General features: G+C 62.4%; 37 protein-coding genes and 1 other annotated feature (1 of these 38 running past the window's edge). Of the genes, 29 read left to right on the forward strand and 8 right to left on the reverse strand.

Translation table 11 applies throughout. The annotated features are described in order from the left end of the window. Positions 1–285 precede the first annotated feature (285 nt). Entirely contained in the window at positions 286–1,260 is a 975-nt protein-coding gene (locus tag Q0367_RS13515) for an ABC transporter permease (RefSeq protein WP_363325872.1), read from the reverse strand. A 41-nt stretch (positions 1,261–1,301) separates the two neighbouring features. Further along, entirely contained in the window at positions 1,302–2,882 is a 1,581-nt protein-coding gene (locus Q0367_RS13520) for a sugar ABC transporter ATP-binding protein (protein WP_297632972.1), read from the reverse strand. Between the two features lie 436 nt (positions 2,883–3,318). On the opposite strand from Q0367_RS13520, the gene Q0367_RS13525 reads away from it, so the two are divergent. Beyond that, positions 3,319–4,971 (forward strand): hypothetical protein, encoded by a 1,653-nt coding sequence (locus Q0367_RS13525; protein ID WP_297632975.1) that lies wholly within the window; start codon positions 3,319–3,321, stop codon positions 4,969–4,971. Between the two features lie 202 nt (positions 4,972–5,173). After that, positions 5,174–7,633: a thiamine pyrophosphate-dependent enzyme gene (locus tag Q0367_RS13530; protein WP_298982828.1), complete on the forward strand. Its 2,460-nt coding sequence runs from the start codon at positions 5,174–5,176 to the stop codon at positions 7,631–7,633. A 4-nt stretch (positions 7,634–7,637) separates the two neighbouring features. Here Q0367_RS13530 and glyS read toward each other — a convergent pair whose 3' ends face one another. Both glyS and Q0367_RS13540 read right to left on the reverse strand, forming a co-directional pair. Beyond that, positions 7,638–10,655 carry a glycine--tRNA ligase subunit beta gene (gene glyS / locus Q0367_RS13535; RefSeq protein ID WP_298982830.1) on the reverse strand — a complete coding sequence of 1,006 codons (3,018 nt, stop codon included), beginning with the start codon at positions 10,653–10,655 and terminating at the stop codon, positions 7,638–7,640. A 178-nt stretch (positions 10,656–10,833) separates the two neighbouring features. Beyond that, positions 10,834–12,066 (reverse strand): site-2 protease family protein, encoded by a 1,233-nt coding sequence (locus tag Q0367_RS13540; protein WP_298982832.1) that lies wholly within the window; start codon positions 12,064–12,066, stop codon positions 10,834–10,836. A gap of 143 nt (positions 12,067–12,209) precedes the next feature. Between Q0367_RS13540 and Q0367_RS13545 the strand changes: the two genes are divergently transcribed. Beyond that, entirely contained in the window at positions 12,210–14,087 is a 1,878-nt protein-coding gene (locus Q0367_RS13545; RefSeq protein ID WP_297640402.1) for a bifunctional homocysteine S-methyltransferase/methylenetetrahydrofolate reductase, read from the forward strand. Between the two features lie 78 nt (positions 14,088–14,165). Here Q0367_RS13545 and Q0367_RS13550 read toward each other — a convergent pair whose 3' ends face one another. Next, positions 14,166–15,080: a gamma-glutamyl-gamma-aminobutyrate hydrolase family protein gene (locus Q0367_RS13550; RefSeq protein ID WP_297640405.1), complete on the reverse strand. Its 915-nt coding sequence runs from the start codon at positions 15,078–15,080 to the stop codon at positions 14,166–14,168. A 503-nt stretch (positions 15,081–15,583) separates the two neighbouring features. Between Q0367_RS13550 and Q0367_RS13555 the strand changes: the two genes are divergently transcribed. The 14 genes from Q0367_RS13555 to Q0367_RS13620 all read left to right on the forward strand — a co-directional run bounded on the left by Q0367_RS13555 (position 15,584) and on the right by Q0367_RS13620 (position 33,378). Continuing rightward, positions 15,584–17,584: a protein O-mannosyl-transferase family gene (locus Q0367_RS13555; protein WP_298982834.1), complete on the forward strand. Its 2,001-nt coding sequence runs from the start codon at positions 15,584–15,586 to the stop codon at positions 17,582–17,584. A 25-nt stretch (positions 17,585–17,609) separates the two neighbouring features. After that, positions 17,610–18,566 carry an NAD(P)-dependent oxidoreductase gene (locus tag Q0367_RS13560; RefSeq protein ID WP_297640409.1) on the forward strand — a complete coding sequence of 319 codons (957 nt, stop codon included), beginning with the start codon at positions 17,610–17,612 and terminating at the stop codon, positions 18,564–18,566. Next, positions 18,563–19,327 (forward strand): SDR family oxidoreductase, encoded by a 765-nt coding sequence (locus tag Q0367_RS13565; RefSeq protein WP_297640411.1) that lies wholly within the window; start codon positions 18,563–18,565, stop codon positions 19,325–19,327. The genes Q0367_RS13560 and Q0367_RS13565 overlap by 4 nt, the downstream gene beginning before the upstream one ends. A gap of 28 nt (positions 19,328–19,355) precedes the next feature. Next, positions 19,356–19,826 (forward strand): OsmC family protein, encoded by a 471-nt coding sequence (locus tag Q0367_RS13570; RefSeq protein ID WP_297640413.1) that lies wholly within the window; start codon positions 19,356–19,358, stop codon positions 19,824–19,826. A gap of 119 nt (positions 19,827–19,945) precedes the next feature. Then, positions 19,946–22,411 (forward strand): HAD-IC family P-type ATPase, encoded by a 2,466-nt coding sequence (locus Q0367_RS13575; RefSeq protein ID WP_298982838.1) that lies wholly within the window; start codon positions 19,946–19,948, stop codon positions 22,409–22,411. A 27-nt stretch (positions 22,412–22,438) separates the two neighbouring features. Beyond that, positions 22,439–22,858, forward strand: a complete 420-nt coding sequence (locus tag Q0367_RS13580) for a PPOX class F420-dependent oxidoreductase (protein WP_297640416.1) — start codon at positions 22,439–22,441, stop codon at positions 22,856–22,858. Between the two features lie 53 nt (positions 22,859–22,911). Beyond that, positions 22,912–25,668 (forward strand): cation-transporting P-type ATPase, encoded by a 2,757-nt coding sequence (locus tag Q0367_RS13585; protein WP_298982841.1) that lies wholly within the window; start codon positions 22,912–22,914, stop codon positions 25,666–25,668. A gap of 320 nt (positions 25,669–25,988) precedes the next feature. Continuing rightward, positions 25,989–26,195 carry a hypothetical protein gene (locus Q0367_RS13590; RefSeq protein ID WP_298982844.1) on the forward strand — a complete coding sequence of 69 codons (207 nt, stop codon included), beginning with the start codon at positions 25,989–25,991 and terminating at the stop codon, positions 26,193–26,195. 146 nt (positions 26,196–26,341) lie between these two features. Next, the gene (locus Q0367_RS13595) at positions 26,342–27,241 is read left to right on the forward strand and encodes a VOC family protein (RefSeq protein WP_298982846.1); all 900 of its coding nucleotides are present in this window, start codon (positions 26,342–26,344) and stop codon (positions 27,239–27,241) included. 47 nt (positions 27,242–27,288) lie between these two features. Then, positions 27,289–28,050, forward strand: coding sequence for a VOC family protein (locus tag Q0367_RS13600; RefSeq protein ID WP_298982848.1), 762 nt, complete (start codon positions 27,289–27,291; stop codon positions 28,048–28,050). Positions 28,051–28,134: 84 nt separating this feature from the next. After that, complete coding sequence (locus Q0367_RS13605; protein WP_298982850.1) at positions 28,135–29,250, forward strand: sialidase family protein; 1,116 nt, start codon at positions 28,135–28,137, stop codon at positions 29,248–29,250. Continuing rightward, on the forward strand, positions 29,247–29,543 hold the full coding sequence (locus Q0367_RS13610; protein WP_297640427.1) for a MoaD/ThiS family protein: 297 nt from the start codon (positions 29,247–29,249) through the stop codon (positions 29,541–29,543). The genes Q0367_RS13605 and Q0367_RS13610 overlap by 4 nt, the downstream gene beginning before the upstream one ends. 213 nt (positions 29,544–29,756) lie before the next feature. After that, positions 29,757–31,166: an 8-oxoguanine deaminase gene (locus tag Q0367_RS13615; RefSeq protein WP_298982852.1), complete on the forward strand. Its 1,410-nt coding sequence runs from the start codon at positions 29,757–29,759 to the stop codon at positions 31,164–31,166. A 49-nt stretch (positions 31,167–31,215) separates the two neighbouring features. Then, complete coding sequence (locus tag Q0367_RS13620; protein ID WP_298982854.1) at positions 31,216–33,378, forward strand: O-antigen ligase family protein; 2,163 nt, start codon at positions 31,216–31,218, stop codon at positions 33,376–33,378. Between the two features lies 1 nt (position 33,379). Here the strand turns inward: Q0367_RS13620 and Q0367_RS13625 are convergent, their stop codons facing one another. Then, complete coding sequence (locus tag Q0367_RS13625; protein ID WP_298982857.1) at positions 33,380–35,893, reverse strand: ligase-associated DNA damage response DEXH box helicase; 2,514 nt, start codon at positions 35,891–35,893, stop codon at positions 33,380–33,382. 192 nt (positions 35,894–36,085) lie between these two features. Between Q0367_RS13625 and Q0367_RS13630 the strand changes: the two genes are divergently transcribed. After that, the gene (locus Q0367_RS13630) at positions 36,086–38,863 is read left to right on the forward strand and encodes an HAD-IC family P-type ATPase (RefSeq protein WP_297640434.1); all 2,778 of its coding nucleotides are present in this window, start codon (positions 36,086–36,088) and stop codon (positions 38,861–38,863) included. Positions 38,864–39,094: 231 nt separating this feature from the next. Here Q0367_RS13630 and Q0367_RS13635 read toward each other — a convergent pair whose 3' ends face one another. Further along, positions 39,095–41,824 carry a valine--tRNA ligase gene (locus tag Q0367_RS13635; protein WP_298982859.1) on the reverse strand — a complete coding sequence of 910 codons (2,730 nt, stop codon included), beginning with the start codon at positions 41,822–41,824 and terminating at the stop codon, positions 39,095–39,097. A gap of 99 nt (positions 41,825–41,923) precedes the next feature. Continuing rightward, positions 41,924–42,152 (reverse strand) — a binding site (T-box leader). Positions 42,153–42,882: 730 nt separating this feature from the next. Between Q0367_RS13635 and Q0367_RS13640 the strand changes: the two genes are divergently transcribed. From Q0367_RS13640 to Q0367_RS13660, 5 genes are all read left to right on the forward strand, one after another. Then, the gene (locus Q0367_RS13640) at positions 42,883–44,115 is read left to right on the forward strand and encodes a hypothetical protein (protein WP_297640438.1); all 1,233 of its coding nucleotides are present in this window, start codon (positions 42,883–42,885) and stop codon (positions 44,113–44,115) included. A gap of 172 nt (positions 44,116–44,287) precedes the next feature. Then, entirely contained in the window at positions 44,288–44,974 is a 687-nt protein-coding gene (phoU, locus tag Q0367_RS13645) for a phosphate signaling complex protein PhoU (RefSeq protein ID WP_297640440.1), read from the forward strand. Positions 44,975–45,304: 330 nt separating this feature from the next. Further along, positions 45,305–46,567: an aminotransferase class I/II-fold pyridoxal phosphate-dependent enzyme gene (locus tag Q0367_RS13650; RefSeq protein ID WP_297640442.1), complete on the forward strand. Its 1,263-nt coding sequence runs from the start codon at positions 45,305–45,307 to the stop codon at positions 46,565–46,567. A gap of 181 nt (positions 46,568–46,748) precedes the next feature. Continuing rightward, positions 46,749–48,248 carry a leucyl aminopeptidase gene (locus Q0367_RS13655; protein WP_297640444.1) on the forward strand — a complete coding sequence of 500 codons (1,500 nt, stop codon included), beginning with the start codon at positions 46,749–46,751 and terminating at the stop codon, positions 48,246–48,248. A gap of 23 nt (positions 48,249–48,271) precedes the next feature. Beyond that, positions 48,272–49,021 carry a hypothetical protein gene (locus tag Q0367_RS13660; RefSeq protein WP_297640446.1) on the forward strand — a complete coding sequence of 250 codons (750 nt, stop codon included), beginning with the start codon at positions 48,272–48,274 and terminating at the stop codon, positions 49,019–49,021. 10 nt (positions 49,022–49,031) lie between these two features. On the opposite strand, the gene ltaE is transcribed toward Q0367_RS13660, so the two are convergent. Further along, positions 49,032–50,072: a low-specificity L-threonine aldolase gene (gene ltaE, locus Q0367_RS13665; RefSeq protein ID WP_297640449.1), complete on the reverse strand. Its 1,041-nt coding sequence runs from the start codon at positions 50,070–50,072 to the stop codon at positions 49,032–49,034. A gap of 231 nt (positions 50,073–50,303) precedes the next feature. Between ltaE and polX the strand changes: the two genes are divergently transcribed. The 6 genes from polX to Q0367_RS13695 form a co-directional block, all read left to right on the forward strand. Next, on the forward strand, positions 50,304–52,097 hold the full coding sequence (gene polX / locus Q0367_RS13670; protein ID WP_297640451.1) for a DNA polymerase/3'-5' exonuclease PolX: 1,794 nt from the start codon (positions 50,304–50,306) through the stop codon (positions 52,095–52,097). Between the two features lie 190 nt (positions 52,098–52,287). Further along, positions 52,288–52,704, forward strand: coding sequence for a hypothetical protein (locus Q0367_RS13675; RefSeq protein WP_297640453.1), 417 nt, complete (start codon positions 52,288–52,290; stop codon positions 52,702–52,704). Between the two features lie 7 nt (positions 52,705–52,711). Next, complete coding sequence (locus tag Q0367_RS13680; protein WP_297640455.1) at positions 52,712–53,944, forward strand: helix-turn-helix transcriptional regulator; 1,233 nt, start codon at positions 52,712–52,714, stop codon at positions 53,942–53,944. 256 nt (positions 53,945–54,200) lie between these two features. Continuing rightward, complete coding sequence (locus Q0367_RS13685) at positions 54,201–55,811, forward strand: hypothetical protein (RefSeq protein ID WP_298982864.1); 1,611 nt, start codon at positions 54,201–54,203, stop codon at positions 55,809–55,811. A gap of 71 nt (positions 55,812–55,882) precedes the next feature. Then, complete coding sequence (locus Q0367_RS13690; RefSeq protein ID WP_297640459.1) at positions 55,883–57,352, forward strand: MFS transporter; 1,470 nt, start codon at positions 55,883–55,885, stop codon at positions 57,350–57,352. 170 nt (positions 57,353–57,522) lie between these two features. Then, positions 57,523–57,671, forward strand: partial view of an arabinan endo-1,5-alpha-L-arabinosidase gene (locus Q0367_RS13695; RefSeq protein ID WP_297640460.1) — the start only. 880 nt of this gene lie beyond the right edge of the window; the window shows 149 of its 1,029 coding nt (coding positions 1–149); the start codon lies at positions 57,523–57,525; its stop codon lies beyond the right edge, outside the window.

A 57,671-nucleotide genomic window follows, 5' to 3' on the forward strand; every position in this document is an offset into this window, starting at 1 on the left:
CGCAGCTTCCGGCGCCGAGGGCGCCGCCGGCGCGCACCCGGCCAGAACCATCGCCAGCATCAGCCCAAGGCTGAGCAATAGATTGAGATTTCTCCTGATAGATCCGTTGCGCATAGCTTTTCTCCTTGCTGAATGGACAGACGTTTTGGGTTGACGATTTTGGATTGACGACTGGCCTACAGAGAACGAACGACGAAGGGCTGCGTGTTGCATGATACATGTTGCGTGGTTCGTGTTTCGTGAAGACCGAGCACCACGGAACACGCAACACGCAACACACTCCCCTCACTGCCTGCGCTTCACAAGCTGATCCAGATACACGGCGAAGACGATGATCAGGCCGACCACGATCTGCTGCCAGTAAGGCGAAACGTTCATCAACGTCAGGCCGTTGCTGAGCACGCCGATCAGCAGAATGCCGATCACGGTGCCGAAGATGCCTCCTTCGCCGCCGAAGAGACTGGTGCCGCCGATCACGACGCCGGCGATCACGGTCAACTCATAGCCGACGCCCGCCACCTGTTCGGCGGAATTGAGACGCGACGAGAGCAGAAAGCCGGACAGGCCGGCGAAAAAGCCGGTGATGACATAGACGCTGAGCGTAATTGCGTTGACGTTCAGGCCGGAGAGCCGAGCCGCCTCCGGGTTGCCGCCGACGGCGTAGACGTGCCGGCCATAGCGCGTGTAGCGCAGCACGATAAAAGCGAGCGCGGCGAAGCTGAGGAAGATGATCACCGGCACCGGCACCGGCCCGATCATGCCCTGCCCCCAGAATTTGTACTCGTCGGTGAAGGTGCTGATCGGCTGTCCGCCGGAGAAGAGCAACGCTGCGCCGCGAAAGGCCGTCAACCCGCCTAGCGTCACAATGAAAGGCGGCACCTTGAGCTGTGTGATCGCCAGCCCCTGCAAAAGACCGCCGAGCAATCCGACGCCGACCGCCGCGCCGATGGCGGCCCACAGCCCATATCCTTCCGCCTGACCGGCGGTGCCGGCGGTCAACAAGCCTGTGCCTCCCTTGTACACCGCCGCCGCCACCAGGCCGGACAGCGCCAGCAACGAACCCACCGACAGGTCGATGCCGCGCGTCAGGATGACAAAGGTCATCCCCACGGCGAGCAGGCCATAGATGGAGACCTGGCGCAACACGTTGAAGAGATTGCGCGTGGAGACAAAGGCCGGTTCGATGACGGCGAAGATCACGCAGATGACAACCAGCACACCGAGGGCGCCGAGCTGACTGACGTATGCACTCCAATCGATTTTGCGGGCAGGCGGCGCAGCTTTGGCCGCAGCTTGACTCGTCACAGCGTCTTGACTCCTTCCGGCTGATTCAAAGAGACAACCTGTTCGCGCAGCGTGCAATAGTGCATCAAAGTTTCGAGATCCGCCTCCTCCCTGGACAATTCGGCCGTGACGCGGCCTTCGGCCAGACAGATGATGCGGTCGCACATGGCGAGCAATTCGGGAAACTCCGACGAGATCATGATGATGCTGATGCCGTTGACCGCCAGTTGGTGCATCAGCTCATAGATTTCCGATTTGGCGCCGACGTCGATGCCGCGCGTCGGTTCATCCATGATCAGAATTTTGGGGTTCAGCATCAGCCACTTGGCGATGACCACCTTCTGCTGATTGCCGCCGCTCAGGTTGACGACGCGCTGCTCCATGCTCGGCGTGCGAATATCGAAGCGGCGAATGTACTCTTCCACCAACCGGCGCTCCTCGTCGAGCCGCACGAAGCTGGCGCGGGTCAGCGCGCCGAGGTTCGTCAGCGTCATGTTGACGCGCACGGCCAGGCTTAGGATCAGTCCCTGCGCCTTGCGATCCTCCGGCACCAGCCCGATGCCAAGCCGAATGGCGTCGACCGGCGAGCGGATGTCCACTTCTCTGCCTTCCACAAAGATTTGGCCTCCGGAGCGACGGTCGGCGCCGAAGATGGCGCGCACCAGCTCGGTGCGGCCTGCGCCGACCAGGCCGGCCAGCCCCAAAATCTCGCCGCGGCGCAGGGTGAAGCTGACGTTGTCGAGCACCACAGCGGCAGGGTTGACAGCGTTCCCGCGGCGCGAAAGGTTGCGCACCTCCAGCACAACGTCTTCGCTGCGATGGACGGCGTGATCGTCGAGATGTTGATCCCGGTGAAAAAACTGCTCCAGCGAACGGCCGACCATCATCCGGATCAGATCTTCGCGGGTGGCGTCTTTAACCCATACGTCGCCGGCGTTTTTCCCATCGCGCAACACCGTGACGCGGTCGCAGATGTGCAGCACCTCCTCCAGCCGATGGGAGATGAAGATGATGGCGACGCCGCTGCGCTTCAGCTCGCCGATCATCTCGAAGAGCGTCTCCACCTCGGCCTCGCTCAACGCCGAGGTCGGCTCATCCATGATCAAAACGCGCACATCGCGCGAGATGGCTTTGGCGATCTCCACCATCTGCTGTTCGGCGACCGAGAGCGACCGCACCAGCGCTGTAGGGCGCAGGTTCATGTGCATGCGGTCGAGAATGGCGCGCGTCTGTCGTTCCAGTTCGCTGCGGTTGACGAAGATAGGCGGCCCGGGCTCTCGACCCATGAAGATGTTCTCCATGACCGAAAGATTGGGCATCAGGTTGAGCTCCTGATAGATGATCGAGATGCCGAGCTCCTGGGCGTGATGGGGATTGTGAATGCGCAGCGGCTGGCCATTGTAGTAGATTTCGCCGCTGTCGATGGTGTAGACGCCGGAGAGAATCTTCATCAGCGTCGACTTGCCGGCGCCATTCTGGCCGATCAGCCCGAGCACCTCCCCGGCGTGAATGTGCAGACTCACCTTATCCAGCGCCTGAACGCCGGGAAAGGATTTGCTGACATTTTCCATCCACAGCAGAGCACTGTGTCTGTCCATGCGCAATCGATTCTCCGTCTGACGCGGCGCCGTCTCTGTGTATGAAAGAAAGAGCGCCCTGGGAAGAATGTAAATTTGTTGGGAAAACGATTACAGTAAGTCGTTGCTGTGATTTGATTGTAGCACAGGTGCACGCCGCGTCAAAGCTGTTTGCGAAAGCAAAAAAAGCCTTTCTGGAACATTTCTGTTCGCAGGGAGCGTTTCATTTGCAGTTCAAATGCTGGTCAGGCTCTCGCCCGCAAGGACGCCCCTCTGGAGAATGATGAAGAGCAACGCTGGGATTCGCCGTATAGATGCTTGTGCGTTGGCTGCACATGATGTATGATGTGCATGCACTCAACGTGGGATGCCCGGAGCGCATTCTGTTGATTGACGTCTCCCGGCCATCCGACAAAAATTTTTTCCGAATCTGATAACAGCGAAGAGGAGATAGCTTATGCAGGCGAAACGCAAGTTCTTGCCGATTCTCCTGGTGATGGTGGCATTGGCGCTCGTGGCTGCATGCAACGGCGCCGGCGCCGGCGGGCAGGGGCGCACCTGGTTCAATTTGCCCTCGTTGTCCGTGAACGTCGACGCCAACGGCTCCGCCAGCGTCTATGGCATTGGCATTGGCCAGGTGCTGACGCCCGACCAGGTGAGATTGCTTCAGTCGCTAGGCCAAAGAGTGGAGCTGCGCGTGGGGCACAACGGCATCCACGTCTACATCAACGGCGAAGATCAGGCGTACCTGGCCTGGGACGATGAGAGCGCCGCCAATCTCGCCGAACTGTTGAAGGGCATTCCCGGCGCCGACGCCGCCGCACAGGCGATTCCGTGGCTGCGTCGCATTGGCCTGGGCGCAGCCGTGAATGTGCCGCCTGCGCAAGGACAGCCGCTCAACATTCCGCGCTGGCGCGGCGAAACCTCGATCACGCCGCCGGCCCAGCCTCCTCAACAAGGAGAGCCGTTGGTGCTCGGCGTTTCATTCGATGAACGGGGCAGCGGCGCCGTCGGCGGCATTCCCGGCGAAGCGTTGGCCGCGTTGCTAGGCTCCAATCCGCTGCAGCTCGATCCCGGCACGATTGCACAGTTGCGCAGCCTGGGCCTGGATCGCATCGCCGTCGAAACCACGCCCACCGGCCTGGTCATCACCGTCGATGGCAAGAAACTGCCCGGCATCGCCTACGACGCCACGTATTTACAGCGATTGCGCAGGGTGCTGCCCGCCGTGTTAGGAGGGCAAGCGAACCTAGAAGAGACGTTAGGTGGCGTCCTGGAGCAGTTGCCCAATCTCAACCTGGCCCTCAACGTTGACCTGACCGGCGCGCCAACGGAGCTGAAGCTGCCTGACCTGCCGCTGAAGGTCGGCGAGGATGGCAGCCTGGAAGTGCTCGGCCTTTCGCTGCCCGGACTGACGCTGCCCGCCGACGCTTTGCAGCCGCTGCGCGATCTCGGCGTCGAACAGCTTGCGCTCAGCCTCTCCACGGAAGACGCGATTATCGCCGTCAACGGTCAGACGCTGCCTCACATTCGTTTTGGCCCCAACGGCTTCAATACGCTGCTCGGCCTCGTCGGCGGGCAGACCGGCCTGCCCAAAGCGCTGCTAGACGCAGTGGCCGAGGCCGTGCTCAAGGATGGGGTCAAGGCGCGCATTGCGCTTGCCGGCAACGTGGCCGACGTGGCCGCCCCGGAAGCGCCGCGCTTTACGCCCGCCGATCTGGGCAGCCTGTCTACGCCGGTGATTCGAGCTGACGTCAGCATCCAAAATGGACAGATCACCTCAGTCGGTGGCCTGACGGCGGAGCAATTGGCGGCGCTGGGCGTTGCATTGCCCGCCCTTCCTCCCGATGTGATGAGAATTTTCAGCGACCTCGGTGCGAGGAACGTTGACATTATCAATTCGCCCAACAACTTGTCGATTCAGATCAACGGTTCGGAGCTGATGTCGATCGACTACGATGCTGCCTCACTGGCCCATCTGCTCGAGCTGGCGAAGCCCTATCTGGCCGGCACGCCGCTGGAGGACCCGGCGGTGATGAAGCTGGTGCAGGATGTCATCCTGCCCATTGCACCGGCCGCAGACGTGAAGTTGCATCTCACCATTGAGTAGCCTGCAGCATCGTCGCTTCCGGCCGTCGAGCTGCCCCGAAGTGGGCGATCGAGACGGATAAACCCAAACGCCGCACCGATTCAAGGGCCGCTTGAAAAGGTGCGGCGTTTGTGCATATACGAGATGTTCCGGCGGAATCGCTTTTTACGGAAGGCTCAAGAATTGGAGGGTGGCAAAGTCGCCACAAGGAGGTGAACTTGCAATGAAGCAATTCAAATTGTCGGCCCCCATATCGGAGGCAATCCATTCGCAGCCTCGCTCCCCAAGCGCATTGGCCGGAGAAGCGTCTATCTCGTCCACCCAGGCGTTGACCGACTATCGCATCGCCTATCTGAGCAGGCAGCTCAGCTTGCGCGGCCGCCGCGAGGTGCACACCGGTCGCGCCAAATTCGGCGCATTCGGCGATGGCAAAGAGGTGGCGCAGGTGGCATTGGCCCACGCATTCGAGCCGGGCGACTGGCGCTGCGGCTACTATCGGGACCAGACCTTAATGTTTGCACTGGGACTGTTGACGCCCGAAGCATACTTCGCTCAGCTGTACGCCCACACCGACGTGGAGGCGGACCCGGCCAGCGGCGGACGCTCGATGCTCGGCCACTACGCCACGCGCCTGTTGGACGATCAAGGCCGTTTTCAGCCGCAAACGGACAGGTTCAACGCCGCCGCCGACATTTCGCCGACGGCCGGGCAGATGCCGCGGCTGGTCGGTCTTGCACACGCCTCCGTCCTCTATCAAGAGGTGGAGGCGCTGCGCGCATTGACGCACTTCTCCAGACAGGGGCGGGAGATCGCCTTCGGCATTATCGGCAACGCCAGCTGCGCCGAAGGGTTGTTTTGGGAAGCGGTCAACGCCATCGGTGTGCTGCGCGCGCCCGCCGTCATTTCCATCTGGGACGATGGCTATGGCATTTCCGTGCCCAACGAGCTGCAGGTGATGGGAGGCGACCTCTCCGCCTTGCTGGAAGGGTTTCGGCGCCGCAGCGATAACGGCCCCGGTTACGACCTCTACACGGTTCCGGGATGGGATTATCCAAAGCTCCTCGAGGTCTACCGCCGCGCAGCGCGCAACGCCCGCGAGCATCGCATCCCTGCGCTTGTCCACGTCACCGAGATGACGCAGCCCCAGGGCCATTCCACCTCCGGCAGCCACGAGCGCTACAAATCGCCGGAGCGACTGGCATGGGAGGCTGAGCATGATCCGGTTCTCCGCATGCGCGCCTGGCTGTTGGAAACCGGGATCGCATCCAATGCGATGTTGGAAGAGCTGGAGGCGGCCGCGCGCGCCGAAGCCGATGCAGCCTGCGAACGGGCCTGGGAGGCGTACACAGCGCCTCGGCGTGCAGCCGCCGCCGAGCTGGTCGCTTTGCTCGACGCCGCCGCGGAGGGAGGTGCGTCGTCCGTTGATCTTCGTCGTCTGGCGGCGAATCTACGAGAACAGGAAGCGCCGCTGCATCGCCAGATGCAAGAAGCTGCACAACAAGCGCTCATCCTCTTGCGCTCGAGCCGTTCGCCGGTGCGCAACCAGATCGAGGCGTGGAAGCGCCGCCATGCAGCCGAGCAACGCTCCAACTATGCGCGCCATCTTCATCTGGAAGGCCCCACTTCGACGCTGAACGTTCCCATTGTTCCGCTGGAATACGCCGCCGATGCGCCCGAAGTGCGCGGCTTCGAGGTGTTGCAGGCCAACTTCGATGCGCTGCTGGCGAACGACCCGCGCATCCTGATCTTTGGAGAAGACGTCGGCCGGCTGGGCGACGTCAACCAGGGAGTGGCCGGCCTGCAGGAAAAATACGGCCCTTTGCGCGTGGCCGACACGGGCATCCGCGAGGCGACCATTGTCGGACAGGCGATCGGCTATGCGCTGCGCGGGCTGCGCCCCATCGCCGAAATCCAGTATCTCGACTACATCTACTACGCCTGGGCGACGCTGGCCGACGACCTTGCGACGATGCATTGGCGCACGGCCGGCGGCCAGAAGGCGCCGGTGATCATTCGCACGCGCGGCCACCGGCTCGAAGGCATCTGGCATTCGGGCTCGCCGATGGGGGCGCTCCTGGGTTCGCTGCGCGGAATCTACATCTGCGTCCCGCGCAACATGACGCAGGCCGCCGGCTTTTACAACACATTGCTGCGCGGCGAGGACCCCGCCATTGTGATCGAAGTGCTCAACGGCTACCGCCTGCGCGAACGCATGCCGGCCAATCCAGGCCGGTTTACGCTGCCGCTGGGCGTTCCAGAGGTGTTGCGACCCGGGAAGGATGTCACGCTGGTCACCTACGGCGCCTGCTGTCGCATTGCGCTCGACGCCGCCGCCCGCCTGGCCGACCTTGACGTCGACGTCGAGGTGATCGACGTGCGCACGCTGCTGCCCTTCGATTTGGAAGCGCGCATCGCCGCCTCTCTGCGCAAAACAGCTCGCCTCGTCATTCTGGATGAAGACGTCCCCGGCGGCGCGTCGGCGTTCATCCTGCAGCAGGTGCTGGAGACGCAGGGCGGCTACTGGCTTCTGGACAGTGAACCGCGCACGGTGACGGCGCAGCCGCATCGCCCCGCCTACGGCAGCGACGGCGACTATTTCTCCAAACCCAACGTGGAGGACGTCGTCGAGGCCGTCTACGCGCTCATGCACGAGGCGGATCCGCAGCGCTATCCGATGTGGTGATCGCCTAAAACCCCTGCAACTTGCTCAGGTCGGCGACGCCCTGCGGCAGACGGGCGATGCGCTGGACGAGGGCAAGACGGGCCTGGCGCAGCGTCTCGTCTTCGGCGTTGACCAGCACGCGCTCGAAGTAGGCGTTGATCGGGTTCTGCAGGGTGCACAACGCATCTCCGAGTGCATTGGCCGGCTCTTCGGCGTCGCGCAGACGCTCGACGGCGGCGAGATAGGCGGCGTGCAGCGCATGTTCGACCGGCTCGACGTAGGCGGCCTCGTTGAGCGGCAGGAGTGCGTCGAGGCCGCGCGTGATGCGGGCGCAGCGCGCATAGGCGGTGAAAGCCTCGCTCCACCAGGGCTGGCGCACCGCCTCGCTCAGCGCCTTGCAGGCGCGCACCGCCGCCGCCGGGTTGTCGCCTCGCTCGGCGAGCACAGCCTCGATCACGTCGAAAGGATAGCCCTGCTCCGCAAGCACGCCCTGCAGACGTCGCTCCACAAAGGTCAGCGTCTCTGTCGTGGAGGCGTCGGAGACAGCGACCGGCTGCAGTTTCGCCGCCGCCTCGAGACCGACGCGCACGCTGAAATCGACGCCCGCTGCGATCAGGCTGTGGACAATGCCGAGCGCAGCCCGGCGCAGGCCAAAGGGATCGGCGCTGCCCGTGGGGACCGCCCCGACGGCGAAGAGGCCGCTGAGCGCATCCAGCTTGTCGGCCAGCGAGAGCGCCAGGCCAGGCAGCGAGGCCGGCGTTTCATCGCCGGCGAAACGGGGCAAATATTGCTCGCGGATCGCCTGGGCCACGATGGGCGACTCACCGCTCTTGAGGGCGTAAATCTCGCCCATGACGCCTTGCAGGCTCGTCATCTCGATCACCATGCTGGTCATCAGATCGGCCTTGCTGAGGGCCGCTGCGCGTTCGACCGCAGCCACCTCTTCCGGCGAGGCGCCCAGCATCTGCGCGATCTGAGGCGCCAGCGCCTTGAGCCGTTCGACGCGATCGAGCATCGAGCCGAGTTGGGCGTGAAAGGTCAGCGTGGCCAACTTCGGCAAGAAGCTCTCCAGCGGTCGGCTGGTGTCGGCGCGATAGAAGTAGGCGGCGTCTGCATAGCGGGCGCGAATCACGCCCTCGTAGCCTTCGCGCACGACCTCTGGATGCGCCAGCTCGTTGCTGTTGGCGACCGCCACGAAGTGATTGAGCAGGGCGCCGTCCCTCATGACCGGGAAATAGCGCTGATGCTTTTTCATCACGCCGATCAACACGGGCGCCGGCAGCTCCAGATATTTCGCCTCGAAGGTTCCCAGCACCGCCTGCGGCGCTTCGATCAGATCGGTCACTTCATCAAGCAGCGCCGGGTCGTCGGGGATGGCGCCGCCTACGCTCGCCGCCGCCTGTTGCGCGAGTTCGGCCACGAGCTGACGTCGCTCCTCACGATCGACGACGACGCCCTCGGCGCTTACTGCCTCGAAATAAGTCTGGGCGTCTTTCACGGGGAAGGTGGTGAAGCCGCCGGCCGGGAGGCGGGCCGCAGCGTCGGCGAAGCGCGGCCCGCGGCTGAGTGCGCCGCTGGTCACACCCGCCCAGGTGAAGGGCACGACGCGGTCGCCGTAGAGCGCCACGATCCAGCGCAACGGTCGCGGATAGGCGACGCCGCTGCTGTTCCAGCGCATCGCCTTGCCCCAGCGCAGGCTGTCGAGCAGCTCGAGACAGAGTGCAGGCAACACTTCGAGCGTCGGGCGGCCGGCCACGCGCTTCACTGCATAGACATAGTTGTCGCGCACTTCGATTTGCTCGAGTGAGACGCCCTGCCCGCGCGCAAACCCCTCGAGCGCCTTCGTCGGTCGGTTGAGCGAGTCGTACGCCTGCGCCACCGACGGTCCGCGCTTCTCCACCACTTCATCCGCCTGTTGCGGCGCCAGCTGCGTGACGAAGGCGACCAATCGTCGCGGGGTGCCGGTGACGCGCAGCCCTTCATAGCGCAGCCTGTACTTCGCGAGCAGCGCCTTGAGCTTCTCTTCGATCTGTGCAATGCCGTCGACGACGTCCTGCGGCGGGAGTTCCTCAGAGCCGAGCTCCAGGATAAAGGCTTGCGGTGCGGCGATTGCCTCTCCCGCTCTCCCGCTCTCCTGCTCTCCCGCTCTCCCGTTCTCCCGCTCTCCCGTTCTCCCGTTCTCCTCTTTCAGCCAGGGGAACTCCAAACGTCGCCGCTGCTCCACATAGAGCTCGGAGACAGCCTTGGCCTGGGCGCGCATATCGGCGAAGAATTTGGCGCGCTCGGTGACGCCGATGGCGCCCCGCGCATCGAGCAGGTTGAAGGTGTGGCTCTGACGCAGCACATAGTCATGCGCCGGGATGACGAGGCCGCGCGCAATGCAGGCGGCGGCCTCCGCCTTGTAAATCTCATACAGTTGCCGCAGGCGTTCGACGTCGGCCAGCTCGAAATCGTAGATGCAGTGTTCAACCTCCGGGTCTCGAAAGAGTTCGGCGAACGTGTGCACCCCGTCGACGTCGATGTCCCACACCTGCGTCTTGTGTTGCAGATACATGACGATGCGATCGAGGCCGTAGGTGATCTCCACGCTCACCGGGTCGAGCGGCAGGCTGCCCGCCTGCTGAAAGTAGGTGAACTGGGTGATCTCCTGGCCGTCCAGCCAGACCTCCCAGCCGAGGCCCCATGCGCCCAGCGCCGGCGACTCCCAGTTGTCTTCGACGAAGCGGATGTCGTGACGCGTGCGGTCGAGGCCGATTGCCTCCAGGCTGGCCAGGTAAAGCTCCTGCGGGTTGCCCGGGTCGGGCTTCAGGATGACCTGGTACTGATGGTGCATCTGCATGCGGTTAGGATTTTCGGCGTAGCGTCCATCGTCGGGGCGGTAGGACGGCTCGACGTAGGCGACGTTCCACGGCTCCGGGCCCAGCACGCGCAGCACCGTGGCCGGGTTCATGGTGCCTGCGCCGACCTTTTCGCTGTAGGGCTGCCAGATGGTGCAACCGTGCGCGGCCCAGAATTCATGCAGCCGCAGGATCACTTCTTGCATGGAGGGCGCTTTGGTCATAGTTTCCGCTCACATCTTCCGGTAACAATCAGCCTGATCAGAATAAATTCTTCGCAAGGTTTATGTTTACCACTAAGACACGGAGGCACAAAAATGAACAGGCCAGGTCTGCTCTTTGCGCCTTTGCATCTTTGTGGTGATTTTTCGATTACTCTCTCGGTTACACCACGCGCATCGGCACCGGCACAAAGGTCAGGATGAAGATGAGAATCACCAGCGCGCCGATGGCGCGGCGTCGACCGTCGAGCGTGGTGACGTCATCCAGCGCCGGCGGATGCTCGACGCCGATCATCCCCAGGATCAAAAAGAGCCAAAGGAACCAGCCGGAGTAGCCGATGTGGACCGTCCACGGGAAAAGCGCCTGCACATTGGGCAGCCCCGCCACGGCGAGGAGGGCCAGCAGCGCCACCGTAGCCAGGTTGATGTAGCGCGCCCTGCGCCCGAACATGGCGAAGACCGTGTGGCCGCCGTCGAGCTGTCCCACCGGCAGCAGGTTGAGCGCCGTCACCAGCAGGCCGATCCAGGCGGCGAAGGTGACCTGATTCATGAAGACGTCGCGGCCGGTGACCGGATTGGGCAACACTTCGCCGAAGACCAGCCATTTGGCGAAGAAGTAAAAGAGGCTGTTGCCTTCCAGCATCAGCGGCACGCCGGGCGGCGGGACGGCCACTTCGCTGGTCGAGAGGCCGATGAAGAGCAGGGGCACAGCCAGCGCCAGACCCGCCAACGGCCCGGCCACGCCGATGTCGAAGAGCTTGCGGCGGTCGGGAATTGGCTCCTTGAGCTGAATGAACGCACCCAATGTGCCGAAAGTCAGCGGCATCGGGATGAAATAGGGCAGCGTCACGGCGACGCGGTGATGTCGCGCCGCAAAGTAGTGGCCGAACTCATGCGCCGCCAGGATGCTGAGCAAGGTCCCCGCAAACGGGAAGCCTTTGGCCAGATTCTCGGGGTGCAGAAAGTCCCACGGTGAGTTGATCACCAACCCCGTGTCGCCGTACAAGGAGCCGACGAATAAAGTGCTGAGGACGGTCAGGATGAAGAGCACCGCATTGACCCAGACGCGCGAGGGGCCGGGGCGCACTACGCCCTCAAAGATGCGGACTTCCACCAGGCCCTTCTGACCGCCGCCGTCCTCGGCGGAGCGCAGCGTGGGCGTGAAGCCGCGCCGCGCCAGCTCCGTCTGCCAACGAGGGAAGGCCACGTGGCTGGGACGCAACAGTCGCCCGCGAAAGAGGACGACGCCTTCTCGCTTGGGGTCGCGCGGCGTCTGGATGGACTCAATGGCCAGGTCGGTCTCGATGATGTTGCGCAGGTCTCGCTGCAGCAAGGAGATCCGCACCAGATCCAAGGGAGACGCCTCAGGCGTAGACGTAAAAAAAGGTTCGTTCACGGTGTGCACCGTATCCTTCAGAAATCATTGATTGTTCAGATCAACGAATCATTCCTAATCTAAGGCGACCTCTGGTCGCCAAGTTTCTAATTATGCTATACTATTTCGGTTTTGAGGAAACCATCGATAGAAATGAGTGCGCTATGAGCAATCATCCATTCTTACAGCGTCTGGCGGAAACGCCGCTCCTGATCGATGGCGCCATGGGCACGATGTTGTACGCCAGGGGCGCCAGCAGCGAACAGTGTCTGGAGTATCTGGTGATCTCAAAGCCAAGCTGGGTGAGCGAGATTCATCAGGCCTACGCCAGCGCCGGCGCCGACATTCTCAAAACGCACACCTTTGGCGCCAACCGCATTCGCCTGGCCGACTATGGACTGGCGGAGCGCGTGCGCGATCTGAACTTTCGCGCCGTGAAGCTGGTGCGCGATGTGCGCGAAGTCAGCGGCCGCGCCATCTTTATCGCCGGCGACGTCGGCCCGTTGGGCAAGCGCCTGCAGCCCGAGGGGCCGCTCTCGACGGCGGAGGCGCAAGAAGCCTTTCGCGAGCAGGTCGGCGTGTTGTGGGAGGCGGGGGCCGATCTGCTGCTCTTCGAGACGTTCATCGACCTGAGGGAGCTGGAACTGGCGGTGCGCGTCGCCCGCGAGGTCTGCGATCTGCCCATCGTCGCATCCATGACCTTCGCCGAGGATGGGCTGACGCTGGTCGGCCACACGCCGGAGGAAGCGGTGCGTCGTCTACATGCTGCGGGCGCCGACGTCATCGGCGTCAACTGCTCGGTCGGTCCGGCGGCGATGGCGCAGACGCTCGAACAGATGCACGCCGCAGCTCCCGACGTTCGCCTGATCATCATGCCCAACGCCGGCTTTCCGGAGCGGGTGGAAGGGCGTTTCTACTACCCGGCCAGCCCGGAGTATTTTGCACGGCAAACCGGGCTTTTTCTGACGCAAGGTGCGCGCATCGTCGGCGGCTGCTGCGGCACGACGCCGATGCATATCCGCGCCATGCGCGCGGCGCTTGACGAGCATCTCACCCGGCAAGTCGGCGCTGCGCAGCCAGCCATCGTCGTCCAGGAAGAGCCGTCGCCCGCCGTCAAGGCCGACTACGGCGTCACCGGCGAAATCGAGCCGACCGAACTGCTGCGCAAGCTGCGCGCCGGGAAATTTGTGATCAGCGTCGAAGTCGACCCTCCACGCAGCTTCAGCGCCGAAAAGCAGATCGAAGGCGCGCGGCACGCCATGAAGATGGGCGCCGACGCCGTCAACGTCGCCGACAGCCCGATGGCGCGCGTGCGCATGAGCGCACTGGCGCTGTGCGTGCAGATTCAACAGCAGGTCGGCATCGAAACCATCGTCCATTTCACCACGCGCGACCGTTCGCTCATGGGCCTACAGGCGGATCTCATTGGCGCGCGAGCGCTCGGCGTGCGCAACATCCTGGCGTTGACCGGCGACCCGCCTACGTTGGGCGACAACAAACAGTCGACCGCCGTCTACGATGTGGACAGCATCGGTCTCGTGCGCATCATCAGCCGCTTCAACGAGGGCGTTGATGTGGCCGGTCAGGACATGGGGCAGAAGGGCGGTTTCACCATCGCCGTCGCCTGCGACCCGACGCGCGCCGACCTCGTGCAGGAGGTCGATCGCTTCCACCAGAAGGTGACGGGCGGCGCCCATTTCACGATGACGCAGCCGATCTTCGATCCCCAGCTTTGGCTGAACTTCGTCCGGCTCTATGAGGAGCGCCACGGCAAGTTCCCGGTGCCCGTGTTGATCGGCGTGCTGCCGCTGCAAGGACACAAACACGCAACGTTTCTCCACAACGAGGTGCCCGGCATCACTCTGAGCGAGGAGGCGCTGGAGCGCATGCGCAAGGCCGGCCCCAACGGACGCCAGGAAGGCGTCAAGATGGCGCAGGAGCTGTTGCTGCAACTCAAGGAGCTGCCCTACGTGCAGGGAGTCTACCTCATGCCCAGCTTTGGCCGCTATGAAACTGCCTGCCAGGTGTTGGAGGTGTTGTAAGAGGATTCAGGCGGCCCCGCTCGCCTGATCGTTCAGCGTCAACCGGATGCGAGCATCCGATCGATTATGCACATCGGACTATGCACATCGGACGACGAACGTCGTCTCCGATTGGCCCGATTCTGCGCCATTGGACGCGGCGTTGCGCATCGCTGCGCATCTCGCCCGGAATTGCTGCGACCACTCCACGGGCGTCTGACCACGCCAGGGGCCGGCGGCGGCGCGCACGAAGTCGGAAAAGAGATTGGCGTTCAGCTGGTCGGTGCGCGCCAGCTCTTCGGGATGCCACTGCACGCCGACGACATAGGGCAGGGCCGGCGCCTCAATCGCCTCCGGCAGGCCGTCTTCGGCCCACGCCACCACGCGCAACCCAAAACCGAGGCGGTCGATGCCCTGATGGTGCATCGAGTTGACCTCGTGCACCGCCCCCATGGCGCGCGCCAACAGGCTATCCGGCGCGATGTCGATGCGATGGCTGATGCGATAGCGCTCGAAGTTGGGGGGGAAATAGTCGTGCTTGGCCAGGTCGGGGCGCTCACTCAGGATGTCCTGATAGAGCGTGCCGCCGCAGGCGACGTTGATCATCTGCGCGCCGCGACAGACGCCCAGCACCGGCATGCCGATTTCGATGGCCCAGCGCGTGAGGAGCAGCTCCGTGCGGTCGCGCTCCTTGTCGGTTGCGCCGAGCATCTCGTGGCGTTCAGCGCCGTAGTTGGCCGGGTCGATGTCCTCGCCGCCCGGCAAAAACAACCCGTCCAGCCGCTCGAAAATTCCGCGCAGCGTCGCCTCGCTCATGTGCAAGGGGATCATCACCGGCAGCGCGCCGAGCGCCTCCAGGATGCGCACGTAGGTCTGATTCATGATGAAAAGATTGAGGCCGAAGAAACGCTGAGACTTTTCTCGCCCCATGGTGACGCCGATCAACGGACGGTGAATACGGGGCGCCCCGTCGACTTCTTCAAGGTAGCGCTGGTTGCACAACTCACGGTTCATAGGAATGATTCAACCTTTCCAGAAAAACCCTTTGCGGGTGTTCCGCCATTATATGAAGCATGGAAACGCACGGCAAGCTGCAAACGTTCCAATGCGAAGATTGCGTTTGCACAAAGATGCGCCATCCTTGGTCGGCGCTCTGGCTTTGCGGTACGATGACACCGGCGACTCGCTTGAAAATCAGGAGGAAGCTTTTTTGGGCGAAGTCATAGGACGATGCTTGCGAAGTGGCGCAGCCGGTCCACCTTCCGGAAAGCTGGAGGGTTTTCGACAAAATAATCCGGCAATGCTCGTAGCTGCGGCTCGTAGCCGCAGGTTCTGGCTGACGGCGGCGACCTTGCCCGGGCGCCTTTCACAACGCCCCGTGCGATTGAGAGCCGCACGTTCTCGATAGGCCGCCGGGTTTTGGGGAATCAAGAAAGCGCAGCTACGAGCAGCGCCCACGCATCACTGAACCTACGCATCACTGAACCTACGCATCACGAAAGAGATGGAGAATTCGAGTGCAACGCGTCGCAACGTCCCGCGCACAACCAGAGCTTCGTCAAGCACTGCGTCGTCGCAACCTCGGCGGCGCCATTCTGCTGGCTCTGGCGCTGCTGCTGTATGGCTTTACGCTGGACAACGGTCTGCAGCCGTATGAATTGCACGGCGGCGATCTGATCACGCATCACTATGCGCAGGTGGAGGCGAGGCCGGGCAACGCGCCGGGCTATCCGCTGTACACAATGGGCGGCTGGCTCTGGTTTCACGCCATGCGCGGCGCCCTCCAGGCGGCGGGCAATCCAACGCCTAACCCGATCCCGATCCTTTCCAGCTACAGCACCGTGTGGGCGCTGCTTGCGCTGGGACTGCTCTACGCCGTTCTCAATCGCATCACGCTTTCGCCTCGCCACCCGGCCGGCAACTGGCCGCTGGCCTGGCTGCTGTGCGCGTTCTACGCCGTCACCTACTTCTTCTGGTACTACGCCACCACAAGCGAACAATACGCCAGCGCCATCGCCCAGACGCTGGCGATTGTGTATGTGTATTTGCGTTGGCGGGAGGCGAGCGCCGGGAAGCAGGAGGCTGGCGCTTCCTCTTCTCCGTCTTTTTCCCTTCACTCCTCTCGTCTGCTCGTCCTTCTCGCCTTCCTGTGCGGCCTTTCGCTGGCGCACATGTTGACCGTCGCCTTCATCGTCCCTTCGTTGGTGATCGCCGTTTTGTGGGAGCGTCCGCAGGCGCTGCGCAATGGACGACTCGTGCTGGCGTGCGTAGCGGCTGCATTTCTGCCGCTGCTCAGCTACGCCTACGTCTATTTGCGAGGGGCGGCGCATCCCGAATGGTGGGGCGCCGGCGAGTGGAGCAACGCAAACGACTGGTTTTGGAGCTTCGTCAGCACGGCGCAAGGCCGCGAAGAGTTGTTGTGGGGCTTTCAGCCGACCTGCGCCTTCTTCGACGGCGGCTTCCCAGAGCTGATCTGGCGCGAGCTGAGCATCCCCTTGCTGCTCATCGGGCTGTTCGGCGCGGCCCTGCTCGATCGCAAGTCGGCGTTTCTCTTCTACGGGACGTTCGCCGTCTATCTGGCCTTCAACTGGATGTATCGCTGCGGCAACTGGTATCAGGTGATCCTGCCCGCCTATCCGCTGATCTTGGTCGGTGCAGCGGCGGCGTTCGACCGCTGGGAGGCGCGCTTTGCGGCGCGCAAGCGCTGGCTGAGCTACGCACCGCTGGCGCTGCTCCTCATCGCCATTGCATGGCGATTCGACGCCTCCTGGCCGGAAGCTAACAGCCGCAACCGCCCGGAGGACACGGCGCTCGACCGCGCAGCAGTGCTGCTCGATCAGCCGCTGCCGCAGGGCGCCGGCCTCTTCGCCGCCGTCGACGACGCCCTGGCGCTGGACTATTTGATCCGCATCTGGGGGCTGCGTTCGGACCTGCGCGTCGTGAGCAGCGTCGAGGCGGGCGAAGTGTTGCGCAGCGGCGGCCTCGTCTTCAGCACGCGCGACGCCGCCGCCACCTTGCTCGAAGAATTGCCCGCCGATGTGAGGCCGCCGCGCACGGCCTTCGGCCCGGACTGGCTGGCGCTCGGCGACGTCGAGCAGACGCCGGGCATTCCGGTGGCGCTCGAAGTCAAAATCGTCGACGGCGTTGCGCTGGCCGGATACGGCGTCGCCAGAGCGCCAACCGGCGCGCCGGTGACGCAAGCGGCGCCCGCCGTCGACGTCACGCTCATCTGGCGCATCGATGCGACGTGGCCGTCGGGGTTGGGCGTCAGCCTGCGCCCGACGGCGAACGGCGCCTTCATTCTCGACCCAGTCACCAGCGGCGTGATTCAACGCGACGCATCGGCGCCGGTGCAGGGGCTGGTTGAACCGGAGCCGGGGGCGCCGGTTTCGGATGCCTTGCGCGTGCCTATGCCGAACGGCGCCGACGGTGTTATGCTATTGGTGTATCGAGCGGAGGAGGGCCGCTTTGAAAACCTTTTGGAGCTCTCTCTGCAATTGGACGAAACACAATTTTAAGCAAACCTCATGAGGAGACCCTGCAATGCGCGTCGTCATCATCGGCGGCAGCGGCCACGTAGGCACCTATCTGGTTCCGCGTCTGGTCGAAGCCGGGCATGAAGTCATCAACGTCAGCCGACAGCAGCGAGCGCCCTATCAGCCCCACGGCGCATGGCGGCAGGTGCGCTCGGTCGTCATCGACCGCAGCGCAGCCGAAGCGGAAGGGACGTTTGGCGCCCAGATCGCGGCGCTGCGACCAGACGCCGTGATCGACATGATCTGTTTCACGCTCGCCAGCGCGCAGCAGCTCGTCGAGGCGCTGCGCGGCGCGGTGCGCTGCTTTCTGCACTGCGGCACGATCTGGGTGCACGGCCCCAGCGTCGTCGTGCCGACGGTGGAGACGCAGCCGCGGCGCCCCTTTGGCGAATATGGCGTCCAGAAGGCGGCCATCGAAGCCTATCTGCTCGCCGAGGCGCAGCGCGGAGACTTTCCGGCGACCGTGCTGCATCCCGGCCACATCGTCGGGCCGGGGTGGGCGCCGTTGAATCCCGCCGGACACTTCAACCCCCGGGTTTTTGTCACCCTGGCGCGCGGGGAAGAGCTGGCGCTGCCCAATCTCGGCCTGGAGACGGTGCACCATGTTCACGCCGACGACGTGGCGCAGGCGTTCATGCAGGCGCTGGCGCACTGGAGCGTCGCCGTCGGCGAGAGCTTCCACGTCGTTTCGCCGGCGGCGGTGACGCTGCGCGGCTACGCCGAGGCTGTAGCAGGCTGGTTCGGGCAAGAGGCGAAGCTGCGCTTTCTGCCGTGGGAGGCGTGGCGCGCCACCGTCAGCGAGGAGGAGGCGCAAGCCACGTGGGATCACATCGCCCACAGCCCCCACTGTAGCATTGAGAAGGCGCAGCGGCTGTTGCGCTATCAACCGCGTTACTCCTCGCTGCAGGCGGTTTACGAATCCGTGCAATGGTTGATCGAACATCAAGGATTGTTGACGCAATGAAACCCTGGACATTGGCGGGCAAACGCGCGCTGATCACCGGCGGCAGCAAGGGCATCGGACTGGCGACGGTCGATGAGTTCCTGGCGCTGGGCGCCGAGGTGCTGATCGCTGCGCGCGGGCGGGAAGCGCTGGAGAGCGTGGTCGAAGAACGCCGCAAGGCCGGCTTTGCGATCGCAGGCGTGCAGGCGGACGTGAGCAGCGAGGCGGGCAGGCAGGCCGTGATCGAGGCCGTGCGCTCCCGTTGGGAGGGCCTGGATGTGCTCGTGAACAACGCCGGCACGAACATCCGCCGCCCGACGGTGGAGTACACCGCCGAGGAGGTGGCGCATCTTTTCGCCGTCAACTTCACGAGCGCCTACGAGCTGACGCGCGCGCTCTATCCGCTGCTCCGCCGCGGCCAGGGCGCAGCCGTCGTCAACGTCGCCTCGGTGGCGGGCATGCTCGACGTCGGCAGCGGCTCGCCCTATGGAGCGACCAAAGCGGCGATGCTGCAGATGACGCGCAACCTGGCGGGCGAATGGGCGAAGGACGGCATTCGCGTCAATGCGGTCTCGCCCTGGTACACCGAGACGCCGCTGGCCTCGCCTGTGCTGCGCGACCCGGAGCGGCTCGAGCGCATTCTGATGCGCACACCGCTGGCGCGCATCGCCGACGCAGAAGAGGTGGCCGCCGCCATTGCGTTTTTGGCCATGGACAAAGCGTCGTATATCACCGGCGTCAACCTGGTGGTGGACGGCGGAATGACGATCAAAGGTTTATAGGGGCAAAGGCTTACAGGGAGTATTTCGCATGGGGAAAATTGCATTGCATTGGGCCGGGCATGATAGCACGATGTTCATCGCGCGCGACAGTTTTGGACACATGGTGGTGACCGGCTCCTGGCCCAAAGAAGGCGATCCGGATTGGGTGGAGTGGAAGGGCGTCAAGCCGTCGGACCTGCTGGTGATGGCGCTCTGTTCTTGCTCAGCCTACGACGTGGTGACTATCTTGCGTCGGCAGCGTCAGAACCTGACCGATCTGCACATCACGGCGGATGCGCAGCAGGCCTCGGAGCCGCCCTATGCATTCACCGCCATTCATCTCCATTACAAGGTCTCCGGGTGCAATCTAGACCTGGCCAAGGTCGAACGGGCCATCAAGCTCTCTGAAGAGAAGTACTGCTCGGTGGCGGCCACGATCCGTGCAGTCGCCAAAATCACGCATAGTTTTGAGGTGCTTCCAGCCGAAGCGCTTTCAGCTGCTGAGCAGCCTCCAGGTTGAGCAATCCTCTTTCGGGAAGCTCCGGGCTTCCTGGAAGAGGACGGCGAATATCCTGCGTCGGCCTGGAAATCAACGGAATTCTGGAGGACGCACACTTTGTCACACTTTGTCCGATCGCCATGACTGAAACCATCGCCTCTCCTGTTCAAGGTCTGAGCGAAGAAGAAGCGCAGCGTCGGCGCCGACAGGGTCTGGGCAACGAAGCCCAGGTCAAAACCGGCCGCACCTATTTTCAGATTGTCCGCGAGAATCTTTTCACCTTCTTCAACATCGTGCTCCTCTCGCTGGCGGCGGCCTTGCTGATCCTGGGCAGCCCGCGCGACGCCCTCTTCACCGGCGCCATCGCTCTGCTGAACGCCGTGATCGCCACGGTGCAGGAGGTGCGCGCCAAGCGCAAGCTCGACGCCATTGCGCTCTTGACGCGGCCCAGGGCCAGGGTGATCCGAGAAGGCGTTGTCCGCGAAGTCGACCCGGCGGAGGTTGTGCTCGGCGACATTCTGGCGGCGGGTCCGGGCGATCAGGTGGTCGCCGACGGCGTGATCGTGGGCGGCGGCGTGGCGGAATTCGACGAGTCGCTCCTCACCGGCGAGTCCAATCCGGTTCCCAAACAGGCGGGCGATCCCGTTTACTCCGGCAGTTTTGTGTTGAGCGGCGAGGCGCTCTATGAGGCGCAAAAGGTGGGGCTGGAGAGCTTCGTCAACAAGCTGGCCGCCAGCGCGCGGCAGTTCACCCGCGAGCTGACGCCGCTTCAGCGCGAGGTGAACCTCTTCGTGCGCATCCTGCTGGTGCTGGTCGTCTACTTTGGCGTGGCCATCGCCGCCAATTTTCTCATCATGCGCAATGCGCCGCTTTTGCAGAGCATACAGGCGGCCTCTGTGGTCTTTGGCCTGGCGCCGGCCAGCCTCTTCCTGATGATCGTGGTCGCCTACGCGCTGGGTGCGGTGCGCATCGCCGACAAAGGGGCGCTGGTGCAGCAGGCGAACGCCGTAGAGTCCCTCTGCCACGTCGATGTGCTCTGCCTGGACAAAACCGGCACCCTCACCACCAATCGCATGCATTTGCAGCGCATCGAACCGCTGCGCGGGCATCGCGAGGGAGAAGTGCGGCGCTTGCTGGGAACCTATGTGCGCAGCCTTGGTGCCGCCAACGCCACTACGGAAGCGATCGCCGCTGCCTGCGAGGGCGAGGCGGCGCCGCCTCGTGCAGTGGCCCCCTTTTCCTCCGCCCGCAAATGGAGCGGGCTGACCTTCGATGCGCCTTCTCTGCGAGGGACCTTCGTCCTCGGCGCGCCGGAAATATTGCAGCCGGCGTTGGATCATTCGGACGACGCGTGGCAGACCGAAGCGCACGTATGGGCGCTTGCCGGTCATCGGGTGTTGCTCTTCGCCGCTGCGGAAGAGCCCCTTCCGACCTTTGGCGAGGTCGGGGAGCCTCGGCTGCCGCCGCGTCTGACGCCGCTTGCGCTGCTTGTTTTTGTGGATGAGCTGCGCCCGGAAGCGCGCACGACGCTGGAAGGGTTTCGCCAGGCGGGCGTCGCCATCAAGATCATTTCCGGCGACAACCCGCACACGGTGGCGGCGGTGGCGCGGCAGGTGGGATTTGGCGAAGACGGCGTTCCGCTCAAGCTCATCAGCGGGCCCGAGCTGGAGCTACTGGATGAGGCGGCTTTCAAGCTCGCCGTTGTGGAAACCGACATCTTCGGTCGCATTACGCCGGAGCAAAAGCAGCGCATCGTGTGCGCGCTGCGGGAGCAGGGCCATTACGTCGGCATGACCGGCGACGGCGTCAACGACGTGTTGGCGCTCAAGCAGGCCAATCTGGGCATCGCCATGCAAAGCGGCGCCCAGGCCACGCGCAACGTCGCCGGCCTTGTGCTTCTGAACGATTCATTCGAGGCGTTGCCGCAGGCGCTGATGGAAGGCCAACGCATCATGCACGGCATGGAGGACACGCTTCGGCTCTACCTCACGCGCATCTTCACCCTGGCGATTTTAATCAATTCGCTGGCGCTGCTGTCGGCCGGCTTCCCCTATACCCCGGCGCAGAATTCGATGATCGCCATCTTCAGCCTGACGATCCCGGCCTTCTTTCTCACGCTTTGGGCGCCGACCGGCGCCGTGCCGCGCGGCAGCCTGGTGCGCAAGTTGGTCAACTTTGTCCTGCCCGCTACGATTGTGACCAGCTTTTTTTCCTTGAGCGTCTATCTTTATTTCTTACTTACGACCGAAAATTGGCCCTACGCGCAGCTGATCCTCACCTACGCCTCGATCGTGAAGGGATTGCTGCTGGTGATTTTCGTACAACCGCCGACGGAGTTCTGGGCCGGAGGAGATCGCTTGTCCGGCGACTGGCGCCCCACGATGCTGGCGACGGGGCTGCTGGTGGTGCTATTGTCAAGTCCGTATAATCCCATCCTGCGCGGCTTCTTCGGCCTTTCACCGCTGCGCAGTCTGATGGATGGCCTGGTCATCGCCGGCTTTACGCTCGTCTGGATTTTCACCCTGCGGCTGGTTTGGAAATGGCGCATCGTTGACCGTTACCTTGACGTCAATCTGGCCGACTGGGAAAGCTCCAACCGAGAATAGTTCACACATTCAGGAGGATCTTCGACCATGAGCAATCGCATTCCTGCATCGCATATCGATCTGATTGAGGGCCCCTACTACGCTGTGCTGACGACGATTGCGCCGGACGGACAGCCCGAGAACACCGTCGTCTGGTGTTCATGGGACGGCGAGCACGTGTTGGTCAACACCGCGGAGGGACGGCGCAAACCCGCCAACGTGCGCAAGAATCCCAAAGTGGCGCTGACGGTGATCGACCCACAGAATCCCTTCCGCTGGATCGACGTGCGCGGAGAAGTGGAAGCGATCGTCGACGATGCCGACTACGCCAACATCAATGCGCACGCCTTGCTCTATGAAGGCAAGGAAGAATATTACGGTGGCGTTGCGCCGGCGGAGCGCAAGGGCAAGGAGCGACGCATTATCTTCAAAATCCGCCCGCGCCGCGTTGTGGCCTTCCCCGCTTAGCAGACCTTAATTGTCGCCGGGCGCAGCTCGACAAATGACAAAGTGAACGGGCTATGAAGTCACAAACCACAGATTCCATTACGCATGAAACCACTGCATGGCATGCCCTGGCGGCGGAAAGCGTTCTTGTGCAGCTTGGCGCAGATCAACACAAGGGATTGACGTCCGAAGAAGCCAGAAGGCGGTTGGTCCGGTACGGCCCTAACCGTCTGACCGTAAGACGCGGCAAAAGTCCTTGGTTGCGTTTTCTGCTCCAGTTCCATCATCCTCTGATTTACATTTTATTGGCGGCGAGCGCCGTCGCCGCCCTCTTTAAGGAGGCGATCGACGCCGCCATCATTCTTGGCGTGGTGCTGATCAACGCAATCCTCGGCTATCTCCAGGAAGACAAGGCCGAAAAAGCGCTCGATGCGTTGGCGCAGACCATGGTCACCGAAGCGACTGTGGTGCGCGACGGCCAGGTCATGCAGATCGCAGCGACGGAGCTTGTGCCCGGCGATCTTGTGCTTCTACAAAGCGGCGATAAAGTTCCGGCGGATTTGCGCCTCATTCACAGCCGTGAGCTTCAGATCGCCGAGGCTGCGCTCACCGGCGAGTCCACGCCGGTGCAAAAGGACGCTCGAGCAGAAATTGCGGCGACAACCCCGGTGTCGGAGCGCCTGAACATGGCGTATGCATCCACGCTGGTGACCTATGGCCAGGGCGTCGGCGTCGTCGTGGCCACCGGCGACAACACGGAAGTGGGTCGCATCTCTCACCTGATCGCCACGGCCGAGGAGATGCAGACTCCGCTGACGCGCAAGATCGCCGATTTCAGTCGCATCTTGCTTTATGTAATCCTGCTCCTGGCGGGGCTGACCTTCCTGATCGGCGCCGTCCGCGGTCAACCCCTGCTGGAGACGCTGATGGCGGCGATTGCGCTGGCGGTCAGCGCCATTCCCGAGGGCCTCCCTGCGGCGGTGACGGTCACCCTTGCCATCGGCGTGACGCGCATGGCCCAACGTCGCGCCATTATTCGGAAGCTGCCCGCCGTTGAGACGTTGGGAAGCACGACGGTGATCTGTTCGGACAAAACCGGCACGCTCACCCAAAATCAGATGACGGTTCAACGGATCGTGGCGGGCGGCGTCGCCTATGAAGTCACCGGCGCAGGGTATGAGCCGGTGGGTGAAATTCGTCGCTTGGACAAGACAACTCTGGACAAGACGACGGAGGATTCAGGCCCGAACCTCGCTCTGTTGGAGTGCCTGCGCGCCGGCTTGCTCTGCAATGACAGCAAGTTGCTCGAACAGGAAGGCAAGTGGGAAGTCGTGGGGGATCCGACGGAAGGCGCGCTCATCGTTGCGGCGCGCAAGGCGGGGATGAACCTTCTCGACGATCGTCTTTTCCTTCCTCGTCTGGATGTAATCCCGTTCGAGTCCGAACATCAGTATATGGCCACGCTGCACGACGCCGGCGAGGGGCAACCGCGCCTCGTCTACGTCAAAGGAGCGCCCGAAGTCATTTTGCAGCGGTGCTCTACGATGCTCGACGCCGCAGGGCAGTGCCTCCCCTTGGATGCGAGCGCTGTACGCTGCATCGCTGAAGAATTCGCCGCCGGCGGCCTGCGCGTTCTGGCGTTTGCGCGCCGCGCGTTGCCGGCGCACGTGAACCAGCTGCGCAGAGAGGATGTGGCGTCGGAGCTGACGTTTCTGGGTTTACAGGCGATGATAGACCCACCGAGGCCCGAAGCGATAGCAGCTGTGCGCGTCTGCCAAGAGGCCGGCATCCGGGTCAAAATGATCACCGGAGACCACGCCTTGACGGCGGCGGCGATCGCCGCTCAGATCGGTCTCGGCGGCGATTCAAACGGCCATCCCGCCATTCTTACAGGTCGCGACATCGAGGCGACCCCGGATGAGACGCTTGCGGAAATTGCAGAGCGCACCACCGTCTTCGCCCGGGTTGCGCCTGAACAAAAGCTGCGTCTGGTCAAAGCGCTGCAACATCGCCGTCATGTTGTGGCGATGACCGGGGATGGCGTCAACGACGCGCCGGCCCTCAAGCAGGCCGACATCGGCATCGCCATGGGCCTCACCGGCACGGACGTCGCCCGTGAGGCGGCGGACATGGTGCTCACCGACGACAATTTCGCAACCATCGAGGCGGCCGTTGAGGAAGGCCGCGGGGTGTTCGACAATTTGACGAAAATTATTGCATGGACGCTGCCGACCAATCTCGGCGAAGGATTTGTCATCCTGGCCGCCGTAGCGCTCGGCGCCGTGCTGCCGATCCTGCCGGTTCAAATTTTGTGGATCAACATGACGACGGTTGGCGTGTTGGGGCTGGTGCTGGCGCTCGAAAATAAGGAGCCCGGCATCATGCGGCGACCGCCGCGCGACCCTGAAGCGCCGATCCTCACCGATGTGCTGTTGTGGCGGATCGCCATTGTGGGTCTCCTCATCTTGCTTGGCGCGTTCGGCTTGTTCTGGTGGGAGCAGCGCAACGGCGCCTCCCTTGCGCAGGCGCGCACCGTCGCCGTCAACGTGGTGGTGATGGTTGAAGTGTTCTACCTCTTCAACTGCCGTTCGCTCACACATTCCATGTTTCACATCGGCCTCTTCAGCAACCCCTGGTTAGGCTTCGGCGTGCTCGGCATGGCGCTGCTGCAGCTGGCGTTCACCTATCTGCCCTGGATGAATGCAGTGCTCAGCAGCGCGCCGATTGGACTGGACGCCTGGGGAAGAATCCTCGGCGTCGCCGTGTTCGGCTATCTCCTCGTCGAACTCGAAAAATGGCTGCGACGCCGTGGAGCGATGCATCGCCTTTGAAGCAAAGAGGCGCCCGCCGCTTCTACAGGATTCCACCGCCATCCTCTTTGAGGAAGTTCCTCAAAGAGGATGGCAGAGACTCCATATTAACAAACTGCTCTGCTCCTACTTCAATGGGGGGCGTTGGGTGACCTGGAGCCCAAAGCCCCGCCGCCGCTTCTCTTCGCTGCGCTCTGCTTGTTCCATCGTAATGCGCCGACGTCGTCATAACAAACAGCCTGAAATAAAAACTTGGTCAATTTGACAAAAGTCATTGACAATTGCGAACATTTGTTCTATAATGCCGCTATCGCACGATTTCAACAGGAGGGGGAGGCGTCATGACTGCATCGATCCCAACATCGCTCTCGACGGAGCATCTCATCGCTGCCCTATACGGCTTGCTCGATGAAACCTTCGACAACGTTCGGGGCTGCTTTCTCGACCGCGGGACCTCGCTTTTTGAAACACTGGCGGCCATTTCGGCGGAGAAGGCGTCCATTCCGGTTGGAGGCAAATGCAGCGTATCATCCAGGCGAGATTCGTGAGGCGTTATGCGCGCTGAAACCCTAGGGGGATCGAGCGCCGTTCATTGACGTCGATCTTTGGGAACAGCATTCCGTCGTCACCTTTTTCATCTTTCAACGTCTCCTTGAATTGCCTGATCAACGACTCGACATGGAGAACAAACTCAATGACCATCACCCACAAAATCGCCCCTCATCTCTGGTTTGATCGGGAAGCCGTCGAGGCGGCGCAGTTTTACATCTCGATCTTCCCCAATTCCAGGCTGGACTACGTCACCGTGCTGCACGACACGCCATCCGGCGATGTAGAAAGCCTGTTGTTCGAGCTCATGGGACAACCTTTCTACGCCATCAGCGCCGGTCCGCTGTTTCAGTTCAATCCTTCCATTTCCTTCACCGTGCAGTGCGCCTCCGCCGAAGAAGTGGACGCTCTCTGGCATCGGCTGATTGAAGGCGGTCAGGCGCTGATGCCGCTCGACGCATATCCCCCCTTTAGCCAACGCTACGGCTGGCTGAAAGACCGCTACGGCGTCTCCTGGCAATTGATCGCTTCCGGCGAACCGAGCGCTGGTTTGCCGACGGTTTATCCTTCATTGCTTTTTGTTGGGGAAAATTACGGCAAGGCGGAGGAGGCGCTTCATTTCTACACCTCGGTCTTCCGGAACTCCGCCATCGGATCCGTGGTTCGGTACGGCCCAGGGCAGACGACCGACCGAGAAGAGGCGATTTTATTCGCCGACTTCCTCTTGGAAAATCAACGATTCACCCTCGGCGAGAGCGGCTTTCCCCACGAGTTCACCTTCAATGAGGCTATCTCGTTGATCGTCAACTGCGAGACGCAGGCGGAGATCGATGATTACTGGGAGCGCCTCTCCGCAGTTCCAGAAGCCGAACAGTGCGGCTGGCTGAAAGATCGCTACGGCGTCCCCTGGCAGATTGTCCCAACGGCGATGGACGAGATGATGCGCACCGGCTCTCCAGAACAGATCGCGCGCGTCACACAGGCTTTCCTCCCCATGAAAAAGCTCGATCTCGCCGCGCTGGAGCAAGCGTTTTGGGCCGCGTAACGCAAAAAGAAAGTTTTTCACAAAACCTTGTACAAAAAGGAGGAACCATGACGACGCAGACGACCCCGCGCTCCCACGGCGCGTTCACCTGGATGGACCTGGCCACGCCCGACCTGGAAGGCGCAAAGCGGTTTTATCATCAAGTGTTTGGCTGGGAGTTTCTCGATCTCGGCGCAGAGGTGATGCACTACCACTACGCCCTGGCGCAGGGGCGCCCGGCGGCCGGCCTAGGTCCGTCGCAGCCGGACAGCGCCATGCCCACCGCCTGGACAATCTTTCTTTCCGGCGCCGAAGGAGACGCCGAGCGCGTTCGGACGCTCGGCGGGCGGGTGCTTCTGGAGCCGATGACCATCGGCGACGCCGGCAAAATGAGCATTTGCGCAGACCCAACGGGCGCCGTCTTTGGCCTCTGGCAGCCGATCCGCTTCATCGGCGCCGCCGTGGAAGGCGAACACGGCGGCATTGCATGGAGCGAAGTCAACACGCGCGACGCAGCCGCAGCGTGCGATTTCTACGGCAAGCTCTTCGGCCTCACGCCAAGCCCGCAAGGCGGAGCGTATTTCATCCTGCGCCGAGGAGAGGAGATGTGCTTTGGCGTGCAACAGATGGATGCGGAATGGGGCGACGCCCCGCCGCACTGGATGGGCTACTTCGCCGTCGACGACGCAGATGCAGCGGTTGAGCGCGCCGCCGCCGGCGGCGGCTCCATCGCTGCGCCAGCGGTCGACACGCCGTATGGGCGCATCGCCGTCGTGGCCGATCCCTACGGCGCGTTGTTCAGCGTCATTCAATTGCCCGCCGCGGCGTGAAACAGGGTTGCGTTGATGCGACTTCGCGCTGCACGACGCATACGCAACACGCAACACGTATGATCATCACAAAGGAGGAAATTCATGGCGACCGTCCGCGTGTTGGTCGGCACCCGCAAGGGCGCCTTTATTCTGACTTCCGACGAGGCGCGGCAAGCTTGGAAGGTGAGCGGCCCATTCTTCGCCGGCTGGGAAATCTATCACATCAAAGGCTCCACCGTTGACCCAGACCGCATCTACGCTTCGCAGTCGACCGAATGGTTTGGTCAGTTGATTCAGCGCTCCGACGACGGCGGCGCCACGTGGACGCCGGTGAGCAACGAGTTCGCTTACGAGGGCGTTCTAGGCACGCATCAATGGTACGACGGCGCGCAGCACCCCTGGGAGTTCAAGCGCGTCTGGGTGTTGGAGCCGTCGCCAATCGATGCGGAGGTCGTCTACGCCGGCGTGGAGGACGCCGCCCTCTTCCGCAGCGACGACGGCGGCCAGAGCTGGCGGGAGCTGCCTGCGCTGCGCAAGGCGAAGGGCAGCCTCTGGCAACCGGGCGCAGGCGGCATGTGCCTGCATTCGATCCTGATCGATCCCACCGATCCGGAGCGGCTTTTCACCGCCATCTCCGCAGCAGGCGCGTTTCGCAGCGACGACGGCGGCCAGAGCTGGCGCCCCGCCACTCACGGGTTGAAATCCAACTGGGAGCTGCCCGACCCTGAAGCCGAGATCGGCCACTGCGTGCACAGCATCACCATGCATCCCTCGCGGCCCCAGGTGCTCTTCATGCAAAAACACTGGGATGTGATGCGCAGCGACGACGCCGGCGAGAACTGGTATGAGATCAGCGGCAACTTGCCCAGCGACTTTGGCTTTCCGATCGTCGTGCACGCCCACGAACCGGAGACGATCTACGTCGTGCCGATCAAGAGCGACTCCGAACATTATCCGCCGGAGGGCAGGCTGCGCGTCTATCGCAGCCGCACCGGCGGCAACGAGTGGGAGGCGCTCACCGACGGGCTGCCCCAGGCGCACTGCTACGTCAACGTTCTGCGCAGCGCCATGGCGGTCGACGCCCTGGATTCGTGCGGCGTCTACTTTGGCACGACCGGCGGGCAGGTCTACGTCTCGCCCGACTCCGGCGATCACTGGACGGCGATTGTGCAGCATCTGCCTCCCGTGCTTTCGGTTGAGGTGCAAACGCTGCCATGATACGCGTCGTTCTTCCTCACCATCTGCGCACGCTGGCGAACGTCGGCAAAGAGATCGAGTTGGAAGTGAGCGAGCCGGTCACGCTGGCCGCAGTGCTCGACGCACTGGAGGCGGCCCATCCGATGCTGCGGGGCACGATCCGCAATCGCAACACCGGCCGGCGCCGGTCGTTGATCCGCTTCTTCGCCTGCGGTCAAGACCTCTCCCACGAGTCGCCGGACGCGCCGCTGCCCGCCGCAGTGGCGTCCGGCGCAGAGCCGTTGTTGATCGTCGGCGCCATGGCAGGAGGATGAAACGCAAGGGAAAGCGATCTACGCTTCATACGCTCACACAAAGGCGTCCGGCCGGAGGCCGAACCTACAGTTCGCGTCTCCGGCCTGACATCGGAATCTGCTCAAACGCCCTCTCGTTTGACGCGCTGCGGGCGATGCGATATTGTACAAGCCGCCGCCCTTCCGATTTTCGGGCGGTCGCCGATATCGATCATCGTCAGGATGGAGTAGCCGATGGAGACGCCTGCATCTCACGCAACATCGTTCTGCATCGAACACGCCGATCTCGTCGTCACGATGGATGCGCAGCGCCGCGAAATTCACGATGGCGCAGTCGTCACCCAGGGGCCGGCCATCATCTGGGTGGGTGCAACGAGCGAGCTGCCCGCCGCCCTGCGCGACGCCGCCGATGAAGTCATCCCGGCGCGCGGACGCATCGTGCTGCCCGGCTTTGTCAACACACACCATCACTTCTACCAAACGCTGACGCGCGTCATCCCATCTGCGCAGGACGCCGTGCTCTTCGACTGGCTCAAGACGCTCTACCCGATCTGGGCGGAGCTGACGCCCGACGACGTCTTTATCAGCACGCAGTTGGCGCTGACCGAGCTGCTGCTCTCCGGCTGCACGACGTCGAGCGACCATCACTATCTCTGGCCGAACGGCTGTCGCCTCGACGATCAATTCGCCGCCGCGGAAACGGTGGGCGTGCGTTTCCATGGCGCGCGCGGCAGCATGAGCCTCGGCGAAAGCAAAGGCGGCCTTCCCCCCGACCGCGTCACCGAGGACGAAGAGGCCATCCTGCGCGATTGTCGCCGCGTCGTCGAGGCCTACCACGATCCGAATCGATTCGCCATGCGCCGCGTTGTGCTGGCGCCGTGCAGCCCTTTCAGCGTCACGCCCGACCTGATGCGCGAAAGCGCGACGCTGGCGCGCAGCTTCGGCGCGGCGATGAACGTCCACCTGCACACCCATCTCGCCGAAACGAAGGATGAAGAGGAGTTCTGCCTGGCGCGCTTCGGCCATCGCCCCGGCGACTACGCCGAGCAGCTCGGCTGGACGGGCGACGACGTCTGGCACGCGCACTGCGTCCATCTCAACTCACGGGAAATCGAACGTTTTGCACACACGCGCACCGGCGTCGCCCATTGCCCCACCAGCAACATGCGGCTGGCTTCCGGCATTGCGCCGGTGCGGGCGATGCGCAACGCGGGCGTTCCGGTCGGCCTCGGCGTCGACGGCAGCGCTTCCAACGACAGCAGCCACATGCTCAACGAGGTGCGACAGTGTTTGCTCTTACAGCGGGTGCTGGGCGACCCGCGCGCCATGACGGCACGCGAGGCGCTGGAGATCGCCACGCTGGGCGGCGCAGCCGTCTTGGGGCGAGACGACATCGGCGCGCTGGCCCCGGGCATGGCCGCCGACATCGTCGCCTTCCGGCTGAATACGCTCTGGCACGCCGGCGGCGCCGTGCATGATCCCGTGGCTGCGCTGGTCTTCTGCCAGCCGCAGCCGGTGGACTGGGCCATCGTCAACGGGCGCAAGCTGGTGGCCGACGGCGCGCCGCTGCACCTCGACCTGCCGACCCTGGTCGAACGCCATAACCGCGCCGCGCGCGCATTGGTGGAGCGGGCGGGAAGGTAGGGCGCAATTGACGTTCACCCAACCTGGAACGAACGGGACGGGGACGACGATGCAATCGATCAGAGTGCGCGTGCCGGCGGCCATCGGCGGGGCTGCGCTCGCCCTCGGCCTGCTCTGGCTGGCGCTGACGTCGCCGTTACGCGCTTGCGCCGACTGCGGCGCAACGTTGACGCCGGCGCCGAGATTGACCTCCGGCGCGCTGGCAAGCGTAGAGAGTCCGGCTCTCGCCTTCTCCCCTGGCTGGACGGTGGACGCAAACGGAGCCGATCCATCCGAACCGACCGATCCATTTTCCGAACCTTCCGGCGTCATCACCTTCACCTACGCTGGCGACGCCTTGTGGCTGCTCCTTGCGCCGGGCGACTACTGGGCTTATCTTTACGCCACGGTGGATGATCGACCGGCCAACCGGCTGGTCAATATCCCCGGCAATGTCAACAGCCTTGGCGCGGCTGCAGGCTACAGGACGCTGCTGGCGCCTGAGTTGGCGGGCGCGCCGGAGGACAGGCGGCTGCGCTGGGTGGAGATTCACCGGCATGCACAGCGCGCAGAGGCGCCCGCATCCTCTGCGCACGTCGTGCGGTTGGAGTTCTGGCGCGGATGGGGGCAAAAGCCCTTGCGTGGGGTCGCCGTGGACCCGCCGACGCATGCGCTGCATCGCCCCGGCGAGCGGTTGCCGGTTCTGCCTGCGCCGCAATGGCCGGGCGCGTTGCTGATGATGACCGGATTCTGGTTTCTGGCTGCAACGCTGACGCCGACGCTAAAGGCAAAACTTTCACGGTCGCCTCTGCCCCGGCTTCGCCGGTTCGATCTCTCCTCGCCTTCATGGCAGCGCGGCGCATGGATCGCCTTTGGACTGGGCGCGGCGCTGACGATCGCCGGGACGGCGCTCGACCGCTGGCTGCTGGCGCCGGCGGGCGTGCTTCTACTCGCTGCAGCGGGAGTGGTGCGTCCGGCGCTTTGGCTAGCGGCGCTGCTCTTCGCCCTGCCCTTCGCCTACGCCGTCGATCTGCCGCTGCTTCCCACGCGTGCGCTGGGAATCGTCGACGTTGGCGTGCTGGGCGGCGCAGCCACGCTCGCCGGGCATTGGGCGCTGCGCTCGCTGTCCGGCGAAAAACGTCCGCCCGGCGCCCCATCCTTGGAAGGAGAGCAGCGGGCTGCGCTCTGGCTGCTGGCGCTGATCGGGAGTTGGGCGCTGATCGCCAGCCTGGATGTGTGGTATCCGGCGCTGGCGCTGCGCGAATGGCGCGTCGTCTTCCTGTCTGCACTGATCTTCGGGGGCGTGGGGATCGGCGTGGTGCGTCTCTCATGGGAACCGGCCCTCGATCGTCAGCTGCTCGTTGCAGGCTGGCTACTCGGTGCGACAACCGTTGCGCTGATCGGCCTGTGGGGGTACGTCAGCGGCCAGGGGTTTGTCTCGGCGGCGGAAGGGGTGCGTCGCGTGCAGGCGCTGTACGATTCACCCAACAACCTGGCGCTCTATCTCGACCGCACGCTGGCCGTGACGCTCAGCCTGGCGCTCTTTGTCGAAGGATGGCGGCGCCGCGTGTTTTGGGGCGCCCTGGCCGCAGTGCAGGCGCTGGCGTGGCTGCTCACCTTCAGCAAAGGTGCGCTCTTGCTCGCCGCGCCGGCGATGGCGCTCACCCTGGCGGCGGGAGGCGTCTGGATGGTCAGGCGCCGCCGCGCGTCGCTCAAGCCGCTGCTGGCGCTGGGGGCGTTCCTCTTGCTGGCCGCGTTGGTGTTGACGCCTTTCCTCGGCGCCGAACGTTTTCAGCGCCTGCTCGATTTCGAGCAGGGCACCGGTTTCTTACGGCTACAGCTCTGGCGCAGCGCCTGGGCGATGGCGCTCGACCATCCCTGGCTCGGCGTCGGCCCCGATCAGTTCCTCTATCACTATCGCAGCGTCTACCTCTTGCCGGAAGCGTGGCAGGAGCCAAACCTCAATCATCCCCATAACTTCGTGCTGGATTGGTGGACGCGGCTAGGGCTGGTGGGTCTCCTGTTGGGTGTAAGCTGGTGGGGAGTGGGGATATGGGGGATTTGGCGATGGCTGCGGGGCTCGTCAGAACAACGCGACGAAGCGGCGCTGGCGCTGGGTTGCCTGGCGGCGGCGTTCGCAGCCCTGGCGCATGGACTGATCGACGTGAGTTACGCCTTGCCGGAATTGATGTTGACCTGGACGCTGCTGTTTCATTGGAAGACCGCCAGATAACTCACTTCCTCGGCCGGCGACGTCCGTCGCGATCCGCCACGCGCGCCAGCTCCAACGCCATCCGCTCCATGCGCGCGCTCCAATCTTCGCTGCTGACCTGCGTGCGGATGCGCTCGGCCCAAATCGGGAAGGCGAACGGCGTCAAACGCTTCGTCTCAATTTGAATAATTTCCTGGTGCGCGAGGGCGGTCAGCGTCGCCTCCAGCCGCGTGAGTTCGAGCTGTTGCTGCAACACCTCGCGCCGCGCCTGATCAAGCAGGAGGTTCTCCGGGTCGTACTGCGCCAACACGTCGAAGATCAGGCCGCTGGAAGCCTGGAGCTGCCGCGCGCTCTTGCGACTGCCGGGATGGCCGGCGAAGATCAACCCTGCAACGCGTGCAATGTCGCGAAATTGTCGCCGCGCCAGCTCCGTAGCGTTGATGCACGCCAGCACGTCCTCCAACAGATGCTCGACGCGCAGAAGGCGCCGCCAGTCGGCTTCGGTGAGCGCAAAGGGCGTCGGCGAGAGCAGCTCAAAGCCGTAGTCTGTGGCGAAGGCGCTGATGGTGCGCGGCGCCTCCTGCGCCATGCGATAGGCGACCAGCGCGCTCAGCCCCTCATGTACAAGTCGCCCGGCCAAGGGAAAGACGAAGAGATGATAGCCGTCGCGCGACTTTGTGGATTCGATCAGCAGCTCACCCGGCGCCGGCAGCCGCGACCACCGCTCCTGCAACGCAAGGAGCGGGCGAACGGCGGCCAGCTCGGGCGAAGCGAAGCGTCCATCGCGCGCGGCGGCCAACTGGACGCGCACCGCCCCGGCTAGTTGAGAGGAGAGCGGCATGCGCGATCCCATCCAGTGAGGCACAGCGCCGTCGGCGCCACTGGCTCTGCGCACATAAGCGGTCATCTCTTTGACCATCACCAGCTCCAGCGCGCGGCCGGCGAAGATGAAGCGATCCCCCGGCCGCAGCCGCGCAATGAACGATTCTTCGATGCTGCCCAGCGAGCCGCCTTTGAGATAACTCACTTTGAGCATCCCGTCGCTGGTGATGGCGCCGATCGACATGCGATGGAATTGTGCGATCTGGCGATTGGCCGGTCGATAGCGACCGTTTTCCGGCTTCAGTTTGTTGTATTGCGGGTACGCGTGCAGCGCGCGTCCCCCGTCGCTGACGAAGCCAAGCGCCCAACGCCACTCTTCATCGGTGAGGTCGGCGTAGGCGTAGGTGGTGCGCACCTCGTCGAACAGTTCTTCCGGGACAAAACCCTCGCCCAGCGCGACGGTGACCAGATGTTGCGCCAGCACATCGAGGGGTTTGCGCAGCGGTGTGCGCGCTTCGATCATGCGCTCCTCGATCGCCTGGCGGGCGGCGGCGAACTCGATCAGCTCGAACGCATGGGTCGGAACGCAGAGGATGCGGCTGACGGCGCCCGGCTGATGACCACTGCGGCCGGCGCGCTGCATGAGCCGCGCCACGCCTTTGGGGCTGCCGATTTGAATCACCTGATCCACGGGCGAAAAATCGACGCCGAGATCGAGGCTGGAGGTGCAGACCACGCAACGCAGCCGGCCATCGCGCAGGCGATCCTCGATTTCGGCGCGCAAGGAGGAATCGAGCGAGCCGTGATGCAGCGCGATCTCGCCGGCGAACGCTGGATGCGCCTCGATCAAGGCCTGAAACCAAAGCTCCGTCTGGGCGCGCGTGTTGGTGAAAATCAAGGTCGAGCGCGCCTCTTGCACGGCCTCGACGACGCGCGGCAGCAGCTTCACGCCCAGATGTCCGGCCCAGGGGAAGCGCTCGATGTCGTCCGGGATGAGCGTTTCGATGCGAATCTCTTTCTGGACGTCGCCGGCGATCAGGCGCGCACCGGTTGACGGCGCAGCCCCCATCAAGACTGCCAGCGCCTCCTCGAGGTTGCCCAGCGTCGCCGAAAGCCCCCACACGCGCAGGTCAGGCCGCCATCGGCGCAGACGGGCCAACGCCAGCTCCGTCTGCACCCCGCGCTTGCTGCCCAGCAACTCATGCCATTCGTCCACCACCACACAGCGCAGATGGCGAAAGAGCGCAGCGCTTTCTGCGTAGGACAACAGAAGCGAGAGGCTTTCCGGCGTCGTCACCAGCGCGGTCGGAGGCCGCGTGCGCTGTCGCGCTTTGAGCGTTGCGCTCGTGTCTCCGGTGCGCTTTTCGACCGTCCACGGCAGCCCCAGCGAATTTACGACGGACTGCAATGCAGCTGTTGTGTCGGTCGCCAGCGCGCGCAGCGGCGTGATCCAGAGCACGAGCAGCGGCGGCGCAGGCAGACGAGCCCATTCCGCCGGCTCTGGATATTCGGCGATCCATTCCATCACCGGGCCAAGCCACGCCGCATAGGATTTGCCCATGCCCGTCGGCGCATGGATGAGGCCGCTTTCCCCGGCGAGATAGGCGCGCCACGCTTCGCGTTGGAAGTCAAAAGGCGTCCAACTGCGCGAGGCATAGAACGCGTCGATGGTTTGGCGGGCGATTGCAAGTTGTTCAGGGGCGATTGAGTTCACGACAACATATCTCAACGTAGTTCACCGTCTCTGCGAGGCGCAGAGGTCCACCTGGAATCAAACCTGAACTTGTGCACAATGGCCATGGTTGAAAATAAAATCAGAATTCGTAGAACCAGCGACAGAACCGGCTGATTTGACGCCTTCCCGCCATCAGCGCGCCAACGTCATTATTCTACAGGATCAACGACTATGACGGAGAAGCTGAAGGCATCGGACGCGTTCGGACAACGGGTGCAGACGCCTCTGGACATCGACGGTGCAGAGTGGCACGCGCTTTCCGAAGAGGAAGTCCTGCGTCGCCTGGCGACGTCGCTCGACGGATTGAGCAGCGAAGAGGCGGAGGTGCGACAGCAGCGCTTTGGCCGCAACATCTTGCCGGTGCGCCCACCGCCGACGCTGCTGGAGATCATCCTCCATCAATTCAAAAGCCCACTCATCTACGTGCTGTTGGTGGCGGGCGTGGTCTCGATTTTGCTTGAAGACGTGAAGGACGCCGTTTTCATTTTCGCCGTCGTGTTGTTGAACGCCAGCCTCGGCGCATTTCAGGAGTGGCGAGCCGAGAAAAGCGCCGCAGCCCTGCAGAGCCTGCTCAGAGTTTACGTCCGCGTGCGCCGTGACGGCGCAGAACGCCTGATGGATGCGGAGGAGCTGACGCCAGGCGACATCGTGCTGTTGGAGTCGGGCAACCGCGTGCCGGCGGACATTCGCCTTTTGCACACCCACAACTTGACGGTGGATGAATCGTTGCTGACCGGCGAGTCGCTGGCTGCGCCGAAACGTGCCGGCGCGCTGGGGCGCGACCTGCCGCTCTCGGAGCGCGTCAACCTCGTCTACGCCGGCTCAATGGTGATCACAGGCCGGGGCGTTGGCGTCGTCTTCGCCACCGGCGCCCGCACAACCGTCGGCGAAATCGCCGCGGCCACCACCACCGCCGACACCGCCAAGCCGCCGCTGGTGATCCGCATGGAGCGCTTCGCCCGCGACGTCAGCTTCGCCGTGCTAGGCGCCAGCGCACTGCTGGCGCTGATCGCCGTCTCCCGTGGCATTCCCTACAACGAAGTCTTCTTCATGGCCGTGGCGCTGGCCGTCTCGGCGATTCCGGAAGGGTTGCCGGTGGCGTTGACCGTAGCGCTCTCGATCGCCACTCATCGCATGGCCAAACGCAACGTGATCGTGCGCAAACTCACTGCCGTCGAGGGGCTGGGCAGTTGCACCTCCATCGCCAGCGATAAGACCGGCACGTTGACGGTCAACAAACAGACCGTGCGCAAGCTGGTCTTTCCCGATGGTCTGACATTGCACGTGACGGGCGAGGGGTACAGCGGCCAGGGCGAAGTCCTGATGAAAAACGGCGCGCCGCTCGATGAATTTACGGAAGCGCGCGTCGAGGCGCTGGTGCGAATCGGCATTCTTTGCAACGAAGGACATCTTGTCTATGACAAAGGGACATGGGAGTATCACGGCGACGCCGTCGACATCGCCCTGCTGGCCCTCGCCTATAAAATCGGCGCCGACCCGACGAAAGCCCGCGAAGCCGTCCAGATCGTGGCGGAGGTTCCGTTCGAGTCCGACCGCCGTTACGCCGCCACCGCCTACCGCTGGAACGGCGCCGGTCGGATCGCCGTCAAAGGCGCCCTGGAGGTGATGTTGCCCTATTGCACACACATGCACACCGCCCGAGGCGTCGAAACCATCGTTGCGGCGCCCATCGAACAGGCGGCGATGGCGATGGCGGCTAACGGCTATCGCGTGATTGCACTGGCGGAAACAGCGCCTTGCGTCAGCGACGAGGACGTCGCGCTTGACGACAACAGGCTGCCCCCGTTGACCCTGGTGGGGTTGGTCGGGTTGATCGATCCACTGCGCCCTGAGGCAAAGCCTGCCGTGCAAAAATGCATGGAGGCGGGCATCCGCGTTGCCATGATCACCGGCGACCATCCGGCCACAGCGCTTGCGATCGCGCGGGAGCTCGGCATTGCCTCCAGTGCGGAGGAAATTGTGACGGGGAAGATGTTGGCGGAGGTGGGTCCTGCAGATACGCCGGCGTTTATCGAGACCGTGCAACGGGCGCGCGTCTTTGCGCGCGTGACGCCGATGCAAAAGCTGGCGATCGTCGAGGCGCTGATCCGACTTGGCCATTTTGTGGCGGTCACCGGAGACGGCGTCAACGACGCGCCGGCGCTGCGCGCCGCCAACATCGGCGTGGCGATGGGGTCAGGCTCCGATGTGGCGAAGGACGTCGCATCGATCATCGTCACCGACGACAATTTCGCCTCGATTGAAGCCGGCGTCGAAGAAGGGCGCTTCGCCTACGACAACGTGCGCAAAGTGACCTATCTGCTCATCTCCACCGGCTTCGCCGAGGTGGTGCTCTTCACCCTGGCGGTGTTCAGCGGCCTTCCTCTGCCGCTCTTTGCCGTGCAGCTGCTCTGGCTGAACCTGGTCACCAACGGAATTCAGGATGTGGCGCTGGCGTTCGAGGCGGGCGAACCGGGCGCGATGCGTCGTCCTCCGCGCAAGCCAACGGAAGGCATCTTCAACCCGCTCATGGTGCAACAGACGCTGGTCTCCGGCTTAACGATTGGCCTGATCGCCTTTGGCGCATGGTTCTGGCTGCTCCGCGCAGGCTACGATGAATTTGCGGCGCGCAATCTGTTGCTTCTGCTGATGGTGCTTTTTGAGAACGTGCATGTTTTCAACTGCCGCTCAGAATACACGTCGGCGTTTCGCGTGCCGCTGCGCAACAACCGTATTCTCACCGTCGGCGTCGTCGTGGCTTTTTGCATCCACATGCTTTCCATGCACATCCCCTTCATGCAGGAGCTGTTGCGCATTGCGCCGGTCAACCTGCAAGAATTTGGTCTCATGTTGGCGTTGGCGCTCAGCGTGCTGGCGGCGATGGAGATCTTCAAGTGGGTGCGCAGTCGAAGTCCGAGAGACGCCTTTGCCGCCTTCGGGGCGAGGTGACCGTCTGCCGAGAGCCTTCGGCTTGCGAGCCTTGCTCCCCCTCTCCCAGCATTGGGAGAGGGGGCCAGGGGGTGAGGGCCTTGCTCCCCCTCTCCCAGCCTTGGGAGAGGGGGCCAGGGGGTGAGAGTCTTCTACAGTGAACCCCGAATGCATCCGCGCCGCCGCAAAAAACCATCAAGCCCCCGAGAACGAACGTCGGGGCGTCCCTGCGACAAGGAAAGCGGCGCCGCTTTATTCCGCAAGCTCGGCGGAGCGCTCGACGAGCTGATGGCGGCGCTCTTGAAGCTCGGCCAGCCGTGAACGCTCGCGCTCCACGACATGGGCGGGCGCCTTGGAGGTGAATGCGTCGTTGCTCAGCGCGGCCTCGATGCGTTGAATCTGCCGATCGATGTTTTCCAGCTCGGCCTGGAGGCGCCTGCGCTCCGCCTCCAGGTCGATCAGACCGGCGAGCGGCAAGTAGACGGTGACGCCGCCCGCAACGAGCGTCGCCGCCTTGCCGGGAGGCGTCAGCTCGGTTGCGACCACAATCTCAGCCGGCTCCAGGCGCGCCAGCGCCGTAATCACAGGAAGGTTGGCATTGATGAGGTCGGCGTGCTCGTTTGCGCTGAAGAGCGCAGCGATGCGTCGCGCGGCAGGCACGTCGTATTCGGTGCGGACGTTGCGGATGCCGCGGATCACCTCTTGCAGCCGCGTAAACTGTTCCTCCGCTTCGAGATCGGGCTGGCCGCTCTCCTCCGGCCAGCGCATCACCATGATCGACCTGCCGTCGCCTGCCATTCCCGGCAGATTCTGCCAGATCGCCTCCGTCACAAAGGGCATGTAGGGGTGGAGCAACCGCAACGTGCGTTCGAGCACGTAGGCCAACACCTGGCGCGTGGCCTGCGCTTCAGCGCTCTGGGCGTCGGCCAAACGCACTTTGGACGCCTCGATGTACCAGTCGCAATACTCGCTCCACAGAAACTCGTAGAGCTGACGGCCGGCTTCGCCGAGCTGCCAGCTTTCGATCAGGCGGTTGACGTCACGGCGCACGCTCTCATAGCGACTGAGAATCCAGCGATCGGCCAGCCCAAGCAGGCTGCGCTCAGGCAGGCGATAGGTAGGGCTGTGCGGGTCGCTGAAATCAACCGCCAGCTCGGTGTCTTGCAATTTTATGATCACAAAGCGGGCCGCGTTCCAAATTTTGTTGGCAAAATTGCGGTTCGCCTCGATGCGGCTGACGCTGAGCTTCAGATCGTTGCCCGGCGTGCTGCCGGTCAGGAGCGTGAAGCGCAGCGCATCGGCGCCGTATTCGTCGATCAGGTCGAGCGGGTCGAGCGCGTTGCCCAGGCTCTTGCTCATCTTGCGCCCCTGCTCATCGCGCACCAGGCCGTGCAGATAGACCACGCTGAAGGGAGCCTCGCCGGTGAATTTCAGCCCCATCATGATCATGCGCGCCACCCAGAAGAAGAGGATGTCGTAGCCGGTCTCCAACACGGTGGTCGGATAGTAGGTGGCGAGGTCTTCAGTCTGATCGGGCCAACCCAGGGTGCTGAAGGGCCAGAGTCCGCTGCTGAACCAGGTGTCGAGCACGTCTGGGTCTTGTTGCAAGTTGACCTCGCGGCCGTAGTGTGCGGCGGCGCGGGCGCGCGCCTCCGCCTCGGTGCGTCCGGCGAAGGCGACGCCGTCCGGCCCGTACCAGACCGGGATGCGATGCCCCCACCAGAGCTGGCGAGAGATGCACCAGTCGCGAATATTTTCCAGCCAGTGGTTGTAGACGCGCTCGAAGCGCTGCGGCACGATCTGAATGTCGCCGTTGGCGACCGCAGCCAGCGCCGGTTTCGCCAGCGGCTCCATCTTCACCCACCACTGTTCGCTCAGCAGCGGCTCCACCACGGAGCCGCAGCGCTGGCAGTGGCCGACCTGATGCACGTGCTCTTTGTCGCCGACCACCAGCCCGGCCGCCTTCATGTCCGCCCAGAGCTTCTTGCGCGCCTCGAAGCGATCCAGGCCGGCGTAGGGGCCGGCTGCAGCGTTGAGCGTGCCGTCCTCGTTCATGATGTTGATCATGGGCAGGTCATGCCGCTTGCCGATCTCGTAGTCGTTGGGGTCGTGGCCGGGCGTCACCTTCAGCGCGCCGGTGCCGAACTCCGGATTGACGTAGGCGTCGGCGATCACGGGGATCTCGCGCTGGAGCATGGGCACGAGCGCAGTCTTGCCCACGTAGGCGGCGTAGCGCGGATCATCGGGATGCACGGCGACCGCAGTGTCGCCCAGGATCGTCTCCGGCCGCGTGGTGCTCACCTCCAAATAGCCGCCCTCCTTAAGCGGATAGCGGAAGGTGTAAAGCCGGCCGCTCACCTCCTCGTGCTCCACTTCAAGGTCGCTGAGGGCGCTCTGGCAGCGCGGACACCAGTTGACGAGGTAGTTGCCCCGGTAGATCAGCCCTTCGTCGTAGAGGCGCACGAAGGCTTCCATCACAGCCCTGCTCAGCCCTTCGTCAAGCGTGAAGCGTTCGCGCGTCCAGTCGCAAGAGATGCCCATGCGTTTCTGCTGCGCCGTGATGCGCGCGTGATACTCATGCTTCCAACGCCACACCTCATCCACGAAGCGTTCGCGCCCCAGGTCATGACGGGTGACGCCCTGCTTTTCAAGATGGCGCTCCACCACGTTCTGCGTGGCGATGCCGGCATGGTCGGTGCCCGGAACCCACAGCGTCGGGTCGCCCAGCATGCGATGATAGCGGATCAGCATGTCTTCGATGCTGCTGGTGATGGCGTGGCCGAGATGCAAGGCGCCGGTGACGTTGGGCGGCGGCATTGGAATGACGAAAGGACGTCGTCGAGGATCGGCCAGTCCGCTGGCGATTTGCTGCTCTGGCCGGAAGAAACCGCTCTGCTCCCACCATGCATAGAGTTTTTCCTCCACCTGGCGCGGGTCGTAGGCTTTGGGCATGGTTGTTTCGGTCATGGTTTGCTCGGTCATAAGATTGCCTCACTTGATCGGTCGATCCATTTAAACAAAGGGCGAAAAATTTTTCACGCCTCTGGCAGTTCACCGATGAATAAAAAAACCGCTTCATCGTTCAAGGACGAAGCGGCTCCGCGGTACCACCTTGATTATACGCCGCCTAAAACGGACGTATCACTCGTTGCGCGTTAACGGGCGCCATCCGAGGAGCGCTACTGAACAGTTCACGCTCCCGACCTTCCCGGCGACCTTCCCTGCCCCCTGTGCGGGCGAGGCTTTCAGCCGATGACCTCGCCTCTCTGGCGCCGGCGCAGCAGGTACTCCTCCGGTGCAATGTCGTTCCATCAGTTCGGTTGTCAATTGGTTATCAACCAATTGCTGAATAGTATAGCGGAGGGTGAGCCGGTTGCCAAACCGGCGTCTGAATGTTTCGTCACTCTGGCCTCATCTTTATCCGATCCCCCGGTTCGGTGGCCGTCGCCCCTTGAAAGGGGGCGGCTGTGCGCTGATTCACAGCGGAAGAATGAAGAACAATGCGGAAACGCGTCGCCGTTTCAGTATACATAGAAGTCACGCAGTTGGAAGTTGCGCAGTTGAACCCGGCAATCGAGCGAGCGGATTGGGCAAACAGACGGTGATGACGGTGGGGGCGGCTCTCAGCCGCACATTCCCGATAGCCCCAGGGATTTAGGTGAAACGGGGAAGCGCTGCTGCGAGCTGCGCCTACGAGAGATACACCGGGCTTATCAGGTGCGGCTCCCAGGCGCACGTTCTCGGTGAACCACAGGATTTAGAGGAATTCGGTGAAGCGCAGCTGCGAGCTGCGCCTACAAGGCGCCAGAATCATTTGTTCACTTTCATCGAGCTTCCTGGAAGATCATATTCCATGAGCGGGTTTCAACCTTACAGCGTAATTTCTAACACAGGGATGTGAACGGATGCATCTTCTGCGTAGCCAAACGGTCCGAATTCCCTGTCAAAACTGTCAAGAATTCCTCCGATGACAGGGACTATACTGAATGCAGAAGGATTTGGAAAACATTTCCACAGCCCAAATTTGAAGGAGCGACCCTATGATTCGCAAGTTCTTCTTCATCTTCATGACTGCAATCTTAATCCTGTTTGTCTTTGCGGGGGTTCTCACGGCGTTGGATGTTCAGCCCGTCGCAGTGGTGAAGGCGAATCTGGAGAACGTTCGCTCCTACGCGGCGTCTGCGCGCCCTGCGGGCATGAGCTATGCAGTCGACGGCGGCGAGCTTTACGAAGGACGTCCTGGGGAATGGCGCAAAATCGATCTGCCGACCGGCGTGATCGCCGGTGTTGTGGCGATCGACGGCAGCCGACCGAGCATCGTCTATGTCGGCGCGGCCAATGAGCTGGCGCTGTATCGAATGCGCAGCAAGGCGGGCGGCAAGCATGAATGGCTGCGCGTGCCGTTGCCATCGGAGGGAGTCGGCGGCGTCACGAGCCTGGCGCTGGACAAGGGCAATCGACTTATCTACGTCGGCGCCGACACCGGCGAGATTTTCCGCCTGCGCGATGTTGGCTCCAGCGTCATTGCGGCAGGGCGAACGCAGCTCGATGAGCCGATCGTGCAGCTCGCCGTTGACAGCGTGAACGCCGGGTTGCTCTTCGCTCGCACGCCCTCCCGGCTCTATCGGGGGGAGGAGACGGGCCTGCAGTGGCGAGAAGTTGAAAACCTCGGCAGCGCGCCGACGGCGCTGGCCGTCGTCAACCGCTACCCGGCGACGGTCTATGTGGGCACGCTGGATCGCGGCCTGCTCATGAGCCACGACGGCGTCCGCTGGAGTATGGCCAACGATGGCCTGGGCTTCACGCCCGGCGTCCGGCTCGCCGTAGACGCCATCGCCGTCGACCCTGCGCAGCTGGACGTCCTCTATGTGGCGACGAGCTATCTGTTCGGCCACGCAGAGGTTCATCAAACGCCGAGCGGCGTCAGCATGAGCGTCGATGGAGGCGGCGTCTGGCAGCCCCTGGCGACGGTCGCCGAAGCTCCCGTCGCCGAGCTGCTGCCGGTGACGGGGGAGACCGGCGCAGTCTACGCCCTTACGATGGCCAGCCGCCGACCCGCGGCTCTTGGCTCGGCGCCGCTGATCGTCGAGCCGGCGCCTGCCCTCACCGCCGCCACGACATCGGCCTCCGCCTGGCCGGCTGTCCTCGCCTGGATCGTCGCCGGTCTGGTGGGCCTGGCCTTGCTCTATGGCCTGGGCGCCAATCTGTTCACCGAGATGGAGCGCAGCGCCGCGTCCTTCCGAGTGCATCGGCCATCGGTCACCCATCGCTGATGGCTCCCGGTTCTCCTGCGCAAAGGTGCAGCGCGACCCTACACAAGGGTCCGCTGCACCTTTGTTAACATTTTATTGACGCTTCGATAACCTGAGCGCCGTAGTATAATGATGTTATCCTGCGTGGGAATTGATGATAAAAAGCAAGGAAACTCGACACCGGAAGGACGACATGAGACCTCGTGAACATTTCGACCGGGAATTGCAACACCTGAGCGACTCTGTCATGTTGATGATGAGCCGCGTGGAAGAAGAGTTATCGGTGGTGTTGGCCGCTTACGAACGTTTGGATCCGACGCTGGCTGCAGTGGTGACCGACCTCGACCGTCAGGTCAACAAGATGCGCTTTGACATCGAGGAGCGCTGCATTGTCCTGATCGCTACGCAACAGCCTGCTGCACGCGACTTGCGGCTTATCATCGCTTCGCTGAACATGATCGTCGATCTGGAGCGCATGGGGGATCAGGCCAAAGGCGTGGCCAAAGCGCTGAAACGGCTGCACGGGCGACCGGAGGGGAAACTTCCCGTCGAGATCGCCGAGATGGGTCACATCGTGCTCGACATGCTGCGTCAGCTCAAGGTGGCGTACGCCAACCGGGATATTCAACTTGCCAGCCAGGTGGCAAAGCGCGACGACGAGGTGGACAAACTCTACGCCCGCGCCTTCACACAGATCATGTATCGGCTCTCCGGAGCCGCCACCGTAGAGGAAACCGAGGATATTTACGAGGTCCTGCGCGTGGCGCGCGAGTTTGAGCGCGTGGGCGACTTGATCACCAATGTCGCCGAGCGGCTGATCTTTCTCGTCACCGGCAGCATGGAAGAAGTAAACGTGGAGTCGGACATCACGCAGAACTGATTTTCATTAGCCCGAGCCGCTTCTCCGCAACCCAGGGAGAACGGCTGCTTTTATTTTATTTCCGCCAACTCTCTCCACCCGCTTCGGCTGCAACGCCTTTCCAATGGCCATCGGCTATTTGGGAAGGCGTTTTTGCCGAGTTTGGATACAGTTTCGTTTCCGCCATCTGCCTCGACTCGACTATAATGCTGATCCGACGCTTTCATGCTGAAAGCGTCGATGTACGATTGCACTTTTTGTTCAGCTCTCACATCGATGCGAGCGCTTGCTCAAGGCTGAATACGCTGAAACATATCTTTCAAAATTCACCAGGCCAACCAGATTCGTCGTATGTCTTCCATGCCACAGCAGCCGACCTCCTCCCCAACCCGCTACGATCCTGTCGCCGAGCGTGTGCGAGGCTTTGGCGCCACCGTCTTCGCTGAATTTACGGCGCTCGCCAACGCCGTCGGCGCCGTCAACCTCGGGCAAGGATTTCCGAATTTCGCTGCGCCGGATTTCGTGAAAGAAGCCGCCGTCGCCGCCATCGCCGCCGACTTGAACCAGTACGCGCGCAGCGCCGGCCATCCGCGGCTTGTGCAGGCGCTGGCGCAGACCTACAGCCCGCTCTTTGGACGGACGCTCGACCCCATGACGGAGATCGTCGTCACCGTCGGCGCCACCGAGGGCATCTTCGCCACCATGCAGGCGCTGGTGAACCCCGGCGATGAGGTGATCCTGATCGAGCCGTTCTATGACAGCTATCCGGCGGCGGTGACGATGGCCGGGGGGGTTCCGGTCTATGTGCCGCTGCGCGGCCCGGCGGGCGCTCGCCGCGCCGCCGACTGGACGCTCGACATCGATGAGCTGACGGCCGCCATCACCCCGCGCACCAAGCTGCTTGTGCTCAATACGCCTACGAATCCCTTGGGCAAGGTCTTCACCCGCCAGGAGCTGGAGGCGCTGGCTGCGGTCGTCCGGCGTTTCAACCTCACCGTGCTCAGCGACGAAGTCTACGAGTGGATGGTCTATCCTCCCGCCCAACATGTGCGCATCGCTACGCTGCCGGGCATGTGGGAGCGCACGGTGACGCTGGGCAGCGCCGGCAAGACTTTTTCCGTGACAGGGTGGAAGATCGGTTGGGCGATTGCGCCTCCGCGCCTCGCACACGCCATCCTGATGGCGCATCAATGGATTCCTTTCGCCGTCTGCACGCCGATGCAGGAGGCGATCGCCGTGGCTTTTGAAGAGGCGGAGCGGCGCAATTATTTCGGCTGGCTCGCCGAAATGTACCGCGCCAAGCGCGACCGCCTCTTGGATGCGCTCGAGGCCGTCGGATTGACGCCGGTTGCACCGGATGGCTCTTATTTCATCATCGTCGACACCGGCGCGCTTGACGCACCGGTGCAGCCCGCAGAGCGCCGCGATGTCGCCATCTGCCGCTGGCTGACGACCGAGATCGGCGTGGCGGCCATTCCGCCCAGCCCGTTTTACAGCAAACCGCATCAGCATCTGGCTCAGAACCTGGCGCGCTTCACCTTCTGCAAGACCGATGATCTGCTGGATGAGGCGGCGCGACGTCTGCAGAAGATTCCTAAGCGCGTGGTTTCATAGATGCGCAATCCGGCGAGCAGCGCAGGTTTGGCTTCCGGCCGAACGCTTCAGGTGGAAGAGTGCGCCACGCCAGGGAGGCGCGACCCGGTGAAATGTACACTTTAGCAATTTAGACTTAAAAAAGTCGTGTTTATCGTTGCGACGCTACGCAATCAACGCACATGGAGAGGACGAGGGCGCTATGCAATTTTCGATCACCCAGGGCTCGATCACTGCAATCGCAGCGGACGCAATTGTCGTCAATCTATTTGAGGGGGTCGAGACGCCAGGCGGCGCCACGGCAGCGGTGGATGCTGCGCTCAACGGCGCCGTTCGCACGCTGATCGCATCTGGCGACTTCGAGGGCAAAGCGGGGACGACGGCGCTGCTTTACACCGATGGCAAGCTGCCCGCGCCGCGCGTGCTGCTCGTCGGGTTGGGCAAGGCGGACAAGTTCGACATGCAGGCGGCCCGCAAGGCCGCAGCGACGGCGCACAAGGCGCTTGCAAAGCTCAAAGGCGTCAAGCACTACGCCACCATTGTGCACGGGGCGGGCGCCGGCGGATTGGAAGTGGAGGCGGCGGCTCAGGCCTTGGCGGAAGGCGCGCTGCTCGCCGACTATCGCGTTCCCAACTACAAACGAGAAGCGCCGGAAGAAGGCCCAAGCCGGTGCACCGTCGTCGAGTTTGATGCAGGACGCGTTCCGGCCATCGAGCGCGGGCTGCGTCGCGGGGAGATCATCGCCGCCGGCGTCAATCTGGCGCGCGACCTATCCAATGAACCGCCAAACATTCTGAATCCTGCCGCGATGGCGCAACGCGCGCAAGCGATGGCGGAGCAGGCCGGCCTCAAGTGCACAATCTTGGGCGAGGACGCCATGCGCGAGCTGGGGATGAACATTCTGCTGGCGGTCAGCCGCGGCAGCGCCAACGAGGCGCAGCTTGTGATTCTGGAGCATGCGCCGGCGGGCCTCGAGGAGCAGCCGCCGCTGGTGTTGGTCGGAAAAGGCATCACGTTCGACACCGGCGGCATCAGCATCAAGCCGGCGGAGCGCATGGAGGAAATGAAACATGACATGAGCGGCGCAGCGGCGGTGATCGGCGCCATGCAGGCGATTGCACAGCTCGGCGTCCCCCGCCGCGTGATCGGCGTCGCCCCCTGCGTCGAAAATATGCCCGACGGCAACGCTTACCGTCCCGGCGACATCCTCACCGGCATGACCGGCAAGACGGCGGAAATTCTCAGCACCGACGCCGAAGGCCGACTGATCTTGGCCGACGCGCTCGCTTACGTGGCGCGCTACCAGCCCAAGGCTGTGGTTGACCTCGCAACGCTGACCGGCGCCATCGGCGTGGCGCTGGGGCCGCAGGCCGCCGGCCTGTTCAGCAACGACGATGCGCTGCAAGACGCGCTGATGGCGGCCTCGAAGCGCAGCGGCGAACGCCTCTGGCCGATGCCGATGTGGGAGGAGTACAAGGAGGCGATCAAAGGCGACATGGCCGAAGTGAAAAACAGCGGCGGTCGCAGCAGCGGCGTTTCGACCAGCGCCAAATTCATCGAGCATTTCACCGAAGGCTACCCCTGGGCGCATCTGGACATCGCCAGTGTGGCCTGGACAACCTCGGAGCGCGATGCGCTGACGCCAAAGGGCGCGACGGGATATGGCGTGCGTCTCCTGGTGGAGCTGGCCGAGGCGTGGTGAGGAAACGGAAAGAGAGGGGGCGAATGGCGAACCAAACCGTATTCGGGTATAGATTGAAACACCGGCGCAGTTCGAGGCGACTCCTCTTTGGGGGCGTGGGCGCCCTGAGCGCGCTCCTCGCCCCATTGACAGCGCAGGCGGCCCCTCTGTGGCAAGCGGAGGCTGCGTCGCCGGCGTTGGGGCCGCTGCTCCTTGCGCTTTTGGCAGTCGCCTTTGCCATCGAGCGCATGGTGGAGCTTGTCTGGAATTATCTGGAATGGATCCTGCTCAATACGGGCCGGCTGCACGCCGCCGACATCAAGTCCTCCGGCTACGTCAAATTCAAGAGCGGCACCAGCGTGCTGCTCGGCGCCATCCTCGGCGTCGGCTTCGCCAGCCTCTTTTCGCTCCATCTCTTCGCCGCCCTGCAGCCGCTGGCTTTGGGCTTCATCGGTCCGATCCCGGCGAATTGGGACGTCGTGATGTCGGGCGTCATCGCAGGCGTGCTGGCGAAACCGATCCATGACATCATCGGCGTCTTCGCAGGGCTGAAGAACTTCCTCGACGGCGCCGCCGTGCATCAGCGCGAAGCCGCCGGCGCGGCGATGGCCGACGGCGTGTTAAAGCTGGCGCAAAGCGACGCCCAGAGCATGATCGAAGTGCCCGGGGTGGGGCCGACGCGGCTGACCGAGACCTATGAAACGATGGGCGAGGAATCCGCCTCCCCCAAAGAGACGGACGCTTCGCCCACCGATCGCTATATCGAAATTCTTCACAACCGCACGTCGATGTAGCAAACGAGGGTTACGTTCGCAGCACAGCTTCGACGATCGTCAGCGTGCGTTCGATGTCTGCTGCGGAAATCTCGTAGTGGGTGACGGCGCGCAGCCGATAGGGCCCTGTGTCGTTCATCCGCACGCCCTCGGCCGCCAGGGCGGCGGAGAGCTTCGCTGCATCCCATCCCGGTTTGATCACGTCGAAATAGACGATATTGGTCTCCACCGTCGCAGGATCAAGGCGAATGCCGTCGATGTTCGCCAGCCCGTGCGCCAGCCGACGCGCATGGGCGTGATCCTCGGCCAGCCGGTCCACCATTTGCTCCAGCGCCACGATCGCTGCGGCGGCCAGCACGCCCGCCTGCCGCATCCCGCCGCCCACCTGCTTGCGCATGCGCCGGGCGCGGCGGATAAACTCCCGGGACCCGGCCACAGCGGAGCCGACCGGCGCCGCCAATCCTTTGCTGAAGCAGACGCTCACGCTGTCGGCCGCAGCGACCAGCCGCGCCGGCGATTCGCCGAGCGCCACGGCGGCGTTCCAGAGGCGGGCGCCGTCGATGTGTAGCTTGAGGCCGCGCGCACGCGCCAGCGCGCCCACGGCGTCGATATAGTCCAAGGGCAACACGCGGCCGCCGCAGCGGTTGTGCGTATTTTCGAGGGCGATCAAGCGCGTCACCGGGAAATGCTCATCGTCGCCGCGGATGGCGCCGGCGAGCTGTTGGAGGTCGATGGCGCCATCCGGGCGGTTGGGGAGGATGCGCGGATGCACGCCTCCCACCGCCGCGGAGCCACCTTGCTCGTAGTGAAAGATGTGCGCCTGGTCGCCCAGCAACATTTCATCCCCACGGCCGCAGTGGCTGAGGACGCTGATCAGGTTGCCCATCGTGCCGCTGGGAACGAAGAGCGCCGCCTCCTTGCCCAGCCGCTCGGCGACGAGCGCCTCCAGGCGGTTGATCGTCGGGTCTTCGCCGTAGACGTCGTCGCCGACTTCCGCCTCCGCCATAGCGCGGCGCATGGCGGGCGTCGGTTTTGTCACGGTGTCGCTGCGCAGGTCGATCACTGTGGTCATGAAACGCTCCTGATGTGCAGTGAAGATAAATTTAACGCAAAGCCGCAAAAGCGCCAGGAAAAGCTCGAGAACGCTTTGTAAGCTCCGATGATGGCCTGGCGTGATGTTCATCGTCGCCGGCGCCGTCAGACATCATGCCTGAAAATGGACACAACGCAAAGTCGCCAAGGCGCCAGGCGAAGCACAAGAATCGCCTAAACCCTTCCACTTGTGCTACAATCCCTCTCACCTATGAACGCCAGACCTCGCCTCACCAATCGAGACGTGGCCGCGATCCTGGCCGGCGTAGCCGCGCGGCTGCAAATTCTTGACGCCAATCGCTTCCGCATCATCGCCTTTCAGAACGCGGCGGAGAGCATCCGCAACTTGCCGCAGGATATTCACGCGCTCGACGCCGCCGGCGAGCTGACCAGCATCCCCGGCGTCGGCAAGGGCATCGCAGAGGCCATTCACAACCTGCTCACCACCGACGGCGACCCGGAGTTCGACGCGCTCTTTGCGCAGGTGCCGCAGGGCGTGGTCGACATGATGCAGGTGCCGGACATGGGGCCGAAGAAAGCCCGACGGCTGTGGGAGGAGCTAGGCATCGACAGCGTGGAGGCGCTGCGCGCGGCGGCGGAGGCGGGGAAGCTGCGCAACCTCAAAGGCTTCGGCGCAAAGAGCGAAGAGAAAATCCTCAAGGGCATCGAGCTGTTGGCCAAACGCACCGAACAGGGCGCGGACGTGCGCGCACCGCTGGGCGTGGCGCGGCCGCTGGCGCTGCGCCTGATCGCCGAACTGCAGGAGCGCCTGCCCGCCGGCGCGCTCGAACGCATCGAGATCGCCGGCAGCCTGCGCCGCTGGAAGGAGACGATCGGCGATGTGGACATCCTCTGCGTGAGCGAGCACCCCGCGCGCGTCATGGAAGCCTTCCGCAGCCTGCCCGAAGTGGCGGACGTCGTCGGCGCAGGCGAGACCAAGTCGAGCGTGGTGCTGGGCAATGGCCTGCAGGTCGATCTGCGCGTGGTTGAACGCAAACACTGGGGCGCGGCGCTGCAATACTTCACCGGCAGCAAGGAGCACAACGTAGCGCTGCGAGAGCTTGCGCTCAAACAGGGCTGGAGCCTCAACGAGTACGGCCTCACCGCCACGGGCGAAGGCGAAGCGCCTGCAGGCGAGCAACGTTTCTTTGAGGAGGAAGCGGAGCTGTACGCCTTTTTGGGGTTGGACTGGATTCCGCCCGAGCTGCGCGAAAACCGCGGCGAGGTGCAGGCCGCGCGGCAACACAGCCTGCCGGCGCTGATTACGCTCGCCGATCTCCAGGGGGAGCTGCATGGCCACACCACCTGGAGCGACGGCGCAGCCAGCGTCGCCGAGATGGCCGACGCAGCGCGGGCGCGTGGATATCGCTACTGGCTGGTGAGCGACCACAGCGTCGGGCTGGGCATCGTGCAGGGGGTGGACGCCGAAAAGCTGCGCCGGCAGCGCGCCGAGATCGACGCCTACAACCGCCGCTGCGAAGAGGAGGGCGTCGACTTTCGGCTGCTGCAGGGCAGCGAAGTCGAAATCCTGGCGGACGGCTCGCTCGGCCTGCCCGATGAGGTGCTGGCGCAACTGGATGTGGTCGTGGCCAGCATCCATAGCGCGCAACGCCAGGATCGCGAGACGATCACTGCGCGCTGTCTGAAGGCGATTCGCAACCCCCACGTCGACATTCTCGGCCATCCGACCGGACGCCTCATCGGCGAGCGGCCACCCAGCGAAATCGACATGGAACGCATTCTGCAGGCCTGCCTGGAAACCGGCACGGTCGTGGAGATCAACGCCAACCCGGTGCGGCTCGACGTCAACGACGTCTACGCGCGGCGCGCCGTCGAGTTGGGCTGTAAGCTCGTCATCAACACCGACGCCCACAGCGTGCACGACCTGACGCTGGCCGAATACGGCGTCGCCGTGGCGCGGCGCGGCTGGGTGACGGCGGCGGATGTGATCAACACGCGACCGTTGAAGGCAATGCGCAGCCTGCTCAAAGATGCAAAACGATAGGAAGATGAAAATGCAAGCCGGCAATCGTAAACCGATTCTTCGTCTCTCTCCCCGCCGGAGCGAACGATCGCGCCTCTCTGCAAGCTTGTTTCTGAGGCGGCGCCTCTTTCCCCTGATGTGGAAGCGTCCACTGCATGCAGGGGCGTCGACTTTGGCGCTGGCGGCGCTCCTCCTTTTGAGCGGATGCACGATGCAGCCTTCGGTTGGCGTCAGCGCGCCGCCGACGCCTGTCGTCACGGTGGAGAGCGGCGTGCTTGCCTTGACCTCTCAGACAGAGGAAGAAGCCGTCGTCGCAGCAGCGCCTGCAGAGGGTGCGCCTGGGACAGCTTCTTCGGCGGATGCACTGGCCGGCCTGGAGGTCTTCGAGGTCGGCGCGGAGGTGCAGGCGCGTGGACAGCTGCGCCTCTACGCCGCCGCCGAGCCGGAGACGATCACTCTGGCCGAGTATGAGGCGGGCGATCGTTTCACCATCATGGGGCCGCCGGGCGATGTGCTCGTCTATCCGGTCGAGCTAAGCGGAGTGCGCTGGTACCGCGTGCGCGCCGCCGATGGCCTGGTCGGCTGGGTGATGGCGGACGGGATTGAAGCCGTGTTTGATTCTGAGTAAGGTCCAAATGTTTGCGCGCATCGACGGGAGCGAATTGCTAAAGACGATTTCAAAAGTCTATCGCATTGCGCTCGTCGTCTATAGTTGTGAGGGGGAGGTGAATGAGCGATTCTCCGCAAACCCTGAGGGCGATGAAATTTTGTTCACCATTTCACAGTGCAAACAACATCTTCTCGATTTGTGTCGCCAAAGTGCAAGACCGCACATCATTTCCAGCGAAATCAATCAACTCTGGGCCGGGGCGCCTGTCTTCGATGGCGCTCAAGTGGCCAAAGTGATCGTGCTTGGCCCTGTATACACTTCTGAATTTTCTAAAGCCCTGGCTGTCGAATATATGCAGTCCTATTACTTTTCTTCCCCAAAGAAAGACGAACTCTTGACCGCAGTCAGGCAAGTTCCCATTCATCCCTATGTTGAATTCGCCAAATTATTTGAAATGATCTGCGCATTGTTCTCCGGTCAAGAGCTGGACATCTCTTCATTAACGATCATAGGGTTAGCCAAGAGTGATATTGCGCTGGCGGACAAACTCCATAAATATCAAGAAGACCCGACTGAACGAGGGGACATCTCTCAAATCACCTACAATTTTGAGCAACATCTTCTTGAATGTATTCGAGAAGGGAATCTTGAGGGGCTAAAAAGACTACTCAGGACGACGTCATACAACTTTATCACGTTGGGCGATGAAAATGATCCGATTCGACGCCAGAAGAATCTGTTCATTTTTGGGCTTGCATTGGCGACTTCAGCGGCGATTGAAGGAGGGCTCAATCCACAAATTGTCTATTCGCTGAGAGACCTCTATCTCCAACAGATCGAGACGATGCATAGTTTTCCTGCAATTCTGCGTTTGCACAGGGAAATGTTATATGAAATGACGAGTCGAGTGAGCAACATCAAGAGAGCGAATCGTTATTCAAAATTGGTGAATGATTGCTGCAACTTCATTCATGAGCACATTCGAGAACACATCTGCGTCGCCGACATTGCTGCATTTGTTGGATACAATCCACATTATGTTTCCAAAAAATTTAGAGAAGAAACCGGACGCTCTCTCGTCAGCTACATCAAAGAAGCCAAAATCGCCGAAGCGAAACTGCTGCTCCGTTTTTCTGGGCTCTCTCTGGCTGAGATTAGCGAGCTGCTTTCCTTCAGCTCGCAAAGCTATTTCACCGCAACCTTTAGGGAAGTGACCGGCGTAACTCCGCAGCAGTTCCGAAAAGACGTGAAGAAGTGACAAGAAATTATTTTTGATTGACCTTTATACGAATCATGAAGAGGCCTGTGCAATGCACAGGCTTTTTTTGTTCGCAAATTTGATAAAAATCTGAGAATTTTAATATACGCATATCCCCAATAACCGCTTTACTAAAGACGCCCAAGCAAACAAAGCATTTCAATCTTGTCTATATCGTGTCAACATCATTGTATCGACATCGCATCGCACGCGGCGTCGCTTTGAAACGCACATCATTTCACGGGAAGGAATCTTTATGTCTATTCAGAAAACAGATGAATTTGGCCGAATCGAAATTGCCACAATCCCTGTCCCAGCTTTTGTCAAAGAGATGTCGGCGACATACACGTATTCGGGCAGCGTTCTGCTTCACTATCGCACAGATGACGATCCTTCCACGAAAGACTATTACAACTTCGCCGTTCTCAACGATGATGGCAGCAACTTTCGCGTGATCTTTTCCGGCGCAGTTCCGCAGCATGAGAAGGCGAATGGCATCCGAGCCATGCCGTTCGCCGATAACAAGAGAGTGCTCCTTGGAGACTACGTCTTGGAATGCTCTCCCAGCATTGACGCCTGCAACAAAGCGGAGCTAATTCCTGTCAAATACCCTGCAGCGCTGGTCCACGATCCCTGCACCTGGAAACATTGGTCGGAGGTCATCATTGCGCCGGACAACGAACACATGGCCTGGACGACGCTGCGCAGCGACGGCGTCGGCGCAATCAATTTTTTGGGAGCGCTTCAGCGCGAAAAGGATGGATATGTCATCGAAAGAGTTCAGGTCATCAGCACGTTGGAAGCATTCAAGAAAGATGACGCCAATCCAGGTTATATCATTCCACAGCCCATCCGAGGCGGAGAGGTCAAACAGTTCGTGCGTGGAGGAACGGCGATTTCGTTGGTGGGTGCGAAAGAGGGCTATGTCGCCGATTCTGTGGTTCAGGATCTCCTTTCTGAGGAGATTCTCCAAATTACGCGCACGCCGGGCTACGATGAAACGACGATTTTTTCGCCAGACGAGCGCCTCGGTTTGGTGATGACTTCTCGCGGCTCGAAACGCACCGATCCCGCCATTTTAGGTTGGATGCCTCGACCCTATGCGCATCTGGTCACCCAAGGTCTGACAATGTATCTGTATATGTACGCCGTGACGGGCGTGCGAACCTTCCGTCCGGGGAATATCGGCCCTGCGCTAATCGATATTGAACGTTCAATGTGCGAACCTGGCTATCAAGGGGTGCTGTTGCATGACCCGGATGAGGAATGGGTGTACGTATCGCCCATGTCCTGGCATCCAAATGGAAAGAAAGCCATGTGGATGGAAATGGTGCGCGGCAGCCAGGCCCAACCAGGCGGCATACGACTCCGCATCCGGCAGGTGATCCTACACGATTATGAACCGGGGCCTGTCGTTCCGGTGCAGCGCACCCCGGATGAAGTTCCATATGCTCTCAAAGGATTAGAGGCGGTCCTTACTCCGCAGACGCTGCCCAACAACATCCATGCAGGGAAAATCGCCGGCAGACACCCTGGATATATCGCAGTGCGCCTTGGCGAGCAGAACAGCATCTTTTCCGGAGAGCGAAACCTGGTCTATCACCATTTCTCCGATGACGGCGAGACCTTTTTTGATGGCTTTGAAAAAGTTTTCTTCTCGTTCACTTCGGGTTGCCGTTATGAAGCGGACGTAAAAATGCGTGGGCGAAAGGAAGGCGAGATGAAACTGCGGATTGCTCTTTCGGGAGGGACATTCGAGACCCCCCCAAGGCTATTGTTTGATCTCGATAACGATGGCAGGCCTCAAAGCGATGGCTATGTCAAATACAACGGGAGCACCCTGAGGGTGAATGATCTGCTCCCGTAACTCACGGACTGACAATTTCTCCATCAATTTTCTTCATCGATTGCAAAAGGAATGACAGAGGAGGTTTCCCCATGGCGAAGGAGAAAAAACAATACCCGGAAGACTTCAAGACGATGTTTGGCGTGTCCGTGATGGGATTAGCGCAGGTGGTCGCCACCGGTCTCATTGCAGGCACGCTCATGTTGTACATCACCGACTATTCTGGCCTCTACGCCGGCGTCGCCGGAAGAGCCGCGCAGGTTGCTGCACTGATGCTCCTTGTCGGCCGCATATGGGACGCCATCAACGACCCACTCCTTGGCTTTGTCATGGATCGCAGCCCACGAACTCGATGGGGACGGTATAAGCCGTTTATATTCTTGTCGATCCCGATTTCCAGTCTTCTGGTCGTCGCCTTATTCAACATTCCCGCCGATCTCTCAGACACAATAAAAGTTGTTTTGATCGTTGTCCTGTACATTATCTTCGACACCGTGTTCACACTTCAACCGTTCAACTCGCTGATTCAGACCCTGACGCGAGATGCGAACGTTCGGGCGAAATTGTTGATTGCGCCGAGAATTGTAAGTCTGTTTTTTGCCATCGCGCTGACATTTTTCCTGCCAGCCGCGATTGCCTTGGGGCCAGATGGCGTCACACCGAATATTGGATTGGCCGTCATAGTGTTTGTGGCTCCCGTTACACTCATCTCCATGTTAGGCGTGGCGCTTGTGAGAGAGGGAAGGCACAGCGTCGATGAGGAAACTGTGACCCCTAAAGATTTCATCACTATGTTCAAGCGGAACCGGCCTCTTTTTATCTCGTTGTTGGTGCTCTTGTTTGGCGGTTTTCTCTTCAACCTTACTCAGGTCGCCAGTGTTTACTACATCAAGTATGCATTTGGGGTGGAAAATCTCGGCAGGAACACCGCGATTTTGGGAATTGTTTCGATCTTCAGCATCATCGCCAGCGCCTTCTTGTCAAAATTGCTTCTGAAACGATTTACGCCTGGAGTCTGCGTAATGCTTGCCTATGGCACGGCCAGCGTGGTTCTGGCCGTTCTCTGGCTACTCAATCTTAGCGGCCCGATTTCAAGCATGACCATTTTCGTACCCTTGCTTGCACTCTTCTATCTAGGAAATTCCACAGCGTTTATCCCCAATCAGATTATCAACATGGAGTGCATGGATTACAATCGCTACATCCTCGGAAAGAGTCTGCAGGGAACGACGAACGCCATGGCCGGCTTTATCGCCAAACTTCAGGCGGCGCTTGGCTCTGCATTGGTGGGGTTTGTTTTGGCTGCAGTTGGATACGACGCTCAACTATACGAAACAGCTACAAACATTCCGGCCTCGCTGTTCAGCGGTTTGGGCATCGTATACTTTGCCTTGCCCGCGCTCTTTGGCTTCATTGCAGTGGGAGTGATGTATTTTTATCCCCTGCTCAAAAAGTCGCAACGCGACAGGGTCTACGCAGAAATCGAGCAGCGGAATCAAGCAGCCGAAACGTCAAGCGCTGATTCTTCAGGGCTTCTCGATGAGTCTGCGGTGGCGATTTGACGTTTGATGAACAGCGCCTCGAAAGAAGCATGGGCGGTGAGCCGGACGTTCACCTTCGCATCGAACAGAGAGCGCAAGGGTCTAAATTGTCGGCTCTATCCGAAGGTTCTGGTATAGTATTACATGAACACATCTATTCGCCGCCAAGCTTTGCCGAGGGACTTACAGCCATGAAGCGTGGTTTGCTTGTCATCGTCTTGCTCTCGTTGCTCGCCGCCTGCCGTCCGATTATGGCGCCCTCATTGTCGGAATCGCCATCCCCGGAGCCGATGACGCTGGAGCCAACCGGCTTTATTCAGCGCATCCATGATCCGGTGAT

The organism is uncultured Caldilinea sp., assembly GCF_937128415.1.
Classification (GTDB): domain Bacteria; phylum Chloroflexota; class Anaerolineae; order Caldilineales; family Caldilineaceae; genus Caldilinea.

Bases quoted from the DNA above. Each gene is read 5' to 3' on its own strand.
- Q0367_RS13680 (WP_297640455.1), top strand. From the start codon at position 52,712: ATGTTTGCGCGCATCGACGGGAGCGAATTGCTAAAGACGATTTCAAAA.
- glyS (WP_298982830.1), bottom strand. From the start codon at position 10,655: ATGCAAGAAGTGATCCTGCGGCTGCATGAATTCTGGGCCGCGCACGGT.
- Q0367_RS13615 (WP_298982852.1), top strand. From the start codon at position 29,757: ATGGAGACGCCTGCATCTCACGCAACATCGTTCTGCATCGAACACGCC.
- Q0367_RS13655 (WP_297640444.1), top strand. From the start codon at position 46,749: ATGCAATTTTCGATCACCCAGGGCTCGATCACTGCAATCGCAGCGGAC.
- Q0367_RS13610 (WP_297640427.1), top strand. From the start codon at position 29,247: ATGATACGCGTCGTTCTTCCTCACCATCTGCGCACGCTGGCGAACGTC.
- Q0367_RS13675 (WP_297640453.1), top strand. From the start codon at position 52,288: ATGCAGCCTTCGGTTGGCGTCAGCGCGCCGCCGACGCCTGTCGTCACG.
- Q0367_RS13550 (WP_297640405.1), bottom strand. From the start codon at position 15,080: ATGAACCGTGAGTTGTGCAACCAGCGCTACCTTGAAGAAGTCGACGGG.
- Q0367_RS13530 (WP_298982828.1), top strand. From the start codon at position 5,174: ATGAAGCAATTCAAATTGTCGGCCCCCATATCGGAGGCAATCCATTCG.
- Q0367_RS13590 (WP_298982844.1), top strand. From the start codon at position 25,989: ATGACTGCATCGATCCCAACATCGCTCTCGACGGAGCATCTCATCGCT.
- Q0367_RS13580 (WP_297640416.1), top strand. From the start codon at position 22,439: ATGAGCAATCGCATTCCTGCATCGCATATCGATCTGATTGAGGGCCCC.
- Q0367_RS13525 (WP_297632975.1), top strand. From the start codon at position 3,319: ATGCAGGCGAAACGCAAGTTCTTGCCGATTCTCCTGGTGATGGTGGCA.
- phoU (WP_297640440.1), top strand. From the start codon at position 44,288: ATGAGACCTCGTGAACATTTCGACCGGGAATTGCAACACCTGAGCGAC.
- Q0367_RS13630 (WP_297640434.1), top strand. From the start codon at position 36,086: ATGACGGAGAAGCTGAAGGCATCGGACGCGTTCGGACAACGGGTGCAG.
- polX (WP_297640451.1), top strand. From the start codon at position 50,304: ATGAACGCCAGACCTCGCCTCACCAATCGAGACGTGGCCGCGATCCTG.
- Q0367_RS13640 (WP_297640438.1), top strand. From the start codon at position 42,883: ATGATTCGCAAGTTCTTCTTCATCTTCATGACTGCAATCTTAATCCTG.
- Q0367_RS13565 (WP_297640411.1), top strand. From the start codon at position 18,563: ATGAAACCCTGGACATTGGCGGGCAAACGCGCGCTGATCACCGGCGGC.
- Q0367_RS13690 (WP_297640459.1), top strand. From the start codon at position 55,883: ATGGCGAAGGAGAAAAAACAATACCCGGAAGACTTCAAGACGATGTTT.
- Q0367_RS13595 (WP_298982846.1), top strand. From the start codon at position 26,342: ATGACCATCACCCACAAAATCGCCCCTCATCTCTGGTTTGATCGGGAA.
- Q0367_RS13545 (WP_297640402.1), top strand. From the start codon at position 12,210: ATGAGCAATCATCCATTCTTACAGCGTCTGGCGGAAACGCCGCTCCTG.
- Q0367_RS13570 (WP_297640413.1), top strand. From the start codon at position 19,356: ATGGGGAAAATTGCATTGCATTGGGCCGGGCATGATAGCACGATGTTC.
- Q0367_RS13585 (WP_298982841.1), top strand. From the start codon at position 22,912: ATGAAGTCACAAACCACAGATTCCATTACGCATGAAACCACTGCATGG.
- Q0367_RS13575 (WP_298982838.1), top strand. From the start codon at position 19,946: ATGACTGAAACCATCGCCTCTCCTGTTCAAGGTCTGAGCGAAGAAGAA.
- Q0367_RS13660 (WP_297640446.1), top strand. From the start codon at position 48,272: ATGGCGAACCAAACCGTATTCGGGTATAGATTGAAACACCGGCGCAGT.
- Q0367_RS13600 (WP_298982848.1), top strand. From the start codon at position 27,289: ATGACGACGCAGACGACCCCGCGCTCCCACGGCGCGTTCACCTGGATG.
- Q0367_RS13650 (WP_297640442.1), top strand. From the start codon at position 45,305: ATGTCTTCCATGCCACAGCAGCCGACCTCCTCCCCAACCCGCTACGAT.
- Q0367_RS13560 (WP_297640409.1), top strand. From the start codon at position 17,610: ATGCGCGTCGTCATCATCGGCGGCAGCGGCCACGTAGGCACCTATCTG.
- Q0367_RS13685 (WP_298982864.1), top strand. From the start codon at position 54,201: ATGTCTATTCAGAAAACAGATGAATTTGGCCGAATCGAAATTGCCACA.
- Q0367_RS13635 (WP_298982859.1), bottom strand. From the start codon at position 41,824: ATGACCGAGCAAACCATGACCGAAACAACCATGCCCAAAGCCTACGAC.
- Q0367_RS13620 (WP_298982854.1), top strand. From the start codon at position 31,216: ATGCAATCGATCAGAGTGCGCGTGCCGGCGGCCATCGGCGGGGCTGCG.
- Q0367_RS13520 (WP_297632972.1), bottom strand. From the start codon at position 2,882: ATGGACAGACACAGTGCTCTGCTGTGGATGGAAAATGTCAGCAAATCC.
- ltaE (WP_297640449.1), bottom strand. From the start codon at position 50,072: ATGACCACAGTGATCGACCTGCGCAGCGACACCGTGACAAAACCGACG.
- Q0367_RS13605 (WP_298982850.1), top strand. From the start codon at position 28,135: ATGGCGACCGTCCGCGTGTTGGTCGGCACCCGCAAGGGCGCCTTTATT.